Origin of the sequence: Staphylococcus sp. HMSC14D10 (assembly GCF_001808125.1) — a bacterium.
Lineage (GTDB): Bacteria > Bacillota > Bacilli > Staphylococcales > Staphylococcaceae > Staphylococcus > Staphylococcus haemolyticus.
This window is the reverse complement of the sequence record NZ_KV792255.1, coordinates 1-57671: the sequence shown is the minus strand read 5'-3', so window position 1 is coordinate 57671 and position 57671 is coordinate 1. Positions and strand designations below refer to the sequence as shown.

Here is a 57671-nt window from a genome sequence, read left to right as displayed (position 1 = left end):
GTTGATTTATAGTGTAAATGCACAATTTGTTCAGATGGAAGTAAAATTTAAAGCATATTTAAGAGCGGGCGCATTAAATTATATATGAATAGATCACACGCATTAGTGGAATATTAAATAATAATAAATGATTTTGAAAATACAAACGTAAGCGAACAAACGTTTGTATTTTTATTTATATATTTGATAAAATAGCCTTAAGTGAGAATACTTAACAAATAATAGGAAGTTATTAAGTGAATGAATTTATGATTTTCACTTAAAGAGGTCATTTAAATTATTTCAGTAGAATTTTTATTAAGAATAAAGATACAATTTAAAACAAATCATTGTTAAATTTTCATACATCATTTATTTACACTAAAGTTTTAAATAAATAGTTAAGAATGCTTAATTTAAGGAGGCGCTTATCAGAATGGTGGAACATTACCCGTTTAAATTGAATTCTGAGTTTGATCCACAAGGGGACCAACCACAAGCAATAGAGAAAATAGTCAAAGGTGTTAAAGAAGGAAAGCGTCATCAAACGCTTTTAGGTGCCACTGGTACAGGTAAGACATTTACAATGAGTAATGTTATTAAAGAAGTGGGGAAACCAACGCTCATCATTGCACACAATAAAACATTAGCGGGGCAACTGTATAGTGAGTTTAAGGAATTCTTTCCTGAAAATAGAGTAGAATACTTTGTTAGTTACTATGATTACTATCAACCAGAAGCCTATGTACCTTCAACAGACACGTTTATTGAGAAAGATGCCTCAATTAATGACGAAATTGACCAACTACGACATTCTGCCACAAGTGCATTATTTGAACGTGATGATGTCATTATCATTGCCAGTGTCAGCTGTATCTATGGTTTAGGTAATCCGGAAGAATATAAAGATTTAGTAGTAAGTGTTCGAGTTGGTATGGAAATGGATCGAAGTGAACTGCTTCGTAAACTCGTAGACGTACAATATTCTAGAAATGATATTGATTTCCAACGTGGTACATTTAGAGTACGTGGCGACGTGGTTGAAATTTTCCCAGCTTCACGTGAAGAAATGTGTATTCGTGTTGAATTTTTTGGCGATGAAATTGATCGTATTCGAGAAGTTAATTATTTAACGGGAGAAGTCATTCGTGAACGTGAACATTTCGCGATTTTCCCGGCGTCTCACTTCGTAACACGAGAAGAAAAAATGAAGATTGCCATAGAGCGTATTGAGAAGGAATTAGAAGAGCGATTAAAAGAATTAAAAGATGAGAATAAGCTATTAGAAGCACAACGTCTAGAGCAACGAACGAATTATGATTTAGAAATGATGAGAGAAATGGGATTCTGTTCGGGTATCGAGAACTATTCTGTACATCTAACGTTAAGACCTTTAGGTTCAACACCTTATACGTTACTAGATTATTTCGGTGATGACTGGTTAGTAATGATCGATGAGTCTCACGTTACATTGCCACAAATAAGAGGGATGTTTAACGGTGACCGTGCGCGTAAGCAAGTGCTAGTAGATCATGGTTTCCGATTACCTAGTGCGATGGATAACCGACCATTAAAATTTGAGGAGTTTGAACAAAAAACGAATCAGTTGGTATATGTATCAGCTACACCAGGACCTTATGAGATTGAACATACCGATGAAATGATTGAACAAATTATTCGTCCTACTGGTCTTTTAGATCCTAAAATTGACGTTCGACCAACTAAAAATCAAATTGATGATTTACTTAGTGAAATTCAAGAACGTATTGATAGAGATGAACGTGTCTTAGTCACAACGTTAACTAAAAAAATGAGTGAAGACTTAACGACATACATGAAAGAAGCGGGTATTAAAGTAAATTACCTACACTCAGAGATTAAAACGTTAGAACGTATTGAAATTATTCGTGACTTAAGAATGGGAACGTATGATGTTGTTGTCGGTATCAATCTATTAAGAGAGGGAATTGATATACCGGAAGTTTCATTAGTTGTTATTTTAGATGCAGATAAAGAAGGTTTCTTGCGCTCAAACCGCTCATTAATCCAAACGATAGGTCGTGCTGCACGAAATGAGAAAGGTGAAGTGATTATGTATGCCGATAAAATTACCGATTCAATGCAGTATGCGCTTGATGAAACGCAAAGACGTCGTGATATACAAATGGCACATAATGAAAAATATGGAATCACACCTAAAACAATTAATAAGAAAATTCATGATGTTATTAGTGCCACGGTTGATAATGATGAAACAAATGAAAAACAACAAACCGAATTACCTAAGAAAATGACTAAAAAAGAAAGACAAAAAACAATTGAAAATATAGAAAAGGAAATGAAAAAAGCAGCTAAAGATTTAGACTTTGAAAAAGCAACAGAACTAAGAGATATGTTATTTGAATTAAAATCAGAAGGGTGACATTTGAATGAAGGGACCAAGGATTGTAGTAAAGGGTGCACGTGCACATAACTTAAAAGACGTAGACATTGAAATTCCAAAAAATAAATTAATTGTTATGACAGGGTTATCTGGGTCAGGTAAATCATCTTTAGCATTCGATACAATTTATGCTGAAGGTCAAAGACGTTATGTAGAATCATTAAGTGCATACGCGCGTCAATTTTTGGGGCAAATGGATAAACCAGATGTTGATACGATAGAGGGATTATCACCAGCTATTTCAATTGACCAAAAGACGACAAGTAAAAATCCTCGCTCAACAGTAGCAACGGTAACGGAGATTTATGATTATATTCGTTTGTTATACGCACGAATAGGCAAGCCATATTGTCCTAATCATAATATTGAAATTGAATCTCAAACTGTGCAACAAATGGTTGATCGCATTTTAGAGCTTGAAGAACGCACTAAAATTCAAATTTTAGCGCCAGTTGTTTCTCATAGAAAAGGTAGTCATGAGAAACTTATCGCAGATATTGGTAAAAAAGGCTACGTACGTCTTAGAGTTGACGGCGATATTGTCGATGTCAATGAGGTTCCAGAATTAGATAAAAATAAAAACCATACTATCGAGGTAGTCGTAGACCGTTTGGTAGTTAAAGATGGTATTGAAACACGTTTAGCAGATTCAATTGAGACAGGTTTAGAATTAGCTGATGGCAACATTACTGTCGATGTAATTGATGGCGAGGACCTTAAATTTTCTGAGAATCATGCTTGCCCAATTTGCGGGTTCTCTATTGGTGAATTAGAACCTAGAATGTTTAGTTTCAATAGTCCGTTCGGTGCTTGTCCAACTTGTGATGGTTTAGGTCAAAGATTAACCGTCGATCTTGATTTGGTAGTTCCAGACCCTAATAAGACTCTAAATGAAGGTGCGATTGAACCATGGGAACCTACGAGCTCAGATTTTTACCCAACTTTATTAAAACGCGTATGCGAAGTATATAAAATTAATATGGATAAGCCATATAAAAAGTTGACTGATAGACAGAAAAACATATTAATGAATGGTTCAGGAGATAAAGAAATTGATTTTTCTTTCCACAGTCGTAACGGTGGGACACGTCATAGAAGAATGAAATTCGAGGGTGTTGTTCCCAATATTGACCGTCGTTATCATGAATCACCATCGGAATATACACGTGAAGTAATGAGTAAATACATGACTGAACTGCCTTGCGAAACTTGTTACGGTAAACGTTTAAGTAAAGAAGCGCTATCTGTTTACGTTGATGGATATAATATTGGAGAAGTAGTCGAATATTCTATCAAGAATGCATTAAATTACTATGAAAATATCGAGCTTTCAGAACAAGATAGAGCTATTGCAAATCAAATTTTAAAAGAAATCATTTCAAGATTGTCATTTTTAAATAATGTTGGATTAGAATATTTAACACTTAATCGTGCGTCAGGTACTCTTTCTGGTGGTGAAGCACAACGTATTCGATTAGCGACACAAATCGGTTCACGCTTAACAGGGGTACTTTATGTGCTTGACGAGCCCTCTATTGGTTTACACCAACGTGATAATGATCGTCTGATAAGCACCTTAAAAGAAATGCGAGATTTGGGCAATACACTTATTGTTGTTGAACATGATGATGATACTATGCGAGCAGCTGATTATCTCGTAGATGTCGGTCCTGGTGCAGGTAATCATGGTGGTGAAATCGTCTCTTGTGGCACACCAAGTAAAGTTATGAAAGATAAGAAATCTTTAACAGGACAATATTTAAGCGGTAAGAAACGTATCGACGTTCCTGAACATCGTCGAGAAGTAACTGATCGCAAAATTAGTATCAAAGGTGCACGAAGTAATAACTTAAAAGGTGTAGATGTAGATATTCCATTGTCTGTAATGACAGTTGTAACAGGTGTGTCTGGTTCAGGTAAAAGTTCACTAGTTAATGAAGTATTATATAAATCATTAGCTCAAAAAATAAATAAATCTAAAGTTAAACCGGGTGCCTTTGATAGCATTGAAGGTATTGATCAATTAGATAAAATTATTGATATTGACCAATCTCCTATCGGTAGAACGCCACGTTCTAATCCAGCCACTTATACTGGCGTATTTGATGATATACGTGATGTATTTGCTCAAACTAATGAAGCGAAAATTCGTGGTTATCAAAAAGGACGCTTTAGCTTTAATGTTAAAGGTGGACGTTGTGAAGCTTGTAAAGGTGATGGCATTATTAAAATTGAAATGCACTTTTTACCTGATGTGTATGTTCCATGCGAAGTTTGCGATGGGAAGCGCTATAACCGTGAAACATTAGAAGTGACTTATAAAGGTAAGAATATTGCTCAAGTGCTTGAAATGACAGTCGAAGAAGCAACGTATTTCTTTGAAAACATTCCTAAAATACATCGTAAATTACAAACACTTGTAGATGTTGGTTTAGGTTACATCACGCTTGGACAACAAGCTACAACTCTATCAGGAGGAGAAGCACAACGTGTTAAATTAGCATCTGAATTGCATAAACGTTCAACTGGTCGTTCCATCTATATTCTTGATGAACCTACAACTGGTTTGCATGTCGATGATATTAGTCGTTTGCTAAAAGTGCTTAATCGTCTAGTTGAGAACGGTGATACTGTTGTGATTATTGAACATAATCTAGATGTCATTAAAACAGCAGATCATATTATTGATCTAGGACCTGAAGGTGGCGATGGTGGTGGTACACTAGTTGCTACTGGTACACCAGAAGAGATTGCAAATGTAGAATCATCATACACAGGTAAATATTTAAAAACAGTACTTGAACGAGATAAAGTAGAATAAATTGAAATATAGATTTTGAAAATTAATAGTAATTTAAGGGATCATAGGCATCTCGCATTAAATGACTTAACTGAGAATACGCTCACATCGAGCTTTTCTCAGTTTTTTTAATAACATAACATTAAACCCAACAAAGGGAATTATAATAAGAAATTCAATAAGTGAGGTTAAGTGATTTAATACAAACTGTATGTTGTTCTCTTAATCATTTAAAAGCAATCTAAGGTGTATACGAAACAAATATAATAGGATTTCTTCTTTTTTATATTAATCTTGTCTTTATTTTTGATATGATAATAGGTGAATGAATTCAAGTGAAAATTTTGAGGTGAACTCATGTTAACGACAGAGAAATTAGTCAAATTACTTAAATTAGAATTGTTTACGGGTGAAAAAGGATTACATAAACCTATTAAAAATACGGATATTTCTAGACCAGGTCTAGAAATGGCTGGATATTTTTCACACTATGCTGCAGACCGCATTCAATTACTAGGTACTACAGAATTATCGTTTTATAATTTATTACCAGACGAGGAACGTCATGGACGTATGAGAAAATTATGTCGTCCTGAAACACCTGCAATTATTGTGACAAGAGGATTAGAACCTCCGCAAGAGCTGATTGAAGCCGCTCAAGAAATGGATACACCACTAATCGTATCAAAGGATGCAACTACAAGTTTAATGAGTCGATTAACGACATTCCTTGAACATGAATTAGCTAAGACAACATCATTACATGGTGTATTAGTCGATGTTTATGGTGTGGGTGTGTTAATCACTGGAGATTCTGGTATAGGTAAAAGTGAGACTGCACTTGAATTAGTGAAAAGAGGTCATCGACTCGTAGCTGATGATAACGTAGAAATTCGTGAAATAACTAAAGATGAATTAATAGGGACACCACCTAAATTAATTGAGCACTTATTAGAAATTAGGGGTCTCGGTATCATCAATGTCATGACATTATTTGGAGCGGGGTCAATCCTCACACAAAAACAAATTCGTCTTAACATTAACCTTGAAAATTGGGATAAAGATAAACTGTATGACCGAGTTGGATTGAATGAAGAAACATTACAAATTCTTGATACAGAAATCACTAAAAAAACAATTCCTGTAAGACCAGGACGAAATGTTGCAGTCATTATAGAAGTCGCAGCAATGAATTATCGTTTAAATATAATGGGGATTAATACAGCTGAAGAATTTAATCAACGTTTAAATGAAGAAATCTTAAAAAAAGGTCATCAAAGCAAGGAGAACTAAAACATGCTTTTTAATCTGAATTATATTGATCCTACTGCATTTAGCATAGGTCCGCTTTCAATAAAATGGTACGGTATCATTATTGCGGTAGGAATTCTTATTGGTTATTTCATAGCTCAAGAAAGCTTGAAATATGTTGATTTACATAAAGATACGCTTGTTGACGTCATCTTTTACAGTGCCATCTTTGGGTTCATCGTTGCACGTATTTACTTCGTGATTTTTCAATGGCCATATTACGCCCAAAACCCTATTGAAATTCCAATGATATGGCATGGTGGTATTGCAATACATGGTGGTCTTTTAGGTGGATTTATCACTGGTATTATTGTTTGTAAAATTAAAAATTTAAATCCATTTCAAATTGGTGACATTGTAGCACCAAGTATTATTTTAGCTCAAGGTATTGGACGTTGGGGTAACTTCATGAATCATGAAGCCCATGGCGGTCCAGTCTCAAGGACCTTTTTAGAAAATTTACATATTCCTGAGTTTATTATTCGTAATATGTATATTGAAGGGGTATACTACCATCCAACATTCTTATATGAATCTATATGGGATATTTTGGGATTCATCATTTTAATTACAATTAGAAAGCATCTTCGTGTAGGTGAAACATTCACACTCTATTTAATATGGTATTCAATTGGACGTTTCTTTGTAGAGGGATTAAGAACGGATAGTTTAATGCTGACAAGTCATATTAGAGTAGCGCAATTGGTATCAGTTATTTTAATTATAATTGGTTTGGTGATTTTAATTTATCGTCGCATTAAATATCAACCATCATTGTACAAAGAAGCAGGTCCGTTAACTTGGAATAGCTCTAAGGCGAAAGTGAAATCATGAGACGTTTAACTAAAGAAGGCCATCATAAGATTAATCCGCTATGGCGAATTTATAGTTTAGTACGTTTTTCAAAAGTATTCACCAATACATTGCTAATTGAATTATGTCGTTTTATACCAAATTTAAAATGGAAACGTTGGATATACATTCATCTATTGAATATGACCATTGGACAACATACTGCTATTGCCTATAAAGTAATGCCTGATCTCTTTTATCCGCAACTCATTACAATTGGCAATAATTCTGTAATTGGTTATAATACAACAATATTAACGCACGAAGTATTAGTGGATGAATATCGCTATGGCCCAGTGTACATTGGTGACCATACATTAATCGGTGCAAATTCGACCATTCTACCAGGTGTACATATTGGTAATCATGTAGTCGTTAAAGCTGGAACAGTTGTATCAAAAGATATACCAGATTATGCTATTGCATATGGCAATCCTATGCAAATACATCATAAATAAAGAGAGGTGACAAAGAATGGCGCAAAACAATGACAATATTATCTCGATGAAATTTGATGAACCATTTTATCGTAAAATGGCTGATCAAAAATATAAAATGCAAGATTTTAATAAGGCAGTAGAATACTATAAAAAAGTGCTTGATTTGTCACCACAAGATTTTGATATTAAATTAAAGTATGCTTATTGCTTAAACAAACTTAATTTAGGTAGACGAGCTGAGCATTTGTTTTATGACAGCATTATTGAAGGTAATCATGTTGCCGACAGTTACTACCAACTTAGTCAATTAAACATTGACCTTAATGAGCCAAACAAGGCCTTCTTGTTTGGTATTAATTATGTGATTTTAACTGATGATACTGACTTTAGAGAAGAATTAGAAAAAACATTCGAAGTGTCTTATATGAGTGAAGATAAAATTCAGCTCGAAGCACAACTTTTCTCAACGCAATTACTATTCCAATATTTATTTTCTCAAGGAAGATTACAAGATGCACGTAAATATATTTTGAATCAAGATGAGAAAATTCAAGAACATAGAGTCATTCGAAACTTATTAGCAATGTGCTATTTGTATTTAAGTGAATATGATATTGCTAAAGACATGTTTGAAGCGTTATTGGCAGAAGATAATTCAGATGTACATGCACTATGTCACTATACATTGCTACTTTACAATACGAATGAAAAAGATAAGTACCACAAGTATCTTAAAATATTAAGTAAAGTAGTACCAATGAATGATGATGAAAGTTTTAAATTAGGCATAGTACTAAGCTATTTAAAACAGTACGATGCATCTCAACAAATATTATTACCACTATACAAAAAAGGTAAATTTGCCTCAATTCAAATGTTTAATGCATTGAGCTTTAATTATTATTACCTCGGAAATAAAGAACAGAGTAAAGTGTTTTGGGAGAAGTTACTGCAAATTTCTAAAGTTGATGTGGGCTACGCACCATGGGTACTTGAAGAGAGTAAACAAACATTTGATCAAAAAATATTACCACTGTTATTAGATGATGATAGCCATTATAGACTTTATGGTGTGTTTTTATTAAATCAATTAAATGGTAAAGAAATATTAATGACTCAAGAGATTTGGTCTATTTTAGAAACAATGAATGACTATGAAAAACTTTACCTTACTTATTTAGTACAGGGACTGCATTTAAATAAATTAGATTTCATTCACAAAGGTTTAGTGAGTTTATATGAAATGGACGACATACAGAAAGATACGGAATTATTTATAAGTTGGATTGATAAAGGTGAAGGGTTAATTGCGAACGATGTTGATTTTAATGAAGTTGACAGATATGTAGCTGCACATGCTTATCTATATCATCGTTATTATCATAGTCATATGACTAAAAAGAAAATTATGGAATTGTTTAATGTATCGCGTTATAAGTTAGATAACGCAATTGATCAATTGTTGAGCATATAAATTTAAAGATTTCAAATATTAATATATAATGCGCATGATATTAAAAACGTAGGAGGCATAAAAATGACTGAAGTAAATTATGATGTTGCAATTATCGGTGCTGGACCAGCCGGTATGACTGCGGCAGTTTATGCATCACGTGCAAATTTAAGCACAGTAATGATTGAACGAGGCATGCCTGGTGGACAAATGGCAAATACAGAGGAAGTAGAGAACTTCCCAGGATTCGAAATGATTACTGGTCCAGATTTATCAACTAAAATGTTCGAACACGCTAAAAAATTCGGTGCTGAATATCAATATGGAGATATTAAATCTATTGAAGATAAAGGTGACTATAAAGAAATTAATTTAGGCAATAAAGAGATAACAGCTCGTGCGGTAATTATTTCAACTGGTGCTGAATATAAAAAAATTGGTGTCCCTGGTGAACAAGAACTAGGTGGACGCGGTGTAAGTTATTGTGCAGTATGTGATGGTGCATTCTTCAAAAATAAAAACCTATTTGTAATAGGTGGCGGGGATTCTGCAGTTGAAGAAGGTGCATTCCTAACTAAATTCGCAGATAAAGTTACAATTGTACACAGAAGAGATGAATTAAGAGCACAAAAAATCTTGCAAGATCGTGCGTTTAAAAATGACAAAATCGATTTTATATGGAGTCATACTTTAAAATCTATTAATGAAAAAGATGGAAAAGTAGGTTCTGTAACACTTGTTTCTACCAAAGATGCCTCTGAAGAAACTTTAGATGCAGATGGGGTATTCATCTACATTGGTATGAAACCATTAACAGCACCATTTGTGAATCTAGGAATTACGAATGATATGGGCTATATTGTAACTGAAGATAATATGAGTACGAAAGTGCCAGGTATATTTGCGGCTGGTGATGTTAGAGATAAAGGTTTACGTCAAATTGTAACAGCTACTGGTGATGGTAGTATAGCAGCACAAAGTGCTATTGATTACATTGAAGAATTAAAAGATAAGCAAGAAGCATAAATAAGATTAGGCTAGAGCATGCAATCACTATATGATGTGATTGCATGCTCTAGCCTTTTTTATTTAAATCAATATTATATTCAGATATCGCTATAATAGTTACGATAAGTAGCTCATATGATATTATGAAAGTAAATTAACGATATTCTAAAACGTATGTATACAATAAAAAGATTAACTAGGCGGTGTCAAAATGACGAACCATAAAGAAAATGAAATGAGTAAAAGTGAACTATTAGTAGTAACAGGTCTATCCGGTGCGGGTAAATCAGTGGTCATACAATGTTTAGAAGATATTGGTTACTTCTGTGTTGATAATCTACCACCTATTTTACTCCCTAAATTTGTAGAATTAATGGAACAAGGTAATCCTTCTTTGCAAAAAGTAGCTATTGCTATAGATTTAAGAGGTAAAGAATTATTTAAATCATTAGTAGAAGAAATTGATGCAATCAAAAGTAGAAACGATGTAATTGTAGATGTCATGTTTTTAGAAGCGGAAACAGAAAAACTAATTTCTAGATACAAAGAATCTAGACGAGCTCACCCTTTAAATGAAAATGGACAAATGTCTTTGATGGATTCAATCTTAGAAGAAAAGCAATTGCTTAGCAATATTCGTACAATCGCTAATTATATTGTAGATACAACTCAATTGACGACGAAAGAACTTAAAGCTAGAGTGAAAGAAAAATTTGAAGATGAGAATTTTAAATCCTTTAGTATCAATGTATCAAGTTTCGGTTTTAAACATGGTATACAAAAAGACGCAGATTTAGTATTTGATGTTCGTTTCCTACCAAATCCTTATTATGTTGAAGACTTAAGACCGATGACAGGAGAAGATGAACCAGTTTACCATTATGTTATGAAATGGAAAGAAACTGAAATATTTTTCGAAAAATTAATGGATTTACTGAAATTTATGATACCAGGTTATAAAAAAGAGGGTAAATCACAATTAGTAATTGCAATAGGTTGTACAGGAGGTCAACATCGCTCTGTTGCGTTAGCTAAACGCATTGGTGAAGAATTAACAGAAATATTTGATTATAATGTCTATGTTCATCACAGAGATGCACATATCGAAAGTGGCGTGAGAAAATGAAACAATTAAAGGTTGTACTCATAGGCGGTGGAACAGGCCTATCAGTATTGGCAAGGGGGCTGAGAGAGTACCCCATTGATATAACGGCCATCGTTACTGTAGCTGATGATGGTGGTAGTACTGGTAAAATACGAAGTGAGATGGATATACCTGCTCCAGGTGATATTAGAAATGTTATCGCAGCACTAAGTGATGCTGAACCAGTCATAGAAGAATTATTTCAGTATCGATTTAAAGAAAATCAAATCGAAGGGCACTCACTAGGTAATTTATTACTAGCAGCCTTAACAAATATAAAGAATGACTTCGGTCATGCAGTTAAAGAATTAAGTAAGATTTTAAATATTAAAGGTAAAGTGATTCCTTCAACGAATACTAATGTTATGCTAAACGCAGTGTTAGAAGACGGAGAAATTGTACGAGGAGAATCTCAAATACCAAAGAAAAACAAACGTATTGATCGTGTTTTTTTAGAACCTGAAAATGTTGAGCCTATGGAAGAAGCAATTGACGCATTAGAAGATGCAGATTTAATCGTGCTCGGACCTGGCTCACTATACACAAGTGTTATTTCGAATTTATGTGTTAAAGGTATGTCAGAAGCTATTTTACGTTCTAAAGCACCTAAATTATACATATCTAATGTTATGACTCAACCGGGAGAAACATCAGATTACGATGTTATGGACCATATTCAAGCAATACATAAACATGCTGGAAGTGATTTTATTGATTATGTCATCTGTAGTAATGATAAATACGATGATAAAGTGTTAGAACGTTATAAAGAGCGTAATGCTAAACCGGTTGTTATGGATGAACATAAAATTACAGATCATAATATTAGAATGGTTACGTCATCTAATTTAGTCGAAATATTAGATGATCATTTAGTACGTCACAATACTAAAGTTTTAGCAAGATTGATCTATGATTTAGCACTTGAAATGACAAGTACGATTCAATTTAGACCTAAAAAATAACACTTCTAATCATCTGTATAACTATGGTATGATATAGGGCGTATGTTTATTAATGTATTAGTGTAATATAGTGCAACTATATAGGATGTTAGTTACATGTATATATAAAATTGATTAGAGGGGGAAATGTGATGAGTTTTGCATCAGATATGAAGAATGAATTAACACGCATTGATGTTGATGAAAGCAATGCCAAAGCAGAGCTTAGCGCATTAATTCGTATGAACGGTGCACTTAGCCTATCTAATCAACAATTCGTAATTAATGTTCAAACAGAGAATGCTACGACTGCTAGAAGAATTTATTCATTAATTAAACGCATATTTAATGTAGAAGTGGAAATTCTAGTTCGTAAAAAAATGAAATTAAAGAAAAATAATATTTATATTTGTCGTACAAAAGTGCGAGCTAAAGAAATTCTAGATGAACTTGGTATATTAAAGAATGGTATTTTTGTTCACGATATAGATGCTAGCATGATTAAAGATGATGAAATGCGTAGAAGTTATTTAAGAGGCGCATTTCTAGCTGGAGGATCTGTAAATAATCCAGAGACATCATCCTATCATTTAGAAATATTTTCTCAATATGAGAATCATTCTGAAGGTTTAACTAAATTAATGAATAGTTATGGATTAAATGCTAAACATTTAGAACGAAAAAAGGGTAGTATTGCTTATTTAAAAGAAGCTGAAAAGATTTCTGACTTTCTAAGTTTAATAGGTGGATACCAAGCATTATTGAAGTTTGAAGATGTGCGAATTGTTAGGGATATGAGAAATTCAGTGAATCGTTTAGTAAATTGTGAAACTGCAAACCTTAATAAGACTGTAAGTGCCGCTATGAAACAAGTAGAAAGTATTCAGTTAATTGAACAGGAAATCGGATTAGATAATTTGCCTGATCGCTTAAGAGAGATTGCTAAACTTCGAGTTGAGCATCAAGAAATCTCTTTAAAAGAACTAGGAGAAATGATATCGACTGGTCCGATATCTAAATCTGGAGTCAACCACCGTTTAAGAAAGTTAAATGAACTTGCAGACAAAATTCGAAGTGGTGAAAAAATAGAATTATAAGTATAAACTCGTCATGGATTGGCGAGTTCTTTTTTTAGAACTAGAGACTTGAATCCCTGAATGGTCCCTGAAATTTAGTTTTCTTTGGTTTTTAATTAAAAGATAAATAAAAAAGAACGCCGCCACAACGGCATTCTTGAAATTAAAATGTGCATAATTAAAGCTATTAGCCCCCTCGAGAGGAGTCGAACCTCTATCTTAAGAACCGGAATCTTACGTGCTATCCGTTACACTACGAGGAGATATTAAATGATAAAGACAAATTTCTGTACTAATTGTTATTTTAAAAGTACAATCTGAATGTATGTTTATAGTGTACAAAATCTATTAAAATATGGTCAACTTTTCTTAATGCTAGATGAGTTTAAATTTTGACCATTTTTGACTTTTGATGTAAAATACTAATTAACAGTTAATCACAAGGAGGAAATATAAATGAATTTAATTCCTACAGTAATTGAAACAACAAATCGCGGTGAACGCGCATACGATATTTATTCACGTTTATTGAAAGACCGTATTATTATGTTAGGTTCTGCAATTGATGATAATGTAGCAAATTCAATTGTATCACAATTATTATTCTTACAAGCTCAAGACTCTGAGAAAGACATCTATCTATATATTAATTCTCCAGGTGGTAGTGTTACTGCTGGATTTGCAATTTATGATACAATTCAACATATTAAACCAGATGTACAAACAATCTGTATCGGTATGGCTGCATCAATGGGTTCATTCCTATTAGCAGCTGGCGCAAAAGGTAAACGCTTTGCATTACCAAACGCTGAAGTTATGATTCACCAACCATTAGGTGGTGCACAAGGACAAGCAACTGAAATCGAAATTGCTGCTAATCACATTTTAAAAACACGTGAAAAATTAAACAAAATTTTAGCTGAACGTACAGGTCAAAGTATTGAAAAAATTCAAAAAGATACTGATCGTGATAACTTCTTAACTGCTGACGAAGCTAAAGAATATGGTTTAATTGATAATGTTATGCAACCAGAAGATAAATAATCAAATTTAACCATGACATACAAATGGGGAGTGTTTAAACAAACACTCCCCGTTTTTTTATGACTATTTTAATTGTTTGAAGAACATTTTAGGAACAGTCGAATAGATATAATAAGTAAAATAATGCCACTTAAAATGAAGAATATAGACATTAATATAATTACTAAATTATGTTCGAAAGCGAAAATACCATTGAGTATAAGAAATAGACTTGCGATGATAAGTAGAATATAAGTTAATTTCTCGTCATTCATTTTCAAAACTCCAATTAAATTATTATGCATCTATTAAATCTTCGAAAGCAATTTTTAGATTAGAATAGTTAAATGTAAAACCGAGCGCATCCAGTTTATTTGGTAATACCTTTTGCGTATCTAAAACAACCGTAGACATTTCACCAAGTGCTAATCGCATTAGGAATGATGGCACCCATGTTTCATGAGGGCGATGCATGACACGCGCAAGTGTGTATCCAAATAAATTTTGGCGTTCAGCAATTGGTGCAGCCATATTGAATGGACCTTTTGCTTTAGGATTATCGATTGTGAATAGAATTGCGCGCACTAAGTCATTAATGTGAATCCATGAATACCATTGGAATCCAGATCCTAATTTACCACCTACGAAGAATTTATAAGGAAGCTTCATCGTCTGTAAGGCGCCTCCATCATTAGATAAAATCATGCTGAATCTGCCAAGTACTACTCGCGTACCAAATGACTCAAAGCGTTTAGCAAAACGTTCCCACTGATAAACCACATCAGATAGAAAATCAAATGGATGTGTTTGATATTTTTCTGTATACGTATGATATAAACTAGGTGGATAATAACCCATTGCACTAGCATTAAAGAGCACTTCAGGTTTATGTTCCCGTTGGCTAAACAAGTCAACTAGTGATTGTGTTGACTGAATACGACTAGTCATAATCAATTGTTTATATGATGGAGTCCAGCGTTTATTTAAAGTTGCACCAGCCAAATTAACTACAACATCTATATCTGGAACTTGGGACATCCAACCGTCTTTTGACCAATTAACATAAGAAATCTTTGGATCATCACTTTGCTTATCACTACGAGTTAGTATTGTAATATGTACATCGCGATTCTTTAATTTATTTACTAATTGACTGCCTACCATTCCAGTTCCGCCAGTTATTAAGAATTGCTTCATATTTACACCTCTATTAATTTATAGTATTAAGATAGCTTTTCTATTATCAACATTGAACTTTTCTTGTTCAAAAAATGTACAATGATTAGTCAATAATATGTCATTTACTAAGCTGTAGACAGGATTTAAATTATCTAAAGTTAAGTTATAATTAATTTGTACCTTCGCTATAGTAGATTTCAATATCTCTGAGTAAATTGAGTATACCCCATAGACTACACAAAATAAACGAAGGTCAATTTTGACTCCCTTTAGTAGAAGCCCATGCGAGAATCGTGTGGGCTCTTTGTATATCTATTATAGTCCTAATGAATAAAGATTAAGAATAATATGATTAGAGGAATGAAAATGACTGATAAAAATATAAAATCAAACTGAGATGTATGACTGTCATCATAATCATCATTATTCAACATCATAGTTTTTAGATTATGTTTAGGTACATTTTCATCTTCAAATATATCTTCAGAAACAAATTTTTTCATTATGACTCACACTTTCACATTATAATAAAATTAAATTTGCATAATTGATGTTTGTAATTACTTATGATGTTATCATATATAAGTGATTATGTATCATTATAATTAATGTCTTAAACCTTTTTATTTCATTTCCGTGCGAATTACTGTAAAATTATATGCTACATTTAGGGGACTAGACAATTTTAATATATTAAAGTGAGGTAACTTATGTCTAAGAACAATAGAAATAGAGATGACTTTGGTGAACCGGAAAAGAAAAAAATGAGTGGCATTTCGAAACTTATTAGTACGATTATCGTTTTATTATTATTAAGCGGATTAGCATTTGCGATTTTTGCATTTGTAGATCATTCAAATCGTTCAAGTGAACGCTTAAACAATCAATCAACTGAAGAGCACAAAGATAAAAATGATAAAAAAGACAAAGAAGATAAAGACAAAAAGGATAAGTCAGATAAAGATAAAAAAACTAGTGAAGATAGTTCGAATGTGACTCAAGAAAATGTTACGCAGCAAACAGCTCAAACCCAACAACGTCAGACACAACAAGCAACACCTTCAACTCAACAAAGAACTAAACAACAGCCATTAACAGAAGAGAAACAAAGAACCAAAGAAGCACAGACTAAGGAAGAAAAAACACAAGAGAGAACAACTAAAGAAGAAGCTACAACAGAAGAAGCTCGCACTAAAGAACAAGCAACTCAAGAAAGTAACAGTAATAATAGCAGTGATAGTAATTCTAGTGAGTCAAATACGGATAAGTCTAATAGTAACCAGACAAGCAATCAAACTAGAACGCAACAATCACCGCAAACACAACAACGATCAACAACTCAGTCGTCTACGCAGCAATCAACCACAAGACAAACTTCACAACGAAGTTCTACGTCTAGTCAAAGTCAGTCAAGCCAAAAATCATCAAATAGTAATGAATAATATAGTTAGTAGTTATCAAAGTGAGATTTTGAAACAGTCATGTTTCAAGTCTCACTTTTTACTTTTTTAAAACATCCAATTGAGTAAAAAGGTAAATATAATTGAAAGCAAAATAGAAATGATTATTGAAGAAAGGCAACCAAATGGACAACCACAACCATAATGATATCTTATTGAATAGTTGTTACGTTCATTACCATTAAAATAGTTATCATCTTTATATCTACGATCTTCAGGGTCAATGACTTCTACATTATTATCATTTTCTTGAGCCATTTCTTCATCCTCCTTAAATGAATTTCTTATATTGTAAATTAAAATAGTTTAAACAAGAAAGTATTTTGCAAAAGAATAATTTCTAAACTTAAAGGGTAATACTATAAAATAAGGGTTTAATTAAACTTTGTGCCACTTTATAAAATGGGAAATACTACTTAAATTAGGGAATTTTACAGATAATTTTAAATATTAGAGTTTTTCTCTTGCATTTTCAACAACACAATAGTACTATTGCAAGTGTAAAGAGGTTAGATTTTGTCCCGCGCGGGACACAATAAGTCAAACCGGGTTTACGCTATTGGTTACCCTTTATACATAAAGGAGGAAGGTAGTAGTGAAGGACTTGATTAAAATTCAACAGAAGCTGATACCTGATTTAATTGATAAAATGTATCGACGCTTTTCTATCTTAACTACTATCTCAAATAATCAACCAGTAGGTAGAAGAAGTTTAAGTGAGCACATGGATATTACCGAACGTGTCTTAAGATCTGAAACTGATATGTTGAAAAAGCAAGATTTAATTCAAGTCAAATCGACTGGAATGGAAATCACTGAAGAAGGCAAGTCAGTTTTGAATCAGCTTAACGAATATTTCAATATTTATACTGATGATAATCAATTAGCTGATCAAATTAAGTCAACTTTTGGTATTAAAGAAGTTCATGTTATACCTGGTGATGCAGATGCTCAAGAGAATGTTAAATCCGAAATGGGAAGACAAGCTGGCCAATTATTGGAAAGCATCTTATATGAAGACGCTATTGTTTCAGTAACAGGTGGTTCAACAATGGCAAATGTAAGCCGAGCCATGCATCTTCTACCATTTAATGTATTTTTCGTACCAGCTCGTGGTGGTCTTGGTGAGAATGTTATTTATCAAGCTAACACGATTTCAGCGAGCATGGCGCAACAAACAGGTGGTTATTATACAACACTTTATGTACCAGATAATGTGAGTGAATCAACGTATAATACACTTCTGATGGAACCCTCTGTGGTTCATACATTAGATAAAATTAAACAAGCAAATATAACAATTCACGGTATTGGTGATGCGCTGAAGATGGCGTATCGTAGACAATCGTCAGAACAGGTGATTGAAAGCCTTCAACATCATCAAGCCGTCGCAGAAGCTTTCGGTTACTATTTTGACGCTCAAGGAAATGTAGTCTACAAAGTAAAGACAATAGGACTACAACTTGAAGATTTAGAAACCAAAGATTTTATATTCGCTGTTGCAGGTGGACAATCTAAAGGTGAAGCAATTAAAGCTTACTTAAGTATTGCACCTAAAAATACAGTTTTAATTACTGATGAAGCAGCAGCAAAGGTAATATTAAATTAGTAATAAAAAGTTTAAAGCTTTTTAAATATCATTTTAAAGGAGGCCATTATAATGGCAGTAAAAGTAGCAATTAATGGTTTTGGTAGAATTGGTCGTTTAGCATTTAGAAGAATTCAAGACGTAGAAGGTATTGAAGTAGTTGCAGTAAACGACTTAACAGACGACGAAATGTTAGCTCATTTATTAAAATATGACACTATGCAAGGTCGTTTCACAGGAGAAGTTGAAGTTATTGATGGTGGTTTCCGCGTAAATGGTAAAGAAGTTAAATCATACGAAGAACCAGATGCAAGCAAATTACCTTGGGGCGATTTAGATATCGACGTAGTATTAGAATGTACTGGTTTCTATACAGATAAAGAAAAAGCAGAAGCACACATCAATGCAGGTGCTAAAAAAGTATTAATCTCTGCACCAGCTAAAGGTGATGTAAAAACAATCGTATTCAACACTAACCACAATGACTTAGATGGTTCAGAAACAGTTGTTTCAGGTGCATCATGTACTACTAACTCATTAGCACCAGTTGCTAAAGTATTAAGTGATGAATTTGGTTTAGTTGAAGGTTTAATGACAACTATTCACGCATACACTGGTGACCAAATGACTCAAGACGGTCCACATAAAAAAGGTGACAAACGTCGTGCGCGTGCAGCAGCTCAAAACATCGTACCTAACTCAACAGGTGCTGCAAAAGCAATCGGTAAAGTTATTCCTGAAATCGATGGTAAATTAGACGGTGGTGCTCAACGTGTACCAGTTGCTACAGGTTCATTAACTGAAGTAACAGTTGTATTAGAAAAAGACGTTACTGTTGAAGACGTTAACAAAGCAATGAAAAACGCTTCAAACGAATCATTTGGTTACACTGAAGACGAAATCGTTTCTTCTGACGTAGTTGGCATGACTTACGGTTCATTATTCGATGCTACTCAAACTCGTGTAATGTCTGTTGGTGACCGTCAATTAGTTAAAGTTGCAGCTTGGTATGACAACGAAATGTCTTACACTGCTCAATTAGTTCGTACTTTAGAATATTTAGCAGAATTATCTAAATAATTTAGAAGCATAGTTAAATAAACTTGTGCTCAGTATGGATGTACTATTCACAGTACACTTGTACAAATTATTGAAATAAGTTAGCTTATGAGTAAGCGGGGAGCACTAACGCTTCTCCGCTTATTTTTATATTAGTAATTCCTATTTAGAGGAGGAAATTATAATGGCAAAGAAAATTGTTTCTGATTTAGATTTAAAAGGGAAAGTTGTTTTAGAACGTGCTGATTTCAATGTACCTTTAAAAGACGGTAAGATCACAAATGATAACCGTATTGTTCAGGCTTTACCAACAATTAAATATATCATCGAACAAGGTGGTAAATTAGTACTATTTTCTCACTTAGGAAAAGTTAAACAAGAAAGTGATAAAGAAGGTCTTACATTAAAACCTGTTGCTGATGCTTTATCTGAAAAATTAGGTAAAGAAGTTACTTTCGTACCTGAAACACGTGGTAAAAAATTAGAATCAGCTATCAAAAACTTAAGTGAAGGCGATGTATTATTAGTTGAAAATACACGTTTCGAAGATTTAGATGGTAAAAAAGAATCTAAAAACGATCCTGAACTAGGTAAATATTGGGCATCACTAGGTGATGTATTTGTAAATGATGCTTTCGGTACAGCTCACCGCGAACATGCTTCTAATGTTGGTATTTCAACGCATTTAGAAACAGCGGCTGGTTATTTAATGGAAAAAGAAATTAAATTTATCGGTGGTGTTGTTAACGATCCACATAAACCAGTAGTTGCAATTTTAGGTGGCGCAAAAGTATCTGACAAAATTGGTGTTATTAAAAACTTAGTAAATATCGCTGATAAAATTCTTATTGGTGGTGGAATGGCGTATACTTTCTTAAAAGCACAAGGCAAAGAAATTGGCTTATCTTTACTAGAAGAAGACAAAATCGACTTTGCTAAAGAATTACTTGAAAGTAATGGCGATCAAATTGTGTTACCAGTAGATGCGAAAGTTGCGAAAGAATTCTCAAATGACGCTGAAATTACTGAAGTATCAATCGATAACATCCCTTCTGATCAAGAAGCAATGGACGTTGGCCCTAAAACTGTTGAATTATTCTCTAAAGAATTAGAAGGTGCACATACAGTAGTATGGAATGGACCTATGGGTGTATTTGAATTTAGTAACTTTGCTCAAGGTACAATCGGTGTATGTAAAGCCATTGCTAACTTACAAGACGCTACTACAATTATCGGTGGTGGTGACTCAGCAGCAGCTGCAATTTCTTTAGGTTTTGAAGATGACTTCACACATATTTCTACTGGTGGCGGTGCATCATTAGAATACCTAGAAGGTATTGAATTACCAGGAATTAAAGCAATTAATGATAAATAATCATCTTATAAAAGGTGTACGTTTTTCTAAGCATTTTCAAGGGAAAATGTACAAAGAATAAGACTTTACGTCTTAAAAAGTTATTTAACGCTAAAATTACAATTTTAAATATATAGGAGTGTAATCAATGAGAAAACCAATCATAGCTGGTAACTGGAAAATGAACAAAACAGTTAAAGAAGCTAAAGACTTCGTTAATAATTTACCAACATTACCTGATGAAAAAGAAGTTGAATCAGTAATTTGTGCACCAACAATTCAATTAGATGCATTAATTTCATTAGTGAATGATGGCAAAGCAAAAGGATTGAAAATTGGTGCTCAAAACACTTATTTTGAAGATAATGGTGCATTCACAGGAGAAACTTCTCCAGTGGCATTAGCTGACTTAGGTGTTAAATACGTAGTTATTGGACACTCAGAACGTCGTGAATTATTCCATGAAACAGATGAAGATGTGAATAAAAAAGCACATGCGATATTTAATCATGGCATGACACCAATTATTTGTGTTGGTGAAACTGATGAAGAACGCGAAAATGGCAAAGCTAATGAAATCGTTAGCAATCAAGTTGAAAAAGCATTAGAAGGTTTATCAGAAGAGCAACTTAAAGAAGTTGTTATTGCATACGAACCAATTTGGGCAATCGGTACTGGTAAATCAGCTACTTCTGATGATGCTAATGAAATGTGTGCTCACGTGCGTAAAACAGTAGCGAAAGTGGCTAGTCAAGATGTTGCTGATGCAACACGTATTCAATATGGTGGTAGTGTTAAACCTAACAACGTTAAAGAATACATGGCTCAATCTGACATTGATGGTGCATTAGTAGGTGGCGCATCATTAAAAGTTGAAGATTTCGTACAATTGTTAGAAGGTGCAAAATAATTATGGCTAAACAACCGACAGCTTTAATCATTTTAGATGGTTTCGCTAATCGTGAAAGTGAACATGGTAATGCTGTAAAACAAGCGCATAAACCAAATTTTGACCGCTATTACAGTAAATACCCAACTACACAAATTGAAGCCAGTGGTTTAGACGTAGGTCTTCCAGAAGGCCAAATGGGTAACTCAGAAGTTGGTCATATGAACATTGGTGCAGGACGTATTGTTTACCAAAGTTTGACACGAATCAATAAATCAATCGCAGATGGCGATTTCTTTGAAAATGATGTGTTAAATAACGCCGTGCAACATGTTAATGAGCATGATTCTGCATTACATGTCTTTGGATTACTATCTGATGGTGGTGTACACAGTCATTACCAACATTTATTTGCATTGTTAGAACTTGCTAAACAAAAAGGTTTAGATAAAGTTTATGTACATGCATTCTTAGACGGTCGTGACGTAGACCAAAAATCAGCACTAAAATACATTGAGGAAACAGAAGCTAAATTTAAATCATTAGGTGTAGGTGAGTTCGCATCTATTTCTGGCCGTTATTACGCTATGGACCGTGATAAACGTTGGGACCGTGAACAAAAAGCATATAATGCTATCCGTAACTTTGAAGGGCCTGCTTATGCTTCAGCAAAAGAAGGCGTTGAAGCTAACTACGCTAATGATTTAACAGATGAATTTGTTGAGCCATTTATTGTTGAAGGTCAAAATAATGGCATCAATGATGGAGATGCAGTTATCTTCTTCAACTTCCGCCCTGATAGAGCAGCTCAGTTGTCAGAAGTATTTACTAATAAAGCATTTGATGGCTTTAAAGTAGAACAAGTTAAAGATTTATTCTACGCAACATTTACTAAATATAATGACAATGTAGATGCTGAAGTTGTCTTCGAGAAAGTGGATTTAACAAATACAATTGGTGAAGTTGCTCAAAATAATAACTTAAAACAATTACGTATTGCTGAAACTGAAAAATATCCACATGTAACGTACTTCATGAGTGGTGGACGTAATGAAGAATTTGAAGGTGAGCGTCGTCGTTTAATCGATTCACCAAAAGTAGCGACTTACGATTTAAAACCAGAAATGAGTGCGTATGAAGTTAAAGATGCGTTATTAGAAGAGTTAGATAAAGGGGATTTAGATTTAATTATCTTAAACTTTGCTAACCCTGATATGGTTGGACATAGTGGTATGTTAGAACCAACTATCAAAGCAATTGAAGCAGTGGATGAATGCTTAGGTGAAGTTGTTGATAAAATCTTAGACATGAATGGTTATGCAATTATTACAGCTGACCATGGTAACTCTGACCAAGTATTAACAGATGATGATCAACCAATGACTACTCATACGACTAATCCGGTTCCTGTTATTGTAACTAAAGAAGGCGTTACATTACGTGAAACTGGTCGTCTGGGAGATTTAGCACCAACACTATTAGATTTATTAAATGTAGATCAACCATCAGACATGACTGGTGAATCACTTATTAAACACTAAAAATTAGTCCAGTTATAAATGGTAAGAATATTGAAATCCCTAATACGATATTTGAAACTTTAGGGATTCAGTCCTTATCTGATATAAATATTTTATTTAAAGATTAAATCAAGCTATAATAGCTTTAGAATCTAAATTAAAGGAGATTTTTCACATGCCAATTATTACAGATGTTTATGCTCGCGAAGTCTTAGACTCACGTGGTAACCCAACAGTTGAAGTTGAAGTATTAACTGAAAGCGGTGCTTTCGGTCGTGCATTAGTGCCATCAGGTGCTTCTACAGGTGAACACGAAGCAGTTGAATTACGTGATGGAGATAAATCACGTTATAGCGGTAAAGGTGTTACTAAAGCTGTTGAAAATGTTAACGAAATTATTGCACCAGAAATCGTTGAAGGTGAATTTTCAGTATTAGATCAAGTATCTATTGATAAAATGATGATTCAATTAGACGGTACACCTAACAAAGGTAAATTAGGTGCAAACGCTATTTTAGGTGTATCTATCGCAGTTGCACGTGCAGCAGCAGACTTATTAGGTCAACCTTTATACAAATATTTAGGTGGATTCAACGGTAAACAATTACCAGTTCCTATGATGAACATCGTTAATGGTGGTTCTCACTCAGACGCACCAATCGCATTCCAAGAATTCATGATTTTACCAACAGGTGCAGAATCATTCAAAGAAGCATTACGTTGGGGTGCTGAAATCTTCCATAACTTAAAATCAATCTTAAGTGAACGTGGTTTAGAAACAGCAGTAGGTGACGAAGGTGGTTTCGCTCCTAAATTTGAAGGTACTGAAGATGCTGTAGAAACAATCATTAAAGCTATCGAAAAAGCAGGTTACAAATCTGGCGAAGATGTATTCTTAGGATTCGACTGTGCTTCATCTGAATTCTACGAAAATGGTGTATATGATTACACTAAATTCGAAGGTGAACATGGTGCGAAACGTAGCGCAGCTGAACAAGTTGACTACTTAGAAGAATTAATTGGTAAATACCCAATCATCACTATCGAAGATGGTATGGATGAAAATGATTGGGACGGTTGGAAACAATTAACTGATCGTATTGGAGATAAAGTTCAATTAGTAGGTGACGATTTATTCGTAACTAACACTGAAATCCTTTCTAGAGGTATTGAACAAGGTATTGGTAACTCAATCTTAATCAAAGTTAACCAAATTGGTACTTTAACAGAAACTTTCGAAGCAATCGAAATGGCTCAAAAAGCTGGATATACTGCAGTAGTTTCTCACCGTTCAGGTGAAACAGAAGATACTACAATCTCTGATATCGCAGTAGCTACTAATGCTGGTCAAATTAAAACTGGTTCATTATCAAGAACTGACCGTATTGCTAAATACAATCAATTATTACGTATTGAAGATGAATTATTTGAAACTGCTAAATTCGATGGTATCAAATCATTCTACAATTTAGACAAATAAGTATAATAATTTAACCTATTTAAAACATTAATAGAGTTCACGCTTATGTATTACCTGTCACAGAGTTGAGACTGTGGCAGGTTTTTTAATTATTAAACAATGTAAGTGATTAACTAAATTGTAAAATCATAATGACAAAATCATTAATGTAGCTTTTATCACATATATCTAACCTACTAATGATTTTTAACGAACATGGAACAGATTTAATTTAGGTATACAAACTGATATAATAGTTATGTATATAAAAGAAGGAGAAATAAAGATGGAGAATCAACTTAATCAACCTAGTCAAAGAGAACGCAATGCAGGTAAATTAATAGGCTACAGTTCTTTAATTTTATGTATTTTATTGATCATCCATAACTTTATTGCACTAGATACGTTAACTGCTAAGACACTATTATCACAGGCAGGACAGAAAGCAAGTGATAGTGCAGTAGCTAATATATTAAATAGCTTTAGATATACTGGCATTATGTATATTTTGGCATATTTAGCAGGTGTCATTGCATTATGGAATCGACATAAATATCTGTGGTGGTTTATGTTTGCAGTCTATGTTTCAAATGTATTATTTACATTAGTAAACGTAACTATGGTTATAAATGCGATAATAACAGCTAAATCAATGTTGTTTATTATTCCTATTATAATCGTAATTGTGGGCTCTACAGTATTAGCATTATACATGCTAGTTATTTCAATCATCCGTAAGAGTACCTTTAATCGATAGTCATTGATTATAAAGACTAGTATATGATATAATTCGGAACGTATATAATGAATGGAGGACAATTTTCATGCATACACTTTTTATAGTACTATTAATTATTGATTGTATTGCATTAATCACTGTTGTATTACTCCAAGAAGGTAAAAGTAATGGACTTTCAGGTGCTATTAGTGGTGGCGCAGAACAGTTATTTGGTAAACAAAAACAACGTGGCGTCGATTTATTCTTGCATAGATTAACAATTATTTTAGCAGTCATTTTCTTTTTAATAATGATTGGTATCAGTTACTTTGGTTTATAAGGTCCGACGATGTTAATGTCGGGCTTTTTTATTTATAATGAATAGTGACGGACGACGTCATTGATATTTAGTCAGGAGACCTAAGGTCCGATTTAAATAATGCATATTTCCGAGATAATAAGGGAATATTTAGTTAAATATAATATTAATACGAAGCATTGTATTTGAATTAAAAAATATAACGCAAGAATAATTTTGAGATAATGATGGAAGAGGGATTTTAAATGCAAATTAAATTACCACAACCGTTTTTCTTTGAGGAAGGAAAACGAGCAGTCTTACTTCTACATGGATTTACAGGTAATTCATCAGACGTAAGACAATTAGGAAGATTCCTACAGAAGAAAGGTTACACTTCTTATGCGCCTCAATATGAAGGGCATGCTGCACCACCTGAAGAAATTCTAAAATCAAGCCCACATGTGTGGTTTAAAGATGTGATTGATGGTTATGATTATTTAGTGGACCAAGGCTATGAAGAAATTGCCGTAGCAGGCTTATCTCTTGGTGGTGTATTCGCATTGAAATTGAGCTTAAATCGTCCTGTAAAGGGTATTATAACTATGTGTGCACCCGCTGAAGGTAAAACGCAAGGTGCGATATACGAAGGCTTTTTAGAATATGCACGAAACTTCAAAAAATATGAAGGCAAAGATCAAGCAACGATTGATAAAGAAATGGAAGACTTCCATCCTACTGAAACGTTAAAAGAGTTAAGCGAAACATTAAATAACGTTAGAAACGAAATCGATGAAGTGTTAGATCCAATTTTAGTAGTACAAGCTGAAAATGATGAAATGATTAATCCTCAATCAGCAAATTATATATACGAGAATGTCGACTCAGATGAAAAAGACATCAAATGGTATGCAAATTCAGGACATGTCATTACAATCGATAAAGAAAAAGAACAAGTATTCGAAGATGTATACAGTTTCTTAGAAACTTTAGATTGGTCTGAATAATAAATTTAAAAATATTAAACGAAAGAAGAAAGGAGGGGCATGATGAATTTAAAGCAATCCATTGAAGAAATCATAAAGCAACCTGATTACGAACCGATGTCGGTATCTGATTTTCAAGATGCTTTAGGTCTTAATAGTGCCGACTCGTTTAGAGATTTAATAAAGGTGCTAGTAGAACTTGAACAAGCAGGTTTAGTTGAACGAACTAAAACAGATAGATACCAACGCAAACATTCGCATAAAAGTTCAAATTCTAAGTTAATTAAAGGGACGTTAAGTCAAAATAAGAAGGGCTTTGCATTCCTACGTCCTGAATTAGAAGATATGGATGATATCTTTATTCCACCAACGAAGATTAATCGTGCATTAGATGGTGATATAGTTATTGTAGAAATACAGAAGTCTAAAGGTGAGCATAAAGGTAAAATTGAAGGCGAAGTTAAATCAATCGAGAAACATTCTGTCACTCAAGTAGTCGGTACCTATAGTGAAGCGAAACATTTTGGCTTTGTTATCCCAGATGATAAACGTATTATGCAAGACATTTTCATACCGAAAGGTCAAAGTCTTGGTGCGGTAGATGGTCATAAAGTACTCGTTCAAATTACGAAGTATGCAGATGGTACAGATAATCCTGAAGGACATATATCTGCGATTCTAGGCCATAAAAATGACCCAGGAGTAGATATCTTATCAATCATTTATCAGCACGGTATCGAAATCGAATTCCCTGATAATGTATTGAAAGAAGCCGAAGCGGTTCCTGAAGAGATTAAGCCTGATGAAATTAAAGGTCGTACAGACTTACGTGACGAGTTAACGATTACCATTGATGGTGCAGACGCAAAAGACTTAGACGATGCTATTAGTGTAAAAAAATTAAAAAATGGTCACACTGAATTAACTGTAAGTATTGCGGATGTTAGCTACTATGTTAAAGAAGACTCAGAACTTGATAAAGAAGCTTACGATAGAGCGACAAGTGTTTATTTAGTAGACCGTGTTATTCCAATGATTCCACACCGTTTGAGTAATGGTATTTGTTCATTGAACCCAGAAGTCGATCGCTTAACACTAAGTTGTCGCATGGAAATCAATGAACGAGGCGAAGTGGTTAATCATGACATTTTTGATAGTGTAATCCATTCTAATTACAGAATGACATATGATGCAGTTAATCAAATTATAACTGAAAAGGCCCCTGACGTACGTAAGCAGTATCAAGAAATTACACCAATGCTTGATTTAGCACAAGATTTATCAAATCGTTTAATCCAAATGCGTAAACGTCGTGGTGAAATTGACTTTGACATAAGTGAAGCTAAAGTGTTAGTGAATAACGAAGGCTTACCAACTGATGTGGTTTTACGTGAGCGAGGCGAAGGTGAACGTTTAATTGAATCATTTATGTTAGCTGCTAACGAAACGGTGGCAGAACATTTCAATAAACTTGAAGTTCCTTTCATTTACCGTGTTCACGAACAACCTAAATCAGATCGTTTAAGACAGTTCTTCGACTTTATTACAAACTTTGGAATTATGATTAAAGGTACGGGTGAGGATATTCATCCTTCAACATTACAATCTATCCAAGAAGAAGTTGAAGGTCGCTCTGAACAAATGGTTATCTCAACAATGATGTTACGTTCAATGCAACAAGCACATTATGATGATACAAACTTAGGTCACTTCGGTTTATCAGCGGAATACTATACACATTTTACATCACCTATTAGACGTTATCCGGACTTAACAGTTCATCGTTTAATTCGAAAATATCTTATCGATAATTCAATGAATAACAAAGAATTACACAAATGGGAAGATAAATTACCTGAATTAGCTGAGCACACATCTCAACGTGAACGTCGTGCAATTGAAGCAGAACGAGATACTGATGAATTGAAAAAAGCTGAGTATATGATTCAACATATCGGTGATGAATTTGAAGGTATTGTAAGCTCTGTTGCAAATTTTGGTATGTTTATCGAACTACCTAACACAATTGAAGGTATGGTTCATATTTCAAATATGACAGATGATTATTATCAATTTGATGAACGCCAAATGGCACTTATTGGTGAGCGCCAAGCAAAAGTATTCCGTATAGGCGATCAAGTTACAGTGAAAGTCACACATGTCGATGTAGATGAACGAATGATTGATTTCCAAATTGTTGGTATGCCATTGCCAAAAAATGATCGAAGTCAACGACCATTGAGAGGTAAAACGATTCAAGCTAAAACACGTGGCAAGTCTTTAGAGAAATCAAAAGATGATGATCATAAAGGCAAGAAGAAAAAACGTAAGCAACGAAAAGGTAAAAACCAACGTAGTCGTGATAAACAAGGTAAAACGAATCACAAACCATTCTATAAAGATAAAAGTGTGAAGAAAAAATCACGTCGTAAGAAAAAATAATCAGCAAAGAGGTGACACAGATTAATGGCTAAGAAGAAAACGAAATCACCCGGTACACTAGCTGAAAACCGTAAAGCCAGACATGATTATAATATTGAAGATACAATTGAAGCGGGTATTGCTTTAAAGGGAACAGAGATTAAATCTATTCGTCGAGGTAGTGCCAATTTGAAAGATAGCTATGCTCAAGTTAAACGTGGCGAGATGTTCATTAATAATATGCACATTGCACCTTATGAGGAAGGTAACCGTTTCAATCATGACCCTTTACGTTCTAGAAAGTTATTACTTCATAAGAAGGAAATTATTAAACTTGGGGAACGTACGAGAGAAATTGGCTATTCACTTATTCCATTAAAACTTTATTTAAAACATGGTCAATGTAAAGTCTTATTAGGCGTAGCACGTGGTAAGAAAATACATGATAAACGTCAAGCTTTAAAAGATAAAGCAATGAAACGTGATGTTGATCGTGCAATCAAAGACCGTTATTAAGCATGTTTGTTGATTAATCGGGTGCTATTTGGTATGATAACTGATGTTGTGAATTAAAAAATACGTTAGATAGAGAGTGAAGTAGGATTCTTTCGATTGTGTTATTTCACTTTAGTATGAATGACTAGAACTAAGAATTGCTTTATATATTGCTTTCTTAGTTCAGTCAGTCACTACGTATTGTAATGATTTATAAATTTTATTACGGGGGCGTTTTTGGATTCGACAGGGGTCCCTCGAGCACATTAAGCGTGTCGGAGGGCTGTCTCCGACATCAACACATTTCAGTAAATATAACTGACAAATCAAACAATAATTTCGCAGTAGCTGCGTAATAGCACTCTGCATCGCCTAACAGCATCTCCTACGTGCTGTTAACGCGATTCAACCCTAGTAGGATATGCTAAACACTGCCGTTTGAAGTCTGTTTAGATGAAATTTAATCAAACTAGCATAATACTGGTTGTCTGTTGCTTACTATTATGCGAAATTCATCAATAGACTACACACGTAGAAAGATGTGTATCAGGACCTCTGGACGCGGGTTCGAATCCCGCCGTCTCCATAATGTAGCCTATAACCTTTGTGGTTGTGGGCTTTTTGTTTTTGTTGCCACAGTATTGCCCCAAAATTGCCATACAAAAAATGGCTCTATAATAAATAGGAATTAAAAGATAGACTGAAAAATTTAAATCAACGCGATGATTATTATTTGTTATTATAGTTGAAAGATAATAAAATTAATGGCTTAAGTGGTATGTGTAAAATATTGTTTTTTTAAAAGTGGAGAATATATGAGGGTTTTAGCATTTGTCATTAATTCTAATTATTGAAAAAAGGTTATGGCTCATTTTTTACTTAATAAAGGCGAGAGTTTAGTATGTACATTGGGAAGTAAAGTACTTACCCTGAATAGTGGTATAAAGGAAGAAAGAAAAAATGCTCATTCTTTTTATACAAGTAATGGTTTAGATAGAAAAGTATTTGGATTCGTTAAATATTTATTATAATAAGTGACAGAAGGTGGATTAATAAATTTGTTGCGTCAGTAATATTGATAGAAAAAACAAGCATTTACGTTTCAATTAAAGAAGCATGTAAATGCTTGTTTTGCTATTAGTTATCGTTGATTTTTTTACCATCTGTACGATCTGATTCGCCTTTATCTTTGTGAACCTTAGGGTTGTCTTTTTTGTGAGTACTTTTCTTAACATTATCTACTGAATCATCATTGTTACCACATGCCCCTAATAGTAAAAAACTTGAGAGTAGTACAAAAGCTACTTTCTTCATAAGTGTCACCCTTTATTTAATTATATTTAATATCTAATTGATATAAATATTATTACTATAAGTATGTCACACTTTTCTAAAAATTCAACAGTTAATAATATTTGATAATTTAAATTAAAAAATACCGGGATAAATCGAAAAGTTGATTATCCCGGTAAAAGTAATTGTATTAATTAATTTATATATTGATTATACTAATTAGTTTGCACTTTTATTTGATTCATCTGTATTAGTCTCAGTTGCTTCTTCGCCATTGTCAGATTGTTCAGCGGAACTATTTTCTGAATATGTCTGTGTTTGATTTTCATTAGACTGATTCTCAGTACTTGAACTATCCTCTGTAGAAACATTTCCGTTTGAACCGTTATTATCATCATTGTCATTACTATTTCTATTACTTTGATTATAGTTTTGATTTGTGTCGTTTGCTTGATTCGCATTTTGATTATTATTGGAAGAAGTATTATTTTGATTGTTTACAGTATTATCTTGTGTAGTATCTTGTTGAGTAGAAGGTACTTCGTTATTTGATTCTTCAGTTGTTGGTTGCTCTTGTTGTGAGCTTTGTTGTTCTTGAGTATTTAATTCTTCATTAGTTGATGTTTCTTCAGAACGATTTTGTTCTTCTTGAGTAACATTATTATCATCTTTGTCGTCATCTTTTTTGTCTTTTTTCTTTTTATCATTAGATGATTTATCCTCTTTAGGTTGCTTATCTTTAGATTGAGTTGCTTGATTTTCAGTTGGATTATTACTTTCAATCATTTTATGAATGCCTAAAGCAAGCATACTTAGTAGAATAATCGTAATAGCCATCGCAAAATATTTAAAATAATTCTTATTTTTAAATACTGCCACAATAGCGAACAAGATTAATATAATCGCAATAATTAGTAATACCGTGCCTGTATAGAACAACAGTTTCTCCATACGCTACCTCCATTAAATTTACATCATTAATTGTATTGTATTACACATATAATATAATACATATTACTTTGTAATTAACATCTAATTACTATTTAAAAACAGTAGTGTAAACGTATAATTAATCAAGCTATTTCACCTTATCGAAAATGTTAATCTCTTTATGCTCTTTACTTACAGATACATATAAGTTTTCATCGTTAAGTTGTGCTTCGTTTGATGTTTGATTTAAGTTAATTTCAGCTAATATTTTGAAAGATCCATTATGATAAGGTTCAACAATAGATATTTCATTCGCATGTTCTTGAATCATCAAATGTCTTTGTGATTGATTATCTATTTTCCAGTTAGTCATATATTCACCTTTTTCGTAAAAATAAAACTGGAAGTAGGACAGAATTTTTTAATTCGTTCCACTTCCAGCTTGGTTCGCTTGTAGAATTTCTTAGGGAAATTCTCTTTGCTGGGGCTCCGCCCGCAAGGATGACTTGAAATGAAAAAGCATAATTTAAGCACCTTTTCAGTTCAATCAGCTACTACGAAATTGCAAAATAGCATCATTATTTTACTTATGCCCTAGGCCCAGTAGTTTAACTATTTAAAACTTTGCTCTATTTCTGTAAAAGCTTTGTTAGTAACGCTAATGTCATCAATTCTATCTGCTGTAAGTTGTCCTTCAAGATAACCATGATCGATTAGAACTTTACAATTCTCTAAAAAATCATCGTATTCACGATCACAGAAATAATCATCTTGTGCTTTTATACTATCTCCAAAATAATTCGCTTCACTTTCAGATTGCCCTTCATTAGAACGTTCCATGTATAATTTATAAAATTTAGCTATCGTATATTTTTGTTCTTGAGTTAATGAATCTAACATGACATGTTCCCCCTCACTATAATATGTTATACCCAAATTAAATATGATTGAAAACGTAGTGTAGGGGTTAATAAACTACTGTGCATCTTCAATGCCTTTATTAACTGCTTTAGCGAATTTGTAAAATGTATGTGTGTAATTGTCTGGGTTCTTTCTTGTATTTTGATCTAATTGTTTATCCTTAAAGAATAATGCTCTTTGTCCAGTAGTTAATTCAAGTTGAACGCCTGAATCATTATCACTTCTATTAATAATATTAGATGATGATGTCGCTTCAATACCTTTAGGGCTCTTTTGAACAGTGAAACCTCTATTTTTTAATGATTTTGTGATAGATTTCGCTAATTTTTTATCCTTACCGCCAACGTAAACAATAGGGTCTTCACCAGAATAGCCATGAATGGATATTGTCTCATCTGAGTGGTCTAACATTTTTAATAGTGTCGGTTCATCAAACACAGTTGAAGTGATATGCAAGCGTTCGTTATGCTTTGGCATTAATCCTTCGAATGTGTAAAAATCATATTCACCTATATTGGCCACACGACGTGCAAGTTCAGTTGTACCTGGTTCAATACCTCCGCCATGTATCGCTGTGACAAGCATGTGATTATCTTTACGATTTTTCGTTTTAATACGCCAATCTTTACCTTCTGTTGTGTTTTCTTTTAGCTCTTCGAAATTTGAATAATAATCTAATGAACGATTTTGTTTATCTTCACGTGTTTTATAAAGTATAAATGCAATAGCTATAATAGTAATAATTAAGACAGAAATAAAAATATAATATAATTTAGAATACCAGTTTTTTCTTTTTCTCATATGACCTTCCTTTATATTGATTGTAATAATAAAAATGTGTAATTTAACTTTTATATTATAAATTATATTACTGATAACCTCAAATATTGTTTAATTTAGAAAAATAAGTAAATAATTGAAATAAGGAGGAATGAAAGTGACGAAAATAACAATTCAATCAGCGAAGCCTCACTATAATGAAGGGGGTCAGTTAATTTACTCGGCAATAGATGACATGGCTAAAATTATATTAGGTAAGTCAAGTGATAATGAAATTATTGGTGACTTACAACAACTTTGGAATAATCGTGCGAATCGCTTTAGTCATGATATGTCATTTGTAGCTCTTGATGATAATCAAGTGCTTGGAGCTATTACGTGCAATCCTTTAAAACAGATTGATAGAGCGATGACGCCAACAGTACTTCAAATTATTTCAATGAATAAGTTGAAACCTTTCTTATCAATCATCTCACATCCGAAGTCCTTTTATTCACTTGTTACGATGGACGAGGGTAATGAAGATGAATACCATATTAGTATGCTAGCGACTATGCCTAATGCAAGGGGAAAAGGAGTAGGGCAACAATTATTAAATTTTGCTGAACAAAAAGCTAAAGAATCAGGCTTCAGTAAACTTTCATTAACAGTAGTACAAGATAATGATGTAGCATTGAAACTATATCAAAAAATGGGATTTGAAATTGTTGGAGAAATTAATAAGAAACCGTATTATCTATATCAAATGAGAAAAGAAGTAAAATAGAGAGAGGCATAGTCACATCACATATTTAACATGTGATAGCTTGCCTCTCTCTAAGTCCAATGAACTTTATTAATTATTCTTATATTTATCGTATTTACCGTTAGCTATATCTTGTTCTCGTTGTTGTATTGTTTGATAAACTTCTTCAGCATCATCACCATCATAATAGCCTTGTTCAATTGCATGCTTAGTTTGAATCTCTCCAGAAGATAAACCGCCGTTATATTTTTTTCTCAAAGCATCTACGTATTCATCCTCATTAGTTGCAGCGTTGATTTCTGCATTTGGATCGTCTATGTTTTCTTCTTCTGAAGACTGGTTAGACTGATCATAAACAGATTTTTCTTGACCACTTTCCACGCGTAGTGAACTTGCATAAGCTTCACTTGCAGGGCCTTCCATTACATTACCTTGTGGAATAACACCATTTGCAACTGCACTATTATATGCAGCAATTTTATCTATTTCAGAGTAATCGTTGCTGTTAATAACTGCTTCTAATGTGGCACGGTCAGTTATATTGTGAATATCGATTTGCTTTGCATTCTGAGAATTCGAATTAGAAGTGGATTGCTGTTCGTTGGAAGAACTGTCTTCATTGTTTTGATCAGTAGATTCATCATCGCTTTTTGCATCATATTTTGATGACTTAGAATTAGAATGTTGATCATTTTTCTTTTTAGTATTTTCATTCTCTTTTTTATTCTGTGAGGAAGATTTAGAATGATCTTCTTCCTTATCTTCATTCGAAAAACTGCAACCAGTTAATATAAAAAGACCTAATAATAATGTAAATAAAACTTTTTTCAATATAGTCACTCCTAAATTTAATATAATATTATTTTATAATGAAATGACTAGTAAATTTTTGAAAATTTTTGAAAATATTTTAAAAGATATATTTACATAAATTATAAGGTAATTTCATTGTTATTTTACAAAATAGTGGTAAATATGAAGTGAATAGGATGTGAGATAACATGGATAAAAAATTATTAAAAAAGTACTTTGATAATAATGATTTTAAAGCAATTGCGATTGTAGTGGGTTCTAAAAAAATGGTGTTAGAAAATGATATTCATCTAGATTATGAAAATGAAATTATTATCTATCCTTTAAAAAATTGTACACGTATTATCCCGTTTAGCTCTATTTCTTATATTGATTTATTAGAAGAAAATGAGCATTTCATAAATTATTTCAAGGAAACTGTCTAACGAAAAAAGAGTAACTATTTCAAAGCTACTCTTTTTACTATGGATATTTAGTATTGTTTAACTAATTTGAGTTGATAATCTTTCGTGAAATTATCTACAAGCGCGTATGGAGAAATGATGAGTAAGCCATGTTCGTTAATTGAATTTTTACTTACGCCATATTTATAAGCTTGATAAATAATCTTAGTACAGTATGTAAATCTTTCACTTTTAAGATTTAAAGTGACTAGATATGTCTTATCTGTATCTTTATAGTGTTCTTCAGCCCATTTAGCGGCTCTCTCTCCAGCTCCAGGCATAGAACAACGATAGATTTTAATCCAATCATCTTTGCCTTCACCAAATCGTTGTTTGAAAGAATGGAACGACTCTGTAATAGGTTTGTCCCCAGGGCCTTCTATTTGTAAAACGGTATCGTGATCAAGTGCGATACTAGAATGACCAAAGAAACCATATAAAACTGGGCCCTTAGTAAGTATAATATCACCTGGCTGTATATCAAAATCATCTTCAGTTGGTGAGAGTGGATTAGAGTTACTCGTATAAGCTAATAAATGTGTTGGAAAAGTTATAAGAATTATCAGTGTAACAAATGATATTTTTATAAATGGAGAAATTGAATATTTCACTTTGATACTCCTTAGAAATTAACAAATCATATTTGATGAGTTATTAATGAATATTACATATAGATATAAATAAAAAAGAACAAAAATAACAGTGTCATTTTGTTCTTTAATTCTACGCTATAATATACCAAATATGAATACGTAGATGAGTAAAGCAAATCCAAAAATATAAAATATTACGGTAAAACCTAAATATGATTCTTTACGTTCTTCTTTTTTAGATTTAAGTAATAAGCCCAATATAATTGAGGCTGCTATTACAAAAATGATACCAAGCCATAACAATATAGTTAAATGCAAACTCATGTGTAAGCCTCCTAAATTTATATTAAAAGAATGTATATACTATAGGATAAATGTAGTATAAAAGCATAGCAATATTGATTAGAAAAATAACTTCGCTAACCAGGTTCTTGCAAATGAGCGCAGTACTTAAGCTTAGTACAATTGTGATACCACTAATTGTAAGCCCTGGAATTAGCCAGAAGAAATCATCTAAGTCTGCATTGTAAGTAACAATAATATTGAAACCCAAAAATAATAGCGTAATAAAAATATTTATCCAAAAAATTTTATTATTATTCATGGGTGTCACCTCTTATTAAATAGTAAAACTTTATATAATCATATCATTTATTGTATACCGGTAAAATGAGTTAATCAAAGTAATTGTATGTTTTTATCTTAATATTAGAATTTGTCAAAAATTTAGTTGCTAATATTGTAAAAGTGAGCAGTAATAAATATCAAACTTATATTTAATCTTCTTTATATACAAAAATGCCAACCGACTTAATGAAGCGGCTGACACAACATCCCTTATAACTTTTGATGAATGTTTTAATATTTATTTTCATTTTTGCATGAAGCTACGTAACTAAACAAATGAACTTCGATTTCTTCACCATATTGTAACAATTACGACAAGTTACCATCTTAATAAATAACAAATTTAGTGATTAATTATTGGGTAAATGATTTAATAATCTTAAACAGTATATTTAATACAATGAGTTATATACTAGAAACAAGCAAAAGTTGCTAATTACATATTAAAGTTGAGTTATCTTATATGTTTAGACAATATTAATAATGAAATATTTTAAGAGAGATTAATTAAACTGAGGAGGGGAACTATGACATTCTATGATTTTGTAATTGGGTTTATAAACGATGATACACCTCTAGGAAGTTTAGCTCAATATATTGAAAACGACTGTGAGTTTCCAAAACATGAAAGAAATAACAAAGCTATTAGATCGTATGTTATGTCTAACTACGTCGATCATCAACTTATTGAAAGTACTAATAGAGCAATAAGTCTATATAAATTAATTTGAGTGAGCGTAATACCAATTTTGGGTGTTTAGCGCATTCCACACATCTTTAGTTTTAAAGTTAATTTCATTATCTTTTATTGAAAAAGGCTCAATAATATTTCTGTCCATCCAAGAATTAATTAATTCTTTTGGAACACCATCTAATAACATATCTGTTTTACTTATGATTAAACATTCCCAATCTAACGAGAGCTTATTTGGATTAACATAATTATATTGATTATGGTCGCTCATGAAAGACACTCCTTTTAGAATTGTGAATCTTATAATATTTTATACCCACCATGACGGGACTCAAACCACTTTATAAATTTTTTCTATGTTCTTGTTTTTGAAAATTAAAAAATTAATGTATACTATTACTCGAAAATACAATTGTACTTAGGAACGGTTAATAACAAATAAAAGCGTTCAATTAATGTCAGTAATTTGAAACAAAAACTAAGTTTGAGGTGTATACAATGTCAAAAACACTTTATTTAATGAGACATGGACAAACAATGTTTAATTTACGAGGTAAGGTGCAGGGGGCAAGTGACTCTCCTTTAACAAGTTTAGGAACCTCTCAAGCCAAACAAGCTGGTAAATATTTTAACGAACATAATATTTCATTTGGAAATTTATATTCATCGAGCTCTGAACGCGCATGTGATACATTGGAATGCGTCGCACCAAACCAAGACTATAACCGTTTAAAGGGACTCAAAGAATGGCATTTTGGTATTTTAGAAGGCGAAAGTAATGATTTATTAAATGCAAATTATGATATTACAGATGCTTTTGGGGATCGTTTAGTAGTGTTTGACGGAGAGTCTAAAAATGAAGTAGAAGAACGTTTTATAGGTACATTAACTGAAATAATGCGCACATCAGATAGTGATTCGAATTTAGTTGTAAGTCATGGAACTACGATTGACGTATTTTTAAGAAAAGTTATTGGAGATACAGATGCAATTAATTACTTTATTGGCAATTGTCATATTCTAAAATTTGAATATAGAAATAATGAATTTCAGTTTATTGAAAAGATTGATCCAGAAAACGGAGAAATTACTAAACATGAAAATTAAAATATTAACTCAACATTCTCTACAATGTCAATTACTTGTAGAGGTTTTTTGCTTTTTAAATCTTCAAAACAGAAATGGCTAGAACTTAAAAACACTTATGATAAGTTATTTTAAGTTCTAGCCTGCTACTATTGTTTAGAAAAACACCTTTAAAATATGAGTTGATAAATTTTTTGAAGTATCATTAATGCAACAATTAAGATAATAATACTTGAAATTTTATTTAGTAAGATTAATAGATGACCTGATTTATCAAAATGACCTACAGTACGACCAGCAATAGATAGAAAGATAAACCATAGCCATGAAACGCTAATTGTCGCAACAGTGAAGGCTACCTTTTCTGAACCACCATAGGCAGAAGCGCTTGTACCTATTACGCCAATGGTATCCATAATTGCATGAGGATTAAGTGATGAAACAGAAAGTGCGAAGCTTATTTGATTTGCAGGTGAGAAGTCACCTGCAAATCAATATCACTACTTTGTTCATGCCACAATGTCCACGCCATATAAAGTAGAAATACTAATCCTATTATGTAAACAATCATTTGAAGTATTGGAAATGACATAAGTATAAGGGACACGCCAACCACTGCTAGTATGATGAGTAAAGAATCACATAAACCAGCTGTAATAACAGCAGGAAGTGCACGCCTAAATTTCGTTTGGTTAGCGCCTTGGTTAAAAACAAATATGTTTTGAGCGCCTAATGGTAGTATTAAGCCTATAGCTAACAATACTCCATGAAAAATAGCTTGTAACAATTTTATCCCCCTAGACTTAAGTATTTTTAAATTTTATAAAATCTGAAAATTTAGAATATATCAATTATTAAAGTGGCTATAAATTAAATGTCTAGAGAAAAATTTTTAATAGTATAGTTAAAATAAGGGATTAAACGATATCATACAACAGCCAATGAACATCGAAATATTCGTCACCAATTTTTGAAGACTTCGATTCGAGACCCAAAGTTTCAAATCCTATAGATGAGAAAAAGATTTTACCACTAATGTTATTAGAAGTTACACAAGTCATCAATTTTTCAATGTTGCGAGATTTAGCGTGATCTATAACAAATTGCATTAAATTTAAAATCGTACTTTCATCTTTTTTATCAAGTAAAAATAAATTCTCTATCATAGCTTTGTGCGAACTTCCAACTTGCTTTAATTGACGCAAAGTAACACATGCTACAAGTTCATCATCTTTAAAAGCACCGATAATATTACAAAATTCATCTTCATCGGATAGCATTTGTTTAAGATCTTCGTTTGAAAGATTTTCTAAATAGACTTTGTCCCACGAATAAGTGTGCGTGTTGCTGAATAATAGTTGAGTATAATGGTCTAAATCATTTTGATTTAGTATACGAATATTAGTCATCATGTCCTCCTATAACTGTCATAGTTTAACGTTTCTTACTTATATATAATAGGTTAAAATCAAAAAACTTGGTATAAAAATGATTTTATAAAAAACTATTTGAGTTTTAATATGTATAAATGTTTTATAAAGTTAATTATTTACTGTATTTATAGAATAACTTAAATTTGAAAAATTCACAAAAAAAAGAAGACACAAAAATCCGTGAAAAGATTTTTGTGTCTAATAATTAGTATATGATTAAAAATAATCACATATTTATTTTATATATAAATTTAATCTACTACTTGAACATTTAAATCAACATCGATGTTACCACGAGTTGCTTTAGAATATGGGCAGAATTCGTGTGCATCTTGTAAATATTTTTCAGCGTCTTCTTGAGACAATACATTTTTAACTTTAGCATCAATCGCTACGCTTAATTTTGGGCTTTCCGCATCAGGATCGTCTTCAAGGCGAACAGTTAAAGTAACTTCTGGTTCAGCGTCACGTACTTTATTTTGTTTTAAGATAAGATCGAACGCACCATTGAAACATGAAGCGTAACCAGCAGCAAATAATTGCTCAGGGTTAGTTGCATTTCCGTCCGCTTGTTGTGGTGGTAATACATCTACATTTATTGCATTATCGTCAGTGTTTACATGTCCTTTACGTCCACCAACGTTAGTAGCTTTTGTTTCATATTGAACTGCCATTATTATTACCTCCTAAATTTGTATACATATATTATTTACCCATTTACATAATTTTAAATCATTGAATATTAATTTTATTGAAAAGTAAGTTACTCAAGGTTGGAGAGAGACAGCCAATAGTTTAAAATAAATACAAGTTAAATTGAGGAAGAAGGGATCATTATGACGAATGTTGAAGTGGCTGCCACAGTTGCGCCCAATCAATTACTGGATACATTAACAATAAATAATATCAAAGAATATAGTAATGATATTGATATAATCGAATTACGAATTGACCAATGGGAAGATCGACATCTTGAATTGCTTAAATCCAATTTAGAAAAACTACAAGAATTAAATATAAACGCTAACGTCTTGGTAACGTATCGCACGGTCTCACAAGGCGGTAAAGGTGAAATGACATATGAAGCATACATGACATTATTAAAAGAAATTATTAAAAATCATCATTGCCAAATGATCGATATTGAATGGGATAGTGATCTTGATGTTTTCACGCATCGTGATTTAATTGACCTAGCACATCGATATAATAAACAAGTTGTTGTATCTTATCATAATTTTCAAGAAACACCTGATATAGATATTTTAAAATACACATATTATAAAATGAATCAATTAAACCCTGATTATGTCAAAATAGCTGTCATGCCACAAGACAAAGAAGACGTAGCTACATTGCTTGAAGCGGTAGCAACAAGTGCCGACACTCTTGATGCTAAGGTGATTGGTATTTCTATGTCTAGTGTTGGCTTAGTTAGTAGAACAGCTCAAGGTGTGTTTGGAGGCACTGTATCCTATGGATGTTTAGGTGAGTCCCAAGCGCCTGGACAAATACATGTTAAAACTTTAAAACAACAACTATTATTTTATAGTAATCATTAAGATACATTTGAAATTAAGAGGTAAAGGTTTTATAATTGAGAAGAGTTATCAACAAAGAGGAGCGATAATTGTGGAATTACAAGAGGCAATTGCTTCAAGAAGAAGTATAAAGAAATTCAAACATGATATGACAATAGATGATGATAAGCTTTATCAAGCGATTGAAAAAGCTGCAGATGCTCCAAACCATGGCATGCGAGAACCATGGAGAATTATCCATATAGCCAAAGATAGATTAGGTGAAATGAGCAGAGATGTAACGCATTTTGCATTTCCAAATCATCCTGAGAAACAAGAAGATCATTATAATAATGTGACTAATCTTGGTGGTATGTTAGTGTTAGTACTTAAAACTGACCCAAGACAACGACAAAATCGTGAAAACTTTTTTGCAATGGGTGCGTATGCTCAAAACTTAATGCTGCTATTACATGAACAAGGGATTGGTACATGTTGGAAGACACCACCATACATTTTTGAACCAAAAGTTCGTAAGGTATTTGGCGTTCATGGAGATGAAGTCATTGCAGGTTTCCTTTACCTAACAGATTTAGAAGAAGTGCCACCAAAAGCACCGCGTAAAAACAAACATTTAATTTCAAAATACTAGAATTAATAAAGGCGGCTGGACAAATAAATGTCTCAACCGTCTTTATTATTACACGGGCATAGCTAACAGAACTGAGAAAGCATCTATAACAAACTTTATTCAGTTCTAGTCATCTATGCCAGAATAGTATCATCAAATTAATTTTTCAAATTAGATAACTATTCTATATCCTATTTATTAAATGTTTCTGATAAGAATGATTCTACTTGTTCAGGTGATTTAGCATTAGCAGAGTGTAAATGCGCAAGTTTATTGCCATTTTCAAATACTAATAAGCTAGGAATACCCATTACATCATTATCTGCAGCTACATCTTCGAGTTCATCACGGTTAACAGTATACCAATCATAGTCATTATATTTTTCGACGATTGGATCAATCCACATGTCCATAGATTTACAATCAGGACACCAACCAGCTTCAAATTTTACGATAACTGGTTTATCGCTTTCAATTGTTGATTTAAACGCATCAGTTGTATTAATACTTTGCATAATAAACGCTCCTTTAGATAATCACTAAATGTATTATAACGAATAATTTCCTTTAATTGAAAAATTAAGCTTAAAATATAGAGCGTTTACATAGATTATCTGATATATTTAAATTAAGACAGAATAGGAGGTTACATCTGAATGATTAAATTTTATCAATATTCAAATTGCACAACTTGTAAAAAAGCCGCAAAATTTTTAGATACACATGGCGTAAGTTACGAACCAATTGATATTGTACAACACACACCAACTAAAAAAGAGTTTGAAGAAATTATCGATAAAACAGGTGTAGAGGTTAATAAATTATTTAATACCCATGGTGCTAAATATAAAGAACTAGGGTTAAAAGATAAATTAAAAGATTTATCAACTGATGAAAAATTAAATTTATTAGCTTCAGATGGCATGTTAGTTAAACGACCATTAGCTATTGCTGGAGATAATATCACATTAGGATTTAAAGAAGATCAATACAAAGAAATTTGGTTATAGTTTAAAATTATAAATTCTAATTATATAAATTATTGTAACTTTTTGTTTTAATAGTTGAATGAAAACTTACGGTATGGCATCATTAAATTGTAATTAATTTTAGGAGGGGATTCTCGTGGCAGTACCGAGCGAATTAAAATATTCTAAAGAACATGAATGGGTAAAAGTTGAAGGCAACACAGTAACAATTGGTATTACTGAATACGCACAAGGTGAATTAGGTGATATCGTATTCGTTGAATTACCAGAAGTTGATGACGAAATCAACGAAGGGGATACTTTTGGTAGTGTAGAATCAGTTAAAACTGTTTCTGAATTATATGCGCCAGTATCTGGTAAAGTTGTTGAATCAAATGAAGAATTAGAAGATAGTCCTGAGTTTGTTAACGAATCACCATATGAGAAAGCATGGATGGTTAAAGTTGAACTTAGCGATGAAAGCCAATTAGATGATTTATTATCAGCTGATCAATACAAAGAAATGATTGGTGAATAATTAATTTAAACTCCTTGATTGCGGTCATGGAGTTTTTATTTTGCCTATTTTTTGTAAATAATAATCAACAAATTTTAAAATTTATACTTTGTTGATATAAAATATTAAGTAATCGTAAATAATGTTTAATCTATTAGCTTTCTGTGAAAAAGTAACTGATTGTTTATTATCGACTTAGAAGGTGGATTATCATGGCAATTTTAAATAAAGTTATTATTGTTGAAGGCAAATCTGATAAGAAGAGAGTACAACAAGTCATCGCCGAACCTATAAATATTATTTGTACGCATGGTACAATGAGTATTGATAAATTAGATGACATGATTGAAACATTATATGATAAGCAAGTCTTTGTTCTAGCAGACTCAGATGACGAAGGTGAAAAGATAAGAAAATGGTTTAAACGTCATCTTAGCGAATGTGAACATATCTATGTGGATAAAACATTTTGTGAGGTAGCTAGATGCCCAAAGAATTATCTTGCGCATGTATTGAGTAAACATGGCTTTACAGTTCGTAAAGAGAAACGTCTAATTCCTAATTTAACGACTGAAAGGTTAGTAATCATGCATGAGTAAATCTGTAGAAATAGAAGATATTTGTGAGAATTTTAATAAAGAAAAACATCTAATTTTTGGATACACACCGATGTGTGGTACTTGTAAAATGTCAGAGCGAATGCTAGATATTGCGAATGAAATACTACAATTACCCGTTAAAAAAATCGATTTGAATTACCATCCTAAATATAGTGAGCGTAACAAAATTATGTCAGTTCCTGTTCTAATAGTAATGAATAAAGATATAGAAATAGATAGAATCTATGCTTTTCAATCTGTTCCTTATTTGTTAGAAAAGTTAAAATAATTGTTGACGAAATTATAGTGCAATGGTAGGATATAAATTAATTAAATAGTGCGAAAATTCTTATCAAGAGAGGTGGAGGGATGTGCCCTATGAAGCCCGGCAACCGTCTAGTTATAGAAATGGTGCCAATTCACATAAAGTTGATTACTTTAGAAGATGAGAGAAAGATGAATCAATGCTTTCTTAACTTTTCTAAAGTGAGAAAGCATTTTTTAATTACATAATGATTTTTAAGGAGGCACTAAACGTGATTGAGTTAAATCAAGTTGTAAAACGTTATCATACTAAAGATAAAGATGTACTAGCAGTTGATCACGTTAACTTAAATATAGAAACGGGCTCTATTTTCGGAGTTATCGGATTCTCTGGTGCTGGTAAAAGTACTTTAATCAGAATGTTCAATAATTTAGAAGAGCCTACTTCTGGCGATATTATTATAGATGGCGATAATATTAACAAACTTTCAAAAGCAGAATTAAGAAGAAAACGACAAAAAGTAAGTATGGTATTCCAACACTTTAATTTATTATGGTCACGAACAGTACTTCGAAATATCACGTTCCCTCTAGAAATTGCAGGGTATTCTAAAAGCAAAGCAAATGAAAGGGCGAAAGAATTAATTAACCTTGTTGGTTTAAATGGCAGAGAAAATGCTTATCCATCAGAATTATCAGGTGGGCAGAAACAACGTGTAGGTATTGCAAGAGCTTTGGCTAATGAACCTGACGTCCTCTTATGTGACGAAGCTACAAGCGCATTAGATCCACAAACAACAGATGAGATTTTAGACCTACTGTTAAAAATTAAAGAACGTGAAAACCTTACAATCGTGATTATCACTCATGAAATGCATGTTATCAGACGTGTTTGTGATGAAGTAGCCGTTATGGAAAGTGGCCGTGTAATTGAGCAAGGTAAAGTAACGCAAGTATTTGAAAATCCACAACATGAAGTTACAAGACGATTTGTGAAAGATGATTTGGATGATGATTTTGAAGAATCAATCAAACATCTAGAACCATTAGATTCAGATGCATACATTGTTAGACTTAATTTCAATGGTGGTAATACGACTGAACCAGTTGTATCTTACATAAGTAAAACGCATAACATTGATATAAATATTCTTGAAGCAAACATAAAAAATACCCGTGGTGGTTCTGTCGGGTTCTTGGTGGTTCATATTCCACATATTGCTGAAACAGAGTTTGAGACATTTAAAGAAGATTTACATCAGCAACATGTAAATGTGGAGGTGGTTAAGCATGGATAAATCTTATGGTGATATTTTTAAAGAGATGATTACAATGCCTAACGTCCAATGGCCTGAAGTATGGCAAGCCATTTATGAAACATTATATATGACTGTAGTTTCAACTATTTTCGCATTTATTTTTGGATTGATTTTAGGAGTATTATTATTCTTATCAGCTAAGAGTAATTCTAAAGGTGCTAGAGTCTTTTATAGCATCGTTTCATTTATTGTTAACTTATTCCGAGCGATTCCATTTATCATTTTAATCTTGTTATTAATTCCATTTACAAGTGTGATCCTTGGAACAATAAGTGGTCCAACTGGTGCCTTACCAGCTCTAGTTATTGGTGCAGCACCATTCTATGCAAGATTAGTAGAAATTGCCTTCAAAGAAATAGATAAAGGTGTTATCGAAGCGGCTTGGTCAATGGGAGCTAGTACTTGGACAGTTGTCCGAAAAGTATTACTACCTGAGGCAATGCCAGCACTAGTTTCAGGTATTACTGTAACAGCAATCGCATTAGTTGGCTCTACTGCAATTGCAGGTGTAATTGGTGCAGGTGGTTTAGGTAACTTAGCTTACTTAACAGGTTTCACTCGTAACCAAAACGATGTCATTTTAGTTTCAACTGTATTTATTTTAATTATCGTATTTATAATTCAATTTATTGGAGATTGGATTACAAATAAAATTGACAAACGCTAAAAGAAAAGAGGAATGATTCAATGAAAAAACTTTTAAGCTTATTTTTAGTATTAACATTAATAGTCGTTTTAGCAGCTTGTGGTAATGGTAGTGGGGATAAAGATAAAAAAATTGTTGTAGGCGCATCTCCAGCACCTCACGCTGAAATTCTTGAAAAGGCTAAACCTTTACTTAAAAAGAAAGGCTATGACTTAGAAATTAAAACAATTAATGATTACACTACGCCAAACAAATTATTAGATAAAGGTGAATTGGATGCTAATTATTTCCAACACGTACCTTATTTAAAAACTGAAAGTAAAGAAAAAGGATACAAAATTGAAGACGCAGGTAAAGTTCACTTAGAACCAATGGCTGTTTACTCTAAAAAATATAAAAGTTTAAAAGACCTTCCTAAAGGTGCAACAGTTTATGTATCAAATAACCCAGCTGAACAAGGACGTTTCTTAAAATTCTTTATTGATGAAGGATTAATTAAAATTAAAAAAGGTGTAAAAATCGAAGATGCTAAATTCGAAGATATCACTGAAAACAAAAAAGACATCAAATTCAACAGTAAACAATCAGCAGAATATCTTCCAAAAATCTATCAAAATGAAGATGTAGATGCTGCAATCATCAACTCTAACTATGCGATTGATCAAGACTTAAGCCCTCAAAAGGATTCAATTGCTATTGAAAAACCAAATAACAATCCTTATGCTAACTTAATCGCAGTTCAAAAAGGACATAAAGATGATGAAAAAATTAAAGCTTTAATTGAAGTGTTACAATCTAAAGAAATCCAAGACTTTATTAAAGACAAATATAAAGGTGCAGTTGTACCAGCGAAATAATAATGAAAGAAGCTCCGTAACCATTTTGATTACGGAGTTTCTATTATTTAGAAAGATTTTCTGTCCTTATACAATATACCAACGCCTTGTCCACCAGACCCCATTGTATAATCAAATTTAATAACTTCGATATACGGGTTCTCCTCTAAAAAGCGATTTACTTTTTTAGTTAAACCACTTTCAGTCATAGCGGTAAAATTAATAAATTTCATCATATACCCCCTTTAATTTTATTGTTACAGTGTCATTATATAAGAATTATTAAATAGAATGAAAATATTCTATAATATATAAAATTTATGGATAAGGGGTTTAATGATAAGATTGTAGGGGTACATAATTATTAAGTAAAGATACAGACAATCAAGGAGGAATTTTAAATGGCTGAAGATAAATTTGAACAAGCAAAAGGTAACTTAAAAGAAACTGTTGGTAACGTAACTGACAATAAAGATTTAGAAAAAGAAGGTCAAAACGATAAAGCTTCTGGTAAAGCCAAAGAAGCAGTTGAAAACGTTAAAAATAAAGCTAACGACCTTATCGATAAAGTAAAAGGTAATGACGATAACAAATAATTTGTCTATATCACAAGAGGCTGGGACATAATCCTAGCCTCGGCTTTTTTGCATACTCTACTTCATAATCATTTCAATGACAGCTCTAATATTTTTATCAATATATTTATCAACATGTTGAGCAAGGTAATAATGACGTTTCACATTTAAAGTTGTTATCATTAATTTTTCATAATCCTCGGGATGAATTGCTGATTTTGAAATAATCGCAAACCCATTTCCAGCCTCTACCATTTGTTTGATAATCTTAATATTATTAATTTCTATCAAATATGGATTTAATTTTAACTCAGAAAGACCTACTTCCTGATAAAACCTTGTTCCAGACCCTTTTTCTCTAACGAAACATATATCCATTCTAGGTTGAACCGATTTTTTGTAAATATACACCATTTCATCTTCTATTATTTTCTTACATTTTATTACATTGTCTTGAATTTCCTTTTCTACAATACCTATATCTACTCTGTTGTGTTTAATATCATTTATAACAGAATCTGAATTATTAACACGTAAATGAATATGTAACTTAGGGTATTGTTGCATAAGACGGGTAAGCTGTTCTGATAATAAATATTCACCATATGTATAACTGCTTCCAATTGTTAAGGTGCCTGAGATGATTTCAGATTCCGATGTTAAGTTTTGCCATAATTCTTGTTCAATACTTTCCCGTTGCAATGCATATTGTAATAGCTTTTCGCCATCTCTAGTTAGTTTTAAATATGGAGATTTAAATTCAAATATTTTAACATTATATTTTAATTCTAAACGTTTAATATCACGACTCACAGAAGGCTGCGAAGTATATAAATTTTCTGCTGCTCTAGTAAAACTTTCTGTTTTCATTACTTCAATTAATACCTTATACGGATCCATGCATCATTCTCCTTTAAGTCTAATATAACATTTTTGATATATATACTATACTTATTATTTATTTAACGCTATAACAATAACGTGCTAAGATTTTATATCGAGGTGAAAGTACATATGAAATCAATAACGCAGGCTTCATTTATGAAAGGTATTATGTTTACATTTACGATTGCAATAATCAGTTATATATTAGCTAAATTTCCTATTTTACATACGATTGGGGCATTAGCTATTGCCATCATTTTTGCGATGATATACCGCCAAGTCATAGGTTATCCTGAGCATATTCGCCCAGGTATTACGTTTGCATCGAAACGTTTATTGAAATTTGCGATTATCTTATATGGGTTAAAATTAAATATGGGAGATATTCTAGGTAAAGGCTGGAAATTACTACTTATTGATATTATCGTAATTATCTTTTCAATAAGTTTAACTTTAATTTTGAATCAAATTATTAAAGGAAATCAAGATATCTCTATACTACTTGGTATTGGTACAGGAGTATGCGGAGCTGCAGCTATTGCAGCTACAGCACCAATCTTAAAATCTAAAGAAAAAGACACTGCAATAAGTGTAGGTATTATTGCACTAATTGGAACTATATTTGCACTTATTTATACAGCTATCGAGGCTATTTTTAACATACCTACTATAACTTATGGCGCTTGGACAGGTATCAGTCTACATGAAATCGCTCATGTCGTCTTAGCAGCAGATATTGGCGGGCCAGAGGCAATGACATTTGCTTTACTTGGAAAATTAGGCCGTGTGTTTTTACTTATTCCATTAAGCATTGTCTTAACTTTGTATATGCGTTATAAATCACACTCAAGTCAAGTGCAACAAAAAATCGATATTCCTTATTTTCTAATTGGATTTATTATAATGGCTTGTATCAATACATTTGTTCCTATTCCTTCATTACTTATGAATATTATAAATGTTATTACAACGGTATGTATGTTAATGGCGATGGTTGCTCTAGGATTGAATATCGTTTTAAAAGAAGTTATTTCAAAAGCACTTAAACCATTCATTGTGATCTGTGTAACTTCAATTTGTCTATCTGGTGTGACTCTCTTAGTTACTTCTATAATGTTTAAATAAGGTAACATGTTATATGTTTATATTTAAAATAAAAAAGAGGCTAGGAATTATGTACCAGCCTCTTTTAATGTGAATTAAACTTCTGATAATCAGTAATTATGTGAACAAAAATAAATAGCTTAAAATGTTATTTGAAATTATGATTACGTTAAAGTTTATATACTGAAATAATTAACAATACACATTACTGTGTATTGTTTTTTTATATTGTAAAATAGACTTTATTAAATTACTAAGGTACCCTTAGTCGTCTCAAAATAAAACTCAATCCTTTTATGGATTGAGTTAGACAGACTATTTTACAATGATAACGGGAATTTTTGAACGTTTAGCCACTTTGTGACTGACGCTACCCAATACCATTTCTTGTAAACTATTTAGACCACGAGACCCTAAAACAATTGCTTGATATTTACCACTATTAGCAACTGAAACCACTGTTTCTGCAGGAAAACCATGTGCAATTTTTACTTCATAATTTACATTATGTTCTACAAATAGTTCAGTTATACTGGATAATTTGTCTTCTCTTTCATTTGTTAAACTATGTCCTTGTTTACCATGTAAAACATCTGTTTTCGATTCTTCAACATTTACAACTGTAAGTAAAGTAACTATAGTATTTTCATCTATAAAGTTCAAAACTTCCTGTGCTGAACGTAAACTATTTTCTGACCCATCGGCTGCTAATAAAATTGATTTATACATAAACAACACTCCTTAGTTTAAATGATTTTCATTTAGTTTGCTTAATTCTGAGACTATTTTACGACTATCTGAATTTAGTTTTTCTACATGAACAATGTTATTTTTTTCTTCGAACTTCCTTACCATTGTATCAATAGCATCTACTGCTGAATCATCCCATAAATGAGCATTATTAAAGTTTAATTCTATAATACTATTTTCAATATTAAAGCTAATTTGATCCATCATAGAGTCAATAGAAACAAAAAAGATTTGACCTTTAAAAGATAAACGGTTAGTTTTACCAAACTTCTCAGATGTTACTTCTACTTTTGATATTTTAGTAGCAAAGAATAAAGCACTGAAAATAACACCTACGACCACGCCGAGAGCTAAGTTATGTGTCATCAGTACAATTATCACTGTAAGTATCATAACAACTGCATCTGTTTTTGGTGCTTTTTGAATATATTTAAAAGAATTCCAATCAAATGTACCAATCGAAACCATAACCATAATACCTGCTAAAATTGGCATTGGAATTTGAACAACAAGTCCTCCAAGAACAATAATCATGAATATTAAGACAACACCAGCAGAAAAAGTAGATAATCTACTGTTTGCACCTGATTTGACATTGATTACAGATTGTCCAATCATGGCACAACCTCCCATACCACCGAATAATCCTGTAATCATATTAGCAATGCCTTGGCCACGAGATTCTCTGTTTTTACTACTATAAGTGTCTGTTGCATCATCTACAATTTTAGCAGTAAGTAAACTTTCTACTAGACCTACAATAGCCATAGATAGCGAGTATGGAAAAATGATTTGAAGTGTTTCTAAATTAAAGGGAACATTAGGAATTAAAAAGTGCGGTAAAGCTTGCTTAATATTTCCTAAATCACCAACAGTTCTCACGTCAGAACCTGTATACATATAAAGAGCAGTCAATACGATGATAGCTATTAATGGTGCAGGTATTGCTTTGAAAAATTTAGGGATTATATATACAATGAGTAATGTTACAATTACATATATATAAGTTGAGATTGAAATACCGAAGATATGTTCTATTTGGGACATGAAAATCATAATACCTAATGCATTTACAAAACCTATCATGACGGAATGAGGTATAAATTTCATTAAACGCCCCACTTTGAGAAGGCCTAAAACTAATTGAATTACTCCCATTAATATCGTGGCAGCTAAAAGATATTCTACACCATAATCTTTCACAAGTGGTGTAACTAATAAGGCAACAGCCCCTGTTGCACCTGATATCATTGCAGGTCTACCACCAACAATAGCAGTAACAACAGCGATGATAAATGAAGCATACAAACCAACCATTGGATCTACGCCAGCAATAATTGAAAATGCGATAGCTTCAGGGATTAAAGCTAAGGCAACTACGATACCGGCAAGTATATTTTTACCTGGCTGGTTAAACCATTCATGTTTTAATTTTTCAACCATAACTTACTCTCCTTTTTATTTAATTATATTGTAAAGTATAACAGGAAAGTTTCATATGTATACCCTTTAATGAAACTTTCCTGTTATATTTTAGCTATAGGGTGGTGCAAATAAATGAAATACGGTTATATCAGACCTGTTACAATAAACGATGATTTAAACGAACAAAAAAAGAAAATAGAAACCTATACAAAAAAAATAGTTGAGGAAAGTCATGCTAATAATAAAAAAAGAAATGAATTAGACCTTCTTTTAAAAAAGAAGTTGGTCTCGGGGGATGCAGTATATATTACAGATTTATGTATACTTGCAGATTCTACGAAACAATTAGTAGATATATTAGATTATCTTTCACAGAAGGATATATCTTTATATGTAATTAATTTAAACCGATATATTTCTAAAAATATCCAAGGAGAATTTTTAGAAATACTACATGATATTACAGACTTTCAAAGTGATGTTGTTAAATTTAGGACACGCGTTGGATTAGAAAATTATACAAAAGAAGGAAAAACGTTAGGCAGACCCAAACGAGATGATAAAAATCTTAGAGATGCTATAGAAATGTATATGAGCAAAAATTACACTCTAGATGAAATAAAAGAAAAAACAAACATAAGTAGAGCAACTTTATATCGTCATCTAGATAAATAAGAGATAGTAAATGTTGTTTCAAGATATAGAACATAATATAATACTGTCGATTAAAGAGGAAAGTAAAGTAATCTTTAAAACATTAAATATTAATGAGAAAGTTTTTTGTTAGTACTCGAAAATATAGAAAGACAAGACTTAGCAAAAACATAGAAATATTTTATAATAAATACTTTCCAATATAGTGAACTACAAGATATGCTGAGTTAACGAAAAAGAAATGTAAAAAATTCCTCTATGTCAAATACATTAAATTCAACGTTTATTGATTATGTATAAGATATACATTTTAACTACCTATAATTTTTTATTATGTAAACTAAAGTATTTCAAATAATTAACTGTATTAATACTCTCATCATGATTGCGTTATAAACGATCGTTTTTGACATATGAATTTGGAATGTTTAATACACATACAAAAATGTATGTGTATTATTTTTTACTCTATGACAAAAAAACTTTACATTAAGTAAATTTTATTTTACAATTCATATAAAGAGGTGAAGCTATTGGCTAAATTTGAAAGTGGAGAATTAACGAACCAACTTAAAATTTTAAGGGCAAAATTCGATATATCTCAAAATGAGTTAGCTAATCAAGTAGGCGTCAGTCGACAAACAATTAACTCTATTGAAAAAAATAAGTATAGCCCTTCACTTGTATTAGCATTTAAATTATCAAGACTATTTAACGTAACAATAGAAGAAATCTTTAACTATAAGGAGTAGATACTATGAGTTATACCATTTCTATATTATTAGCAATATTTGCAGTAATAACAGGGGGATTGATGGTGGCAGTAGCGATGTTTGCAAAAAGAAATAATGATGAAAGAGGAACGATGATTATAAATCAAGCATATGCCTATGGGTTTGTTACTTGTCTTGTATTACTTGTAATAACTGAAGTATTAGCATCTATATATTCTTGGTCAGCACAAACAATATTAAACATAATTATATTAATAATCTCTTTAAGCGCCTTACTTGTTTCGATATCAGTATTCGCCATACACCAAAAAACTTCATAAATAAAAAACAATGACTATTAAGAAAAGAGAGAGCATTTTTGTTCTCTCTTTTCTTGTTTTAATATTAAAATCTCAGAATAATTGATCACCATAAGTTTTCAGACGCTGTGAGAAGCTCTCATTTGCATTGAAAAACCGTTTATTAAAACAAATCATCGTTATCGTGTTTAATTCTATAAACAGTTTGTCTTGTAATATTCACTTCTTTCGCAATTTTACTAATCGCTTTGCCTTCCTCTAACATTTCTACAACACGATGATAGATAACACGTTTTTGAGGATCTTTCGCATTGGGAGAATATAATAAAGGTCGTCCTTTATATACGCCTTTCTCTTTCGCAACTTGAATCCCTTGAGCTTGTCGACGTTTACTTTCATTTCTTTCTTGTTCTGAAACCATTGCTAATATCTGTATAATTAAATCTTTCATAAATTTATCTAATAATGGATTACCAATGACTTCATTCATCATTGGTAGACTGGTAATCATCAATTGTACTTCTTTCTCTTTAAGATAATTAACGGTATTAATGACTTCATCATAATTACGACCTAAACGATCAATTGATTCCACGACAAAACGATCTCCCATTCTCACAAAGTTCAATGCTTCTTGAAAGACGGGTCTGTTTTCTATAGATTGACCTGATTGTTTTTCTGTAAAAATTTTTTCAGCACCAAATGTTTTTAAATTTTCAAGTTGTCTTTCTAAATTTTGATCTACTGATGATACCCGCGCATAGCCCACAATCATTTAGTTTCACCTCATAATTAATATACACCCTAATCATACATTTTAATTGCTGTAATTTCAACAATTCATTTTGTATGATTAGGGTGTACTTAAATTGAACAAAAGCAGCTATTTTTACAATGAGAATCAAATTATAATTTTTTAATAAAATCAGACTATAAATAAGGTTTATTATATAATTAATATAGCACTATATTTTTATTAATAAGGAGAAATAGTATGTCTAAAAACTACGCTGAATTTTATAAATGTGCTTTGCAAGTTAATCCATATAGCTATATTAAATATAGAGGACAAGAACATGAAATGACAGAGGAACAATATAATGAATCTATATACAACTATTGTATAAAAAACAACATATCAATTATTGGCTTAGCAGATCATGGAAATGTTGATAAATCAAAGAAACTCAGAGAATATTTATCATCTAAAGGAATTCTTGTATTTCCAGGGTTCGAAATTTCCACATCAGAAAAAATTCATATTGTTTGTCTATTTTCAGAGAATACTGAAGAACAAGAGCTAGAGAGATACTTAGGAGAACTAGGATTATCGAACCCTGAAGACGGCAATTCCCCCAGTACTATGAGTTTTCATGACATCACACAAAGAGTAATAGATAGGGGTGGATTTTGGTATGCAGCACATATTACCAGTGATAATGGCGTCTTGAAAGGAAAACATAATAACCTCTGGAAATCGGATAAGTTAGTAGCAGCACAAATACCTTCCAAAAAAAATGAAGTAAATCCTAACTACATTAATATACTTAAAAACAAAGACCCTAATTATCAAAAGAAAACTCCCTTTGCTCTTATTAATGCTAAAGACGTTAGTAAACCTGAAGATTTAGATTTAGATACAGCAAGTTGCTTAATTAAAATGTCAAAACTTAACTTTGAAAGTTTTAAATTAGCCTTTAGAGATCCTAAAGCTAGGGTTAAATTAAATTTTGACATTAACAATAAATACCCACATTCTTCTATTAATGAAATAAAAATTTCTATGGGGTACTTAGATAACCTCTCATTAGATTTATCCCCGAATCTTAATACAATTATTGGTGGTAGAGGAGCTGGAAAATCAACATTTATTGAATTAATTCGATATGCATTAGACATAAATCCTATGAGTCGAAATGCAAACACATCTTTTGAAAACATCTGTAAATCTAATTTAGGAATCGGTGGAATAGTAGAATTAGTTGTAACATCACATGCACAATACGGTAAACAATTTAAGATAATAAAAAGATATAATGAAGACCCTATAATTAAAGATATAAACAATAATGTGTCTAGTTATACTGTTAAAGACATTCTTCCTAATATAGAGGTTTACAGTCAAAACGAAATTATCGATTTAACTACAGATGAAAATGCAAAATTAAAAATTTTAAATCGTTTTTTAAACAGAAATGATAATAATGACGAAAAAAAAGAAGAAATAAAAAGTAACTTACAATCAAATACAGAATCTTTAATTAAAACTGAAGAGAAACTTGAAAAATTACAAGAGAAAATCAATGAATTGCCTAAATTAAAAGAAAAGTTAAAACATTTCAATGAACTGGGCATTGGAAAGAAATTAGAGGTACAAGGTAAAGTATCTAAAGAAGAGCAATACATAAAAACCACTAAAAAAATTATTGAAGATAATGATATTTCTATAACAAACGTCATTCTACCTTTTAAAGAAAATTACAATCAAGAAATTAAACATATTGATATCTTTGATAATATTCAACGTATTATAAACAATCATAATGAAAAACTAAAAGAAATACAGTCTACTTTTACTGAATTAAAAAATACTACCAAAAGCGAAATAGACAAAGTTTATAATGATTGGCATGAAAAGAAAAAGCATGTTGAGAAGGAAATAAATGAAGCTATTAAATCCTTAGATGATATAGAAGGGAAAACCAAACAAGAAATAGCATACGAATATACTGAGACTCAAAAACAAATAACTTCTATCGAACCATTAGAAACACAACTTTCTCAAGTCAACATAGAGATTGAAAAACTGAAAAAAGAAAGAATGCAACTTAAAGAAAATTTAAAAGAAATATTCGATGAACAATTGAAAAATCTTAACAAATGCGTCAAAAAAATAAATAATAACTATTTAAAAGGACAAGTAAACATCAAAATTCATCCATATGCAAATGTTAATAATTTAATAAAATTTCTCAAAGATGAGAACGGATTAGGATATTCAACATTGGAATGGATAAAAAAGCATCAAAATTTTAATTTGTCTAAATTTATTAACTTAATTAAGGATAGAGACAGCGAAGCTATATACGATGAGTATAAGGATAGTGGCTTGAAAAAAAATAAAGCAGATATCCTTTCAAATATGGACTATGAAAGAATTTTACATTTGGAATCAATCGAGCTAGAAAATATTATAGATATACAATTAAATGTTGGAAGTGATGAAAATATAGAATTCCGATCCCTGAATAAATTATCCAAAGGACAACAGTGTACTGCTATTTTAAATCTGTTAACTTTAAGTAATGATGACCCTCTTTTAGTGGATCAACCAGAAGATAATTTAGATAATTCTTTTATAACAAACAATTTAGTTGAAAATACCCGAAAATTAAAAATTAATAGACAATTTATCTTTGCTACACACAACGCTAATATACCTGTATTTGGTGACGCAGAATTAATTGTGACAATGGAAAATGAAAACGGACAAGGAATTATAAATAATGAAAGTTTAGGATCCATAGATAATAATTTAGTAAGAAATTCTGTCATTCAAATTTTAGAAGGTGGAGACATTGCTTTTAAGATGAGAAAAAATAAATATGGACTATAGTAGGTCTTTGCATTCCTCTACTTACCAGTGTTATAATTTAGATAACGAAAATGATTAACAATTAATGCACCA

Annotated in this window: 64 protein-coding genes, 1 tRNA gene, 1 other RNA gene, 1 pseudogene and 1 riboswitch; of the genes and pseudogenes, 43 read left to right on the top strand and 24 right to left on the bottom strand. The window is 32.0% G+C overall.

The features are described from left to right. The first annotated feature begins 415 nt into the window (after nucleotides 1-415). The 10 genes from uvrB to whiA all read left to right on the top strand — a co-directional run bounded on the left by uvrB (nucleotide 416) and on the right by whiA (nucleotide 13471). Nucleotides 416-2401 (top strand): excinuclease ABC subunit UvrB, encoded by a 1986-nt coding sequence (uvrB, locus tag HMPREF3134_RS06995; RefSeq protein WP_070441758.1) that lies wholly within the window; start codon nucleotides 416-418, stop codon nucleotides 2399-2401. Between the two features lie 7 nt (nucleotides 2402-2408). Next, nucleotides 2409-5243, top strand: coding sequence for an excinuclease ABC subunit UvrA (uvrA, locus tag HMPREF3134_RS06990; protein ID WP_070441755.1), 2835 nt, complete (start codon nucleotides 2409-2411; stop codon nucleotides 5241-5243). Nucleotides 5244-5579: 336 nt separating this feature from the next. Continuing rightward, nucleotides 5580-6515, top strand: coding sequence for an HPr(Ser) kinase/phosphatase (gene hprK / locus HMPREF3134_RS06985; protein ID WP_070441752.1), 936 nt, complete (start codon nucleotides 5580-5582; stop codon nucleotides 6513-6515). A gap of 3 nt (nucleotides 6516-6518) precedes the next feature. Further along, on the top strand, nucleotides 6519-7367 hold the full coding sequence (lgt, locus tag HMPREF3134_RS06980; protein WP_070441749.1) for a prolipoprotein diacylglyceryl transferase: 849 nt from the start codon (nucleotides 6519-6521) through the stop codon (nucleotides 7365-7367). Further along, nucleotides 7364-7843: an acyltransferase gene (locus tag HMPREF3134_RS06975; RefSeq protein WP_011276391.1), complete on the top strand. Its 480-nt coding sequence runs from the start codon at nucleotides 7364-7366 to the stop codon at nucleotides 7841-7843. Before lgt ends, HMPREF3134_RS06975 begins: the two co-directional genes overlap by 4 nt. Nucleotides 7844-7859: 16 nt before the next feature. Then, the gene (locus HMPREF3134_RS06970) at nucleotides 7860-9299 is read left to right on the top strand and encodes a tetratricopeptide repeat protein (protein WP_011276390.1); all 1440 of its coding nucleotides are present in this window, start codon (nucleotides 7860-7862) and stop codon (nucleotides 9297-9299) included. Between the two features lie 63 nt (nucleotides 9300-9362). Continuing rightward, nucleotides 9363-10304 (top strand): thioredoxin-disulfide reductase, encoded by a 942-nt coding sequence (gene trxB / locus HMPREF3134_RS06965; protein ID WP_011276389.1) that lies wholly within the window; start codon nucleotides 9363-9365, stop codon nucleotides 10302-10304. A 193-nt stretch (nucleotides 10305-10497) separates the two neighbouring features. Further along, nucleotides 10498-11412: an RNase adapter RapZ gene (gene rapZ, locus HMPREF3134_RS06960; protein WP_011276388.1), complete on the top strand. Its 915-nt coding sequence runs from the start codon at nucleotides 10498-10500 to the stop codon at nucleotides 11410-11412. Then, nucleotides 11409-12395, top strand: coding sequence for a gluconeogenesis factor YvcK family protein (gene yvcK / locus HMPREF3134_RS06955; protein WP_070441746.1), 987 nt, complete (start codon nucleotides 11409-11411; stop codon nucleotides 12393-12395). Before rapZ ends, yvcK begins: the two co-directional genes overlap by 4 nt. A 131-nt stretch (nucleotides 12396-12526) precedes the next feature. Next, on the top strand, nucleotides 12527-13471 hold the full coding sequence (gene whiA / locus HMPREF3134_RS06950) for a DNA-binding protein WhiA (RefSeq protein WP_037548865.1): 945 nt from the start codon (nucleotides 12527-12529) through the stop codon (nucleotides 13469-13471). 170 nt (nucleotides 13472-13641) lie between these two features. Here the strand turns inward: whiA and HMPREF3134_RS06945 are convergent. Further along, nucleotides 13642-13713: transfer RNA gene (locus HMPREF3134_RS06945), tRNA-Arg, on the bottom strand. Nucleotides 13714-13906: 193 nt separating this feature from the next. On the opposite strand from HMPREF3134_RS06945, the gene clpP reads away from it, so the two are divergent. Then, nucleotides 13907-14494: an ATP-dependent Clp endopeptidase proteolytic subunit ClpP gene (gene clpP / locus HMPREF3134_RS06940; protein WP_011276385.1), complete on the top strand. Its 588-nt coding sequence runs from the start codon at nucleotides 13907-13909 to the stop codon at nucleotides 14492-14494. Nucleotides 14495-14562: 68 nt separating this feature from the next. Here the strand turns inward: clpP and HMPREF3134_RS11775 are convergent, their stop codons facing one another. The 3 genes from HMPREF3134_RS11775 to HMPREF3134_RS06930 form a co-directional block, all read right to left on the bottom strand. Beyond that, a complete protein-coding gene (locus HMPREF3134_RS11775) occupies nucleotides 14563-14748 on the bottom strand; it encodes a hypothetical protein (protein WP_075140371.1) in 186 nt (61 codons plus the stop codon). Between the two features lie 22 nt (nucleotides 14749-14770). Beyond that, nucleotides 14771-15670, bottom strand: a complete 900-nt coding sequence (locus tag HMPREF3134_RS06935; protein WP_070441743.1) for a TIGR01777 family oxidoreductase — start codon at nucleotides 15668-15670, stop codon at nucleotides 14771-14773. Nucleotides 15671-15975: 305 nt separating this feature from the next. Beyond that, nucleotides 15976-16155 carry a hypothetical protein gene (locus tag HMPREF3134_RS06930; protein ID WP_011276381.1) on the bottom strand — a complete coding sequence of 60 codons (180 nt, stop codon included), beginning with the start codon at nucleotides 16153-16155 and terminating at the stop codon, nucleotides 15976-15978. Between the two features lie 207 nt (nucleotides 16156-16362). On the opposite strand from HMPREF3134_RS06930, the gene HMPREF3134_RS06925 reads away from it, so the two are divergent. After that, nucleotides 16363-17094, top strand: a complete 732-nt coding sequence (locus HMPREF3134_RS06925) for a DUF4887 domain-containing protein (RefSeq protein ID WP_011276380.1) — start codon at nucleotides 16363-16365, stop codon at nucleotides 17092-17094. A 66-nt stretch (nucleotides 17095-17160) separates the two neighbouring features. Here HMPREF3134_RS06925 and HMPREF3134_RS06920 read toward each other — a convergent pair whose 3' ends face one another. Beyond that, nucleotides 17161-17370, bottom strand: coding sequence for a hypothetical protein (locus tag HMPREF3134_RS06920; RefSeq protein WP_011276379.1), 210 nt, complete (start codon nucleotides 17368-17370; stop codon nucleotides 17161-17163). Between the two features lie 337 nt (nucleotides 17371-17707). Between HMPREF3134_RS06920 and HMPREF3134_RS06915 the strand changes: the two genes are divergently transcribed. The 12 genes from HMPREF3134_RS06915 (at nucleotide 17708) to ssrA (ending at nucleotide 30488) form a co-directional block, all read left to right on the top strand. After that, a complete protein-coding gene (locus tag HMPREF3134_RS06915; protein ID WP_011276378.1) occupies nucleotides 17708-18721 on the top strand; it encodes a sugar-binding transcriptional regulator in 1014 nt (337 codons plus the stop codon). A gap of 51 nt (nucleotides 18722-18772) precedes the next feature. Further along, a complete protein-coding gene (gene gap, locus HMPREF3134_RS06910; RefSeq protein WP_011276377.1) occupies nucleotides 18773-19780 on the top strand; it encodes a type I glyceraldehyde-3-phosphate dehydrogenase in 1008 nt (335 codons plus the stop codon). Nucleotides 19781-19943: 163 nt separating this feature from the next. Next, entirely contained in the window at nucleotides 19944-21134 is a 1191-nt protein-coding gene (pgk, locus tag HMPREF3134_RS06905) for a phosphoglycerate kinase (RefSeq protein ID WP_070441740.1), read from the top strand. A 127-nt stretch (nucleotides 21135-21261) separates the two neighbouring features. Next, nucleotides 21262-22023, top strand: coding sequence for a triose-phosphate isomerase (gene tpiA / locus HMPREF3134_RS06900; RefSeq protein WP_070441737.1), 762 nt, complete (start codon nucleotides 21262-21264; stop codon nucleotides 22021-22023). Nucleotides 22024-22025: 2 nt separating this feature from the next. Then, nucleotides 22026-23543 (top strand): 2,3-bisphosphoglycerate-independent phosphoglycerate mutase, encoded by a 1518-nt coding sequence (gene gpmI, locus HMPREF3134_RS06895; RefSeq protein ID WP_070441735.1) that lies wholly within the window; start codon nucleotides 22026-22028, stop codon nucleotides 23541-23543. Between the two features lie 154 nt (nucleotides 23544-23697). After that, a complete protein-coding gene (gene eno / locus HMPREF3134_RS06890) occupies nucleotides 23698-25002 on the top strand; it encodes a surface-displayed alpha-enolase (protein ID WP_070441732.1) in 1305 nt (434 codons plus the stop codon). Nucleotides 25003-25267: 265 nt separating this feature from the next. Then, nucleotides 25268-25738, top strand: coding sequence for a hypothetical protein (locus HMPREF3134_RS06885; protein ID WP_011276372.1), 471 nt, complete (start codon nucleotides 25268-25270; stop codon nucleotides 25736-25738). Nucleotides 25739-25805: 67 nt separating this feature from the next. Beyond that, the gene (secG, locus tag HMPREF3134_RS06880; protein ID WP_011276371.1) at nucleotides 25806-26039 is read left to right on the top strand and encodes a preprotein translocase subunit SecG; all 234 of its coding nucleotides are present in this window, start codon (nucleotides 25806-25808) and stop codon (nucleotides 26037-26039) included. Between the two features lie 224 nt (nucleotides 26040-26263). Next, nucleotides 26264-27004 carry an alpha/beta hydrolase gene (locus HMPREF3134_RS06875; RefSeq protein ID WP_011276370.1) on the top strand — a complete coding sequence of 247 codons (741 nt, stop codon included), beginning with the start codon at nucleotides 26264-26266 and terminating at the stop codon, nucleotides 27002-27004. A gap of 42 nt (nucleotides 27005-27046) precedes the next feature. Continuing rightward, a complete protein-coding gene (gene rnr / locus HMPREF3134_RS06870) occupies nucleotides 27047-29425 on the top strand; it encodes a ribonuclease R (protein ID WP_070441730.1) in 2379 nt (792 codons plus the stop codon). Nucleotides 29426-29449: 24 nt separating this feature from the next. Further along, nucleotides 29450-29920: an SsrA-binding protein SmpB gene (gene smpB / locus HMPREF3134_RS06865; protein WP_011276368.1), complete on the top strand. Its 471-nt coding sequence runs from the start codon at nucleotides 29450-29452 to the stop codon at nucleotides 29918-29920. Nucleotides 29921-30126: 206 nt separating this feature from the next. Further along, nucleotides 30127-30488, top strand: a transfer-messenger RNA (tmRNA) gene (gene ssrA, locus HMPREF3134_RS06860). 548 nt (nucleotides 30489-31036) lie between these two features. On the opposite strand, the gene HMPREF3134_RS12215 is transcribed toward ssrA, so the two are convergent. From HMPREF3134_RS12215 to HMPREF3134_RS06840, 5 genes are all read right to left on the bottom strand, one after another. Next, nucleotides 31037-31213 carry a hypothetical protein gene (locus HMPREF3134_RS12215; RefSeq protein ID WP_016931001.1) on the bottom strand — a complete coding sequence of 59 codons (177 nt, stop codon included), beginning with the start codon at nucleotides 31211-31213 and terminating at the stop codon, nucleotides 31037-31039. A gap of 198 nt (nucleotides 31214-31411) precedes the next feature. After that, entirely contained in the window at nucleotides 31412-32143 is a 732-nt protein-coding gene (locus HMPREF3134_RS06855) for a hypothetical protein (RefSeq protein WP_070441728.1), read from the bottom strand. Between the two features lie 127 nt (nucleotides 32144-32270). After that, a complete protein-coding gene (locus HMPREF3134_RS06850) occupies nucleotides 32271-32495 on the bottom strand; it encodes a hypothetical protein (protein ID WP_053026364.1) in 225 nt (74 codons plus the stop codon). A gap of 239 nt (nucleotides 32496-32734) precedes the next feature. Beyond that, nucleotides 32735-33022, bottom strand: a complete 288-nt coding sequence (locus tag HMPREF3134_RS06845) for a hypothetical protein (RefSeq protein ID WP_016931004.1) — start codon at nucleotides 33020-33022, stop codon at nucleotides 32735-32737. Between the two features lie 75 nt (nucleotides 33023-33097). Beyond that, a complete protein-coding gene (locus HMPREF3134_RS06840; RefSeq protein ID WP_016931005.1) occupies nucleotides 33098-33844 on the bottom strand; it encodes a poly-gamma-glutamate hydrolase family protein in 747 nt (248 codons plus the stop codon). A gap of 136 nt (nucleotides 33845-33980) precedes the next feature. Between HMPREF3134_RS06840 and HMPREF3134_RS06835 the strand changes: the two genes are divergently transcribed. Further along, nucleotides 33981-34589, top strand: coding sequence for a GNAT family N-acetyltransferase (locus HMPREF3134_RS06835; RefSeq protein ID WP_070441725.1), 609 nt, complete (start codon nucleotides 33981-33983; stop codon nucleotides 34587-34589). A gap of 69 nt (nucleotides 34590-34658) precedes the next feature. On the opposite strand, the gene HMPREF3134_RS06830 is transcribed toward HMPREF3134_RS06835, so the two are convergent. Further along, entirely contained in the window at nucleotides 34659-35408 is a 750-nt protein-coding gene (locus HMPREF3134_RS06830; protein ID WP_256262276.1) for a hypothetical protein, read from the bottom strand. Nucleotides 35409-35569: 161 nt separating this feature from the next. On the opposite strand from HMPREF3134_RS06830, the gene HMPREF3134_RS06825 reads away from it, so the two are divergent. Next, nucleotides 35570-35806, top strand: coding sequence for a hypothetical protein (locus HMPREF3134_RS06825; protein ID WP_016931008.1), 237 nt, complete (start codon nucleotides 35570-35572; stop codon nucleotides 35804-35806). Between the two features lie 47 nt (nucleotides 35807-35853). Here HMPREF3134_RS06825 and lnsA read toward each other — a convergent pair whose 3' ends face one another. The 3 genes from lnsA to tsaA all read right to left on the bottom strand — a co-directional run bounded on the left by lnsA (nucleotide 35854) and on the right by tsaA (nucleotide 37021). After that, complete coding sequence (gene lnsA / locus HMPREF3134_RS06820) at nucleotides 35854-36435, bottom strand: lipoprotein N-acylation protein LnsA (protein ID WP_070441719.1); 582 nt, start codon at nucleotides 36433-36435, stop codon at nucleotides 35854-35856. A gap of 117 nt (nucleotides 36436-36552) precedes the next feature. Then, a complete protein-coding gene (gene tsaT / locus HMPREF3134_RS06815; RefSeq protein WP_011276326.1) occupies nucleotides 36553-36741 on the bottom strand; it encodes a type II toxin-antitoxin system toxin TsaT in 189 nt (62 codons plus the stop codon). 22 nt (nucleotides 36742-36763) lie between these two features. Next, a complete protein-coding gene (tsaA, locus tag HMPREF3134_RS12495) occupies nucleotides 36764-37021 on the bottom strand; it encodes a type II toxin-antitoxin system antitoxin TsaA (RefSeq protein ID WP_070441716.1) in 258 nt (85 codons plus the stop codon). 550 nt (nucleotides 37022-37571) lie between these two features. Here tsaA and HMPREF3134_RS06805 point away from each other — a divergent pair. Then, the gene (locus HMPREF3134_RS06805) at nucleotides 37572-37775 is read left to right on the top strand and encodes a sterile alpha motif-like domain-containing protein (RefSeq protein ID WP_070441713.1); all 204 of its coding nucleotides are present in this window, start codon (nucleotides 37572-37574) and stop codon (nucleotides 37773-37775) included. Here HMPREF3134_RS06805 and HMPREF3134_RS06800 read toward each other — a convergent pair. Continuing rightward, complete coding sequence (locus HMPREF3134_RS06800) at nucleotides 37767-38009, bottom strand: hypothetical protein (protein WP_011276324.1); 243 nt, start codon at nucleotides 38007-38009, stop codon at nucleotides 37767-37769. The genes HMPREF3134_RS06805 and HMPREF3134_RS06800 overlap by 9 nt on opposite strands. 227 nt (nucleotides 38010-38236) lie before the next feature. Here HMPREF3134_RS06800 and HMPREF3134_RS06795 point away from each other — a divergent pair, with 227 nt between their 5' ends. After that, the gene (locus HMPREF3134_RS06795) at nucleotides 38237-38845 is read left to right on the top strand and encodes a histidine phosphatase family protein (protein ID WP_070441710.1); all 609 of its coding nucleotides are present in this window, start codon (nucleotides 38237-38239) and stop codon (nucleotides 38843-38845) included. 149 nt (nucleotides 38846-38994) lie between these two features. On the opposite strand, the pseudogene HMPREF3134_RS06790 reads toward HMPREF3134_RS06795, so the two are convergent. The 3 genes and pseudogenes from HMPREF3134_RS06790 to HMPREF3134_RS06780 form a co-directional block, all read right to left on the bottom strand. Then, nucleotides 38995-39611: pseudogene (locus HMPREF3134_RS06790) on the bottom strand (LysE/ArgO family amino acid transporter). A 130-nt stretch (nucleotides 39612-39741) separates the two neighbouring features. Next, nucleotides 39742-40233, bottom strand: coding sequence for a GNAT family N-acetyltransferase (locus tag HMPREF3134_RS06785; protein WP_070441707.1), 492 nt, complete (start codon nucleotides 40231-40233; stop codon nucleotides 39742-39744). Nucleotides 40234-40508: 275 nt separating this feature from the next. Then, a complete protein-coding gene (locus tag HMPREF3134_RS06780) occupies nucleotides 40509-40931 on the bottom strand; it encodes an organic hydroperoxide resistance protein (protein ID WP_016931015.1) in 423 nt (140 codons plus the stop codon). Nucleotides 40932-41093: 162 nt separating this feature from the next. Between HMPREF3134_RS06780 and aroD the strand changes: the two genes are divergently transcribed. Together aroD and HMPREF3134_RS06770 are read left to right on the top strand one after the other, a co-directional pair. Continuing rightward, nucleotides 41094-41819 (top strand): type I 3-dehydroquinate dehydratase, encoded by a 726-nt coding sequence (aroD, locus tag HMPREF3134_RS06775; RefSeq protein ID WP_070441705.1) that lies wholly within the window; start codon nucleotides 41094-41096, stop codon nucleotides 41817-41819. 70 nt (nucleotides 41820-41889) lie between these two features. Beyond that, a complete protein-coding gene (locus HMPREF3134_RS06770; protein WP_011276318.1) occupies nucleotides 41890-42429 on the top strand; it encodes a nitroreductase family protein in 540 nt (179 codons plus the stop codon). A 170-nt stretch (nucleotides 42430-42599) separates the two neighbouring features. On the opposite strand, the gene HMPREF3134_RS06765 is transcribed toward HMPREF3134_RS06770, so the two are convergent. Beyond that, complete coding sequence (locus tag HMPREF3134_RS06765; RefSeq protein WP_011276317.1) at nucleotides 42600-42923, bottom strand: thioredoxin family protein; 324 nt, start codon at nucleotides 42921-42923, stop codon at nucleotides 42600-42602. A 141-nt stretch (nucleotides 42924-43064) separates the two neighbouring features. On the opposite strand from HMPREF3134_RS06765, the gene HMPREF3134_RS06760 reads away from it, so the two are divergent. From HMPREF3134_RS06760 to HMPREF3134_RS06730, 7 genes are all read left to right on the top strand, one after another. Beyond that, nucleotides 43065-43418 (top strand): arsenate reductase family protein, encoded by a 354-nt coding sequence (locus tag HMPREF3134_RS06760; protein ID WP_011276316.1) that lies wholly within the window; start codon nucleotides 43065-43067, stop codon nucleotides 43416-43418. Nucleotides 43419-43533: 115 nt separating this feature from the next. After that, a complete protein-coding gene (gcvH, locus tag HMPREF3134_RS06755; protein ID WP_011276315.1) occupies nucleotides 43534-43914 on the top strand; it encodes a glycine cleavage system protein GcvH in 381 nt (126 codons plus the stop codon). 191 nt (nucleotides 43915-44105) lie between these two features. Then, nucleotides 44106-44492 (top strand): toprim domain-containing protein, encoded by a 387-nt coding sequence (locus tag HMPREF3134_RS06750; protein ID WP_037537242.1) that lies wholly within the window; start codon nucleotides 44106-44108, stop codon nucleotides 44490-44492. Next, entirely contained in the window at nucleotides 44485-44781 is a 297-nt protein-coding gene (locus HMPREF3134_RS06745) for a thioredoxin family protein (protein WP_011276313.1), read from the top strand. The genes HMPREF3134_RS06750 and HMPREF3134_RS06745 overlap by 8 nt, the downstream gene beginning before the upstream one ends. 57 nt (nucleotides 44782-44838) lie before the next feature. Next, nucleotides 44839-44944, top strand: a riboswitch (SAM riboswitch). 84 nt (nucleotides 44945-45028) lie between these two features. Continuing rightward, complete coding sequence (locus HMPREF3134_RS06740) at nucleotides 45029-46054, top strand: methionine ABC transporter ATP-binding protein (RefSeq protein WP_070441702.1); 1026 nt, start codon at nucleotides 45029-45031, stop codon at nucleotides 46052-46054. Further along, nucleotides 46047-46742: a methionine ABC transporter permease gene (locus tag HMPREF3134_RS06735; protein ID WP_011276310.1), complete on the top strand. Its 696-nt coding sequence runs from the start codon at nucleotides 46047-46049 to the stop codon at nucleotides 46740-46742. The genes HMPREF3134_RS06740 and HMPREF3134_RS06735 overlap by 8 nt, the downstream gene beginning before the upstream one ends. A gap of 20 nt (nucleotides 46743-46762) precedes the next feature. After that, nucleotides 46763-47578: a MetQ/NlpA family ABC transporter substrate-binding protein gene (locus HMPREF3134_RS06730; RefSeq protein WP_070441699.1), complete on the top strand. Its 816-nt coding sequence runs from the start codon at nucleotides 46763-46765 to the stop codon at nucleotides 47576-47578. Between the two features lie 47 nt (nucleotides 47579-47625). Here HMPREF3134_RS06730 and HMPREF3134_RS12210 read toward each other — a convergent pair whose 3' ends face one another. Further along, nucleotides 47626-47790: a hypothetical protein gene (locus tag HMPREF3134_RS12210; protein WP_016931019.1), complete on the bottom strand. Its 165-nt coding sequence runs from the start codon at nucleotides 47788-47790 to the stop codon at nucleotides 47626-47628. Between the two features lie 168 nt (nucleotides 47791-47958). Here HMPREF3134_RS12210 and HMPREF3134_RS06725 point away from each other — a divergent pair, with 168 nt between their 5' ends. After that, a complete protein-coding gene (locus HMPREF3134_RS06725; RefSeq protein ID WP_070441696.1) occupies nucleotides 47959-48153 on the top strand; it encodes a CsbD family protein in 195 nt (64 codons plus the stop codon). 57 nt (nucleotides 48154-48210) lie between these two features. Here HMPREF3134_RS06725 and HMPREF3134_RS06720 read toward each other — a convergent pair whose 3' ends face one another. Beyond that, complete coding sequence (locus tag HMPREF3134_RS06720; protein ID WP_070441693.1) at nucleotides 48211-49032, bottom strand: LysR family transcriptional regulator; 822 nt, start codon at nucleotides 49030-49032, stop codon at nucleotides 48211-48213. 114 nt (nucleotides 49033-49146) lie between these two features. Between HMPREF3134_RS06720 and HMPREF3134_RS06715 the strand changes: the two genes are divergently transcribed. After that, entirely contained in the window at nucleotides 49147-50142 is a 996-nt protein-coding gene (locus tag HMPREF3134_RS06715; protein ID WP_070441690.1) for a YeiH family protein, read from the top strand. A gap of 294 nt (nucleotides 50143-50436) precedes the next feature. Here the strand turns inward: HMPREF3134_RS06715 and HMPREF3134_RS06710 are convergent, their stop codons facing one another. Both HMPREF3134_RS06710 and HMPREF3134_RS06705 read right to left on the bottom strand, forming a co-directional pair. Further along, nucleotides 50437-50850: a universal stress protein gene (locus HMPREF3134_RS06710; RefSeq protein WP_041080879.1), complete on the bottom strand. Its 414-nt coding sequence runs from the start codon at nucleotides 50848-50850 to the stop codon at nucleotides 50437-50439. Nucleotides 50851-50862: 12 nt separating this feature from the next. After that, nucleotides 50863-52314: a SulP family inorganic anion transporter gene (locus HMPREF3134_RS06705; protein ID WP_002447402.1), complete on the bottom strand. Its 1452-nt coding sequence runs from the start codon at nucleotides 52312-52314 to the stop codon at nucleotides 50863-50865. Nucleotides 52315-52428: 114 nt separating this feature from the next. Between HMPREF3134_RS06705 and HMPREF3134_RS06700 the strand changes: the two genes are divergently transcribed. From HMPREF3134_RS06700 to HMPREF3134_RS06690, 3 genes are all read left to right on the top strand, one after another. Then, nucleotides 52429-52971, top strand: a complete 543-nt coding sequence (locus HMPREF3134_RS06700; RefSeq protein WP_052463707.1) for a recombinase family protein — start codon at nucleotides 52429-52431, stop codon at nucleotides 52969-52971. Nucleotides 52972-53483: 512 nt separating this feature from the next. Next, entirely contained in the window at nucleotides 53484-53702 is a 219-nt protein-coding gene (locus HMPREF3134_RS06695) for a helix-turn-helix transcriptional regulator (RefSeq protein ID WP_041080882.1), read from the top strand. A 5-nt stretch (nucleotides 53703-53707) separates the two neighbouring features. Then, nucleotides 53708-54004, top strand: coding sequence for a hypothetical protein (locus HMPREF3134_RS06690; protein WP_041080884.1), 297 nt, complete (start codon nucleotides 53708-53710; stop codon nucleotides 54002-54004). Between the two features lie 142 nt (nucleotides 54005-54146). On the opposite strand, the gene HMPREF3134_RS06685 is transcribed toward HMPREF3134_RS06690, so the two are convergent. Next, entirely contained in the window at nucleotides 54147-54758 is a 612-nt protein-coding gene (locus tag HMPREF3134_RS06685; RefSeq protein WP_000635275.1) for a recombinase family protein, read from the bottom strand. 219 nt (nucleotides 54759-54977) lie between these two features. Between HMPREF3134_RS06685 and HMPREF3134_RS06680 the strand changes: the two genes are divergently transcribed. Next, nucleotides 54978-57599, top strand: a complete 2622-nt coding sequence (locus HMPREF3134_RS06680) for a TrlF family AAA-like ATPase (protein WP_053027805.1) — start codon at nucleotides 54978-54980, stop codon at nucleotides 57597-57599. Nucleotides 57600-57671: the final 72 nt, after the last annotated feature.

Excerpts from the sequence above, each read along its gene's own strand:
- HMPREF3134_RS06720 (WP_070441693.1), bottom strand. The coding sequence starts at position 49,032 with ATGGATCCGTATAAGGTATTAATTGAAGTAATGAAAACAGAAAGTTTT.
- HMPREF3134_RS12215 (WP_016931001.1), bottom strand. The coding sequence starts at position 31,213 with ATGAAGAAAGTAGCTTTTGTACTACTCTCAAGTTTTTTACTATTAGGG.
- lgt (WP_070441749.1), top strand. The coding sequence starts at position 6,519 with ATGCTTTTTAATCTGAATTATATTGATCCTACTGCATTTAGCATAGGT.
- HMPREF3134_RS06935 (WP_070441743.1), bottom strand. The coding sequence starts at position 15,670 with ATGAAGCAATTCTTAATAACTGGCGGAACTGGAATGGTAGGCAGTCAA.
- HMPREF3134_RS06760 (WP_011276316.1), top strand. The coding sequence starts at position 43,065 with ATGATTAAATTTTATCAATATTCAAATTGCACAACTTGTAAAAAAGCC.
- HMPREF3134_RS06825 (WP_016931008.1), top strand. The coding sequence starts at position 35,570 with ATGGATAAAAAATTATTAAAAAAGTACTTTGATAATAATGATTTTAAA.
- HMPREF3134_RS06920 (WP_011276379.1), bottom strand. The coding sequence starts at position 17,370 with ATGGCTCAAGAAAATGATAATAATGTAGAAGTCATTGACCCTGAAGAT.
- HMPREF3134_RS06925 (WP_011276380.1), top strand. The coding sequence starts at position 16,363 with ATGTCTAAGAACAATAGAAATAGAGATGACTTTGGTGAACCGGAAAAG.
- HMPREF3134_RS06735 (WP_011276310.1), top strand. The coding sequence starts at position 46,047 with ATGGATAAATCTTATGGTGATATTTTTAAAGAGATGATTACAATGCCT.
- HMPREF3134_RS06845 (WP_016931004.1), bottom strand. The coding sequence starts at position 33,022 with ATGTTAGATTCATTAACTCAAGAACAAAAATATACGATAGCTAAATTT.
- HMPREF3134_RS06885 (WP_011276372.1), top strand. The coding sequence starts at position 25,268 with ATGGAGAATCAACTTAATCAACCTAGTCAAAGAGAACGCAATGCAGGT.
- HMPREF3134_RS06700 (WP_052463707.1), top strand. The coding sequence starts at position 52,429 with ATGAAATACGGTTATATCAGACCTGTTACAATAAACGATGATTTAAAC.
- eno (WP_070441732.1), top strand. The coding sequence starts at position 23,698 with ATGCCAATTATTACAGATGTTTATGCTCGCGAAGTCTTAGACTCACGT.
- HMPREF3134_RS06780 (WP_016931015.1), bottom strand. The coding sequence starts at position 40,931 with ATGGCAGTTCAATATGAAACAAAAGCTACTAACGTTGGTGGACGTAAA.
- yvcK (WP_070441746.1), top strand. The coding sequence starts at position 11,409 with ATGAAACAATTAAAGGTTGTACTCATAGGCGGTGGAACAGGCCTATCA.
- uvrB (WP_070441758.1), top strand. The coding sequence starts at position 416 with ATGGTGGAACATTACCCGTTTAAATTGAATTCTGAGTTTGATCCACAA.
- hprK (WP_070441752.1), top strand. The coding sequence starts at position 5,580 with ATGTTAACGACAGAGAAATTAGTCAAATTACTTAAATTAGAATTGTTT.
- HMPREF3134_RS06745 (WP_011276313.1), top strand. The coding sequence starts at position 44,485 with ATGAGTAAATCTGTAGAAATAGAAGATATTTGTGAGAATTTTAATAAA.
- HMPREF3134_RS06705 (WP_002447402.1), bottom strand. The coding sequence starts at position 52,314 with ATGGTTGAAAAATTAAAACATGAATGGTTTAACCAGCCAGGTAAAAAT.
- clpP (WP_011276385.1), top strand. The coding sequence starts at position 13,907 with ATGAATTTAATTCCTACAGTAATTGAAACAACAAATCGCGGTGAACGC.
- HMPREF3134_RS06750 (WP_037537242.1), top strand. The coding sequence starts at position 44,106 with ATGGCAATTTTAAATAAAGTTATTATTGTTGAAGGCAAATCTGATAAG.
- HMPREF3134_RS06970 (WP_011276390.1), top strand. The coding sequence starts at position 7,860 with ATGGCGCAAAACAATGACAATATTATCTCGATGAAATTTGATGAACCA.
- gpmI (WP_070441735.1), top strand. The coding sequence starts at position 22,026 with ATGGCTAAACAACCGACAGCTTTAATCATTTTAGATGGTTTCGCTAAT.
- HMPREF3134_RS06975 (WP_011276391.1), top strand. The coding sequence starts at position 7,364 with ATGAGACGTTTAACTAAAGAAGGCCATCATAAGATTAATCCGCTATGG.
- HMPREF3134_RS06785 (WP_070441707.1), bottom strand. The coding sequence starts at position 40,233 with ATGACTAATATTCGTATACTAAATCAAAATGATTTAGACCATTATACT.
- HMPREF3134_RS06840 (WP_016931005.1), bottom strand. The coding sequence starts at position 33,844 with ATGAGAAAAAGAAAAAACTGGTATTCTAAATTATATTATATTTTTATT.
- HMPREF3134_RS06715 (WP_070441690.1), top strand. The coding sequence starts at position 49,147 with ATGAAATCAATAACGCAGGCTTCATTTATGAAAGGTATTATGTTTACA.
- HMPREF3134_RS06875 (WP_011276370.1), top strand. The coding sequence starts at position 26,264 with ATGCAAATTAAATTACCACAACCGTTTTTCTTTGAGGAAGGAAAACGA.
- HMPREF3134_RS06730 (WP_070441699.1), top strand. The coding sequence starts at position 46,763 with ATGAAAAAACTTTTAAGCTTATTTTTAGTATTAACATTAATAGTCGTT.
- smpB (WP_011276368.1), top strand. The coding sequence starts at position 29,450 with ATGGCTAAGAAGAAAACGAAATCACCCGGTACACTAGCTGAAAACCGT.
- HMPREF3134_RS06795 (WP_070441710.1), top strand. The coding sequence starts at position 38,237 with ATGTCAAAAACACTTTATTTAATGAGACATGGACAAACAATGTTTAAT.
- HMPREF3134_RS06850 (WP_053026364.1), bottom strand. The coding sequence starts at position 32,495 with ATGACTAACTGGAAAATAGATAATCAATCACAAAGACATTTGATGATT.
- HMPREF3134_RS06725 (WP_070441696.1), top strand. The coding sequence starts at position 47,959 with ATGGCTGAAGATAAATTTGAACAAGCAAAAGGTAACTTAAAAGAAACT.
- HMPREF3134_RS06685 (WP_000635275.1), bottom strand. The coding sequence starts at position 54,758 with ATGATTGTGGGCTATGCGCGGGTATCATCAGTAGATCAAAATTTAGAA.
- HMPREF3134_RS06710 (WP_041080879.1), bottom strand. The coding sequence starts at position 50,850 with ATGTATAAATCAATTTTATTAGCAGCCGATGGGTCAGAAAATAGTTTA.
- HMPREF3134_RS11775 (WP_075140371.1), bottom strand. The coding sequence starts at position 14,748 with ATGAATGACGAGAAATTAACTTATATTCTACTTATCATCGCAAGTCTA.
- HMPREF3134_RS06855 (WP_070441728.1), bottom strand. The coding sequence starts at position 32,143 with ATGGAGAAACTGTTGTTCTATACAGGCACGGTATTACTAATTATTGCG.
- whiA (WP_037548865.1), top strand. The coding sequence starts at position 12,527 with ATGAGTTTTGCATCAGATATGAAGAATGAATTAACACGCATTGATGTT.
- trxB (WP_011276389.1), top strand. The coding sequence starts at position 9,363 with ATGACTGAAGTAAATTATGATGTTGCAATTATCGGTGCTGGACCAGCC.
- HMPREF3134_RS12210 (WP_016931019.1), bottom strand. The coding sequence starts at position 47,790 with ATGAAATTTATTAATTTTACCGCTATGACTGAAAGTGGTTTAACTAAA.
- aroD (WP_070441705.1), top strand. The coding sequence starts at position 41,094 with ATGACGAATGTTGAAGTGGCTGCCACAGTTGCGCCCAATCAATTACTG.
- HMPREF3134_RS06690 (WP_041080884.1), top strand. The coding sequence starts at position 53,708 with ATGAGTTATACCATTTCTATATTATTAGCAATATTTGCAGTAATAACA.
- HMPREF3134_RS06805 (WP_070441713.1), top strand. The coding sequence starts at position 37,572 with ATGACATTCTATGATTTTGTAATTGGGTTTATAAACGATGATACACCT.
- uvrA (WP_070441755.1), top strand. The coding sequence starts at position 2,409 with ATGAAGGGACCAAGGATTGTAGTAAAGGGTGCACGTGCACATAACTTA.
- rnr (WP_070441730.1), top strand. The coding sequence starts at position 27,047 with ATGAATTTAAAGCAATCCATTGAAGAAATCATAAAGCAACCTGATTAC.
- HMPREF3134_RS06680 (WP_053027805.1), top strand. The coding sequence starts at position 54,978 with ATGTCTAAAAACTACGCTGAATTTTATAAATGTGCTTTGCAAGTTAAT.
- gap (WP_011276377.1), top strand. The coding sequence starts at position 18,773 with ATGGCAGTAAAAGTAGCAATTAATGGTTTTGGTAGAATTGGTCGTTTA.
- HMPREF3134_RS06765 (WP_011276317.1), bottom strand. The coding sequence starts at position 42,923 with ATGCAAAGTATTAATACAACTGATGCGTTTAAATCAACAATTGAAAGC.
- rapZ (WP_011276388.1), top strand. The coding sequence starts at position 10,498 with ATGACGAACCATAAAGAAAATGAAATGAGTAAAAGTGAACTATTAGTA.
- tsaA (WP_070441716.1), bottom strand. The coding sequence starts at position 37,021 with ATGAATAATAATAAAATTTTTTGGATAAATATTTTTATTACGCTATTA.
- pgk (WP_070441740.1), top strand. The coding sequence starts at position 19,944 with ATGGCAAAGAAAATTGTTTCTGATTTAGATTTAAAAGGGAAAGTTGTT.
- tpiA (WP_070441737.1), top strand. The coding sequence starts at position 21,262 with ATGAGAAAACCAATCATAGCTGGTAACTGGAAAATGAACAAAACAGTT.
- HMPREF3134_RS06930 (WP_011276381.1), bottom strand. The coding sequence starts at position 16,155 with ATGAAAAAATTTGTTTCTGAAGATATATTTGAAGATGAAAATGTACCT.
- HMPREF3134_RS06800 (WP_011276324.1), bottom strand. The coding sequence starts at position 38,009 with ATGAGCGACCATAATCAATATAATTATGTTAATCCAAATAAGCTCTCG.
- tsaT (WP_011276326.1), bottom strand. The coding sequence starts at position 36,741 with ATGAGTTTGCATTTAACTATATTGTTATGGCTTGGTATCATTTTTGTA.
- secG (WP_011276371.1), top strand. The coding sequence starts at position 25,806 with ATGCATACACTTTTTATAGTACTATTAATTATTGATTGTATTGCATTA.